General features: G+C 61.2%; 40 protein-coding genes and 1 tRNA gene (1 of these 41 only partly in view). 25 read left to right on the forward strand and 16 right to left on the reverse strand.

Annotation, left to right across the window (positions count from 1 at the left end):
• From ACSQ3I_RS23545 to ACSQ3I_RS23560, 4 genes are all read left to right on the forward strand, one after another.
• A protein-coding gene (locus ACSQ3I_RS23545) for a putative bifunctional diguanylate cyclase/phosphodiesterase (RefSeq protein WP_436002963.1) crosses the window boundary here: on the forward strand, nt 1-1,665 show its 3' portion. 636 nt of this gene lie to the left of the window's left edge; the window shows 1,665 of its 2,301 coding nt (coding positions 637-2,301); its start codon lies beyond the left edge, outside the window; the stop codon is at nt 1,663-1,665.
• A 58-nt stretch (nt 1,666-1,723) separates the two neighbouring features.
• A complete protein-coding gene (locus tag ACSQ3I_RS23550) occupies nt 1,724-2,734 on the forward strand; it encodes a ligase-associated DNA damage response exonuclease (protein ID WP_436002965.1) in 1,011 nt (336 codons plus the stop codon).
• A gap of 253 nt (nt 2,735-2,987) precedes the next feature.
• Entirely contained in the window at nt 2,988-4,613 is a 1,626-nt protein-coding gene (locus tag ACSQ3I_RS23555) for a cisplatin damage response ATP-dependent DNA ligase (RefSeq protein WP_436002967.1), read from the forward strand.
• A gap of 207 nt (nt 4,614-4,820) precedes the next feature.
• On the forward strand, nt 4,821-5,549 hold the full coding sequence (locus ACSQ3I_RS23560; RefSeq protein WP_436002969.1) for a L,D-transpeptidase family protein: 729 nt from the start codon (nt 4,821-4,823) through the stop codon (nt 5,547-5,549).
• A 65-nt stretch (nt 5,550-5,614) separates the two neighbouring features.
• On the opposite strand, the gene ACSQ3I_RS23565 is transcribed toward ACSQ3I_RS23560, so the two are convergent.
• On the reverse strand, nt 5,615-6,097 hold the full coding sequence (locus ACSQ3I_RS23565; RefSeq protein ID WP_436002971.1) for a MarR family winged helix-turn-helix transcriptional regulator: 483 nt from the start codon (nt 6,095-6,097) through the stop codon (nt 5,615-5,617).
• Between the two features lie 121 nt (nt 6,098-6,218).
• Here ACSQ3I_RS23565 and ACSQ3I_RS23570 point away from each other — a divergent pair, with 121 nt between their 5' ends.
• Together ACSQ3I_RS23570 and ACSQ3I_RS23575 are read left to right on the forward strand one after the other, a co-directional pair.
• On the forward strand, nt 6,219-6,641 hold the full coding sequence (locus tag ACSQ3I_RS23570; protein ID WP_436002973.1) for an organic hydroperoxide resistance protein: 423 nt from the start codon (nt 6,219-6,221) through the stop codon (nt 6,639-6,641).
• 298 nt (nt 6,642-6,939) lie between these two features.
• Nucleotides 6,940-8,001: a 3-deoxy-7-phosphoheptulonate synthase gene (locus ACSQ3I_RS23575; RefSeq protein WP_436002975.1), complete on the forward strand. Its 1,062-nt coding sequence runs from the start codon at nt 6,940-6,942 to the stop codon at nt 7,999-8,001.
• Nucleotides 8,002-8,185: 184 nt separating this feature from the next.
• Here ACSQ3I_RS23575 and ACSQ3I_RS23580 read toward each other — a convergent pair whose 3' ends face one another.
• The gene (locus ACSQ3I_RS23580; protein WP_436002977.1) at nt 8,186-8,779 is read right to left on the reverse strand and encodes a YdeI/OmpD-associated family protein; all 594 of its coding nucleotides are present in this window, start codon (nt 8,777-8,779) and stop codon (nt 8,186-8,188) included.
• Between the two features lie 45 nt (nt 8,780-8,824).
• Nucleotides 8,825-9,271: a MarR family winged helix-turn-helix transcriptional regulator gene (locus tag ACSQ3I_RS23585; protein ID WP_436002979.1), complete on the reverse strand. Its 447-nt coding sequence runs from the start codon at nt 9,269-9,271 to the stop codon at nt 8,825-8,827.
• Between the two features lie 74 nt (nt 9,272-9,345).
• Between ACSQ3I_RS23585 and ACSQ3I_RS23590 the strand changes: the two genes are divergently transcribed.
• A complete protein-coding gene (locus tag ACSQ3I_RS23590) occupies nt 9,346-10,074 on the forward strand; it encodes a DUF899 domain-containing protein (RefSeq protein WP_436002981.1) in 729 nt (242 codons plus the stop codon).
• Nucleotides 10,075-10,340: 266 nt separating this feature from the next.
• Nucleotides 10,341-11,123 carry a VOC family protein gene (locus ACSQ3I_RS23595; protein ID WP_436002983.1) on the forward strand — a complete coding sequence of 261 codons (783 nt, stop codon included), beginning with the start codon at nt 10,341-10,343 and terminating at the stop codon, nt 11,121-11,123.
• Between the two features lie 22 nt (nt 11,124-11,145).
• Here the strand turns inward: ACSQ3I_RS23595 and ACSQ3I_RS23600 are convergent, their stop codons facing one another.
• The 3 genes from ACSQ3I_RS23600 to ACSQ3I_RS23610 form a co-directional block, all read right to left on the reverse strand.
• Nucleotides 11,146-13,074 carry an O-linked N-acetylglucosamine transferase family protein gene (locus tag ACSQ3I_RS23600; RefSeq protein WP_436002985.1) on the reverse strand — a complete coding sequence of 643 codons (1,929 nt, stop codon included), beginning with the start codon at nt 13,072-13,074 and terminating at the stop codon, nt 11,146-11,148.
• Nucleotides 13,075-13,337: 263 nt separating this feature from the next.
• A complete protein-coding gene (locus tag ACSQ3I_RS23605) occupies nt 13,338-13,817 on the reverse strand; it encodes an SRPBCC family protein (protein ID WP_436002987.1) in 480 nt (159 codons plus the stop codon).
• 118 nt (nt 13,818-13,935) lie between these two features.
• Nucleotides 13,936-14,943 (reverse strand): asparaginase, encoded by a 1,008-nt coding sequence (locus ACSQ3I_RS23610; RefSeq protein ID WP_436002989.1) that lies wholly within the window; start codon nt 14,941-14,943, stop codon nt 13,936-13,938.
• A gap of 149 nt (nt 14,944-15,092) precedes the next feature.
• Here ACSQ3I_RS23610 and ACSQ3I_RS23615 point away from each other — a divergent pair, with 149 nt between their 5' ends.
• On the forward strand, nt 15,093-15,830 hold the full coding sequence (locus ACSQ3I_RS23615) for a DUF3750 domain-containing protein (RefSeq protein WP_436002993.1): 738 nt from the start codon (nt 15,093-15,095) through the stop codon (nt 15,828-15,830).
• On the opposite strand, the gene ACSQ3I_RS23620 is transcribed toward ACSQ3I_RS23615, so the two are convergent.
• Nucleotides 15,819-16,448, reverse strand: a complete 630-nt coding sequence (locus ACSQ3I_RS23620) for a helix-turn-helix transcriptional regulator (RefSeq protein WP_436002995.1) — start codon at nt 16,446-16,448, stop codon at nt 15,819-15,821. The two genes, ACSQ3I_RS23615 and ACSQ3I_RS23620, sit on opposite strands and share 12 nt — an antisense overlap.
• 112 nt (nt 16,449-16,560) lie before the next feature.
• Here ACSQ3I_RS23620 and ACSQ3I_RS23625 point away from each other — a divergent pair, with 112 nt between their 5' ends.
• Nucleotides 16,561-18,000 (forward strand): MFS transporter, encoded by a 1,440-nt coding sequence (locus ACSQ3I_RS23625; protein ID WP_436002997.1) that lies wholly within the window; start codon nt 16,561-16,563, stop codon nt 17,998-18,000.
• A 148-nt stretch (nt 18,001-18,148) separates the two neighbouring features.
• Nucleotides 18,149-19,123, forward strand: coding sequence for a diguanylate cyclase (locus ACSQ3I_RS23630; protein ID WP_436002999.1), 975 nt, complete (start codon nt 18,149-18,151; stop codon nt 19,121-19,123).
• Between the two features lie 72 nt (nt 19,124-19,195).
• Here the strand turns inward: ACSQ3I_RS23630 and ACSQ3I_RS23635 are convergent, their stop codons facing one another.
• The 3 genes from ACSQ3I_RS23635 to ACSQ3I_RS23645 form a co-directional block, all read right to left on the reverse strand.
• Nucleotides 19,196-20,197: an NAD(P)H-quinone oxidoreductase gene (locus ACSQ3I_RS23635; RefSeq protein WP_436003001.1), complete on the reverse strand. Its 1,002-nt coding sequence runs from the start codon at nt 20,195-20,197 to the stop codon at nt 19,196-19,198.
• A 118-nt stretch (nt 20,198-20,315) separates the two neighbouring features.
• Nucleotides 20,316-22,121 (reverse strand): bifunctional diguanylate cyclase/phosphodiesterase, encoded by a 1,806-nt coding sequence (locus ACSQ3I_RS23640; protein ID WP_436003003.1) that lies wholly within the window; start codon nt 22,119-22,121, stop codon nt 20,316-20,318.
• Nucleotides 22,122-22,318: 197 nt separating this feature from the next.
• Nucleotides 22,319-22,582: a ribbon-helix-helix domain-containing protein gene (locus ACSQ3I_RS23645; RefSeq protein WP_436003005.1), complete on the reverse strand. Its 264-nt coding sequence runs from the start codon at nt 22,580-22,582 to the stop codon at nt 22,319-22,321.
• A 357-nt stretch (nt 22,583-22,939) separates the two neighbouring features.
• Here ACSQ3I_RS23645 and ACSQ3I_RS23650 point away from each other — a divergent pair, with 357 nt between their 5' ends.
• The 5 genes from ACSQ3I_RS23650 (at nt 22,940) to betA (ending at nt 29,531) form a co-directional block, all read left to right on the forward strand.
• Nucleotides 22,940-23,779: an alkaline phosphatase family protein gene (locus tag ACSQ3I_RS23650; protein ID WP_436003007.1), complete on the forward strand. Its 840-nt coding sequence runs from the start codon at nt 22,940-22,942 to the stop codon at nt 23,777-23,779.
• 24 nt (nt 23,780-23,803) lie between these two features.
• A complete protein-coding gene (gene betI, locus ACSQ3I_RS23655; protein ID WP_436003009.1) occupies nt 23,804-24,391 on the forward strand; it encodes a transcriptional regulator BetI in 588 nt (195 codons plus the stop codon).
• Nucleotides 24,392-24,703: 312 nt separating this feature from the next.
• Nucleotides 24,704-26,233, forward strand: a complete 1,530-nt coding sequence (betC, locus tag ACSQ3I_RS23660; protein ID WP_436003011.1) for a choline-sulfatase — start codon at nt 24,704-24,706, stop codon at nt 26,231-26,233.
• A 1-nt stretch (nt 26,234) separates the two neighbouring features.
• Nucleotides 26,235-27,698 (forward strand): betaine-aldehyde dehydrogenase, encoded by a 1,464-nt coding sequence (betB, locus tag ACSQ3I_RS23665; protein ID WP_436003013.1) that lies wholly within the window; start codon nt 26,235-26,237, stop codon nt 27,696-27,698.
• 180 nt (nt 27,699-27,878) lie between these two features.
• A complete protein-coding gene (betA, locus tag ACSQ3I_RS23670) occupies nt 27,879-29,531 on the forward strand; it encodes a choline dehydrogenase (protein WP_436003015.1) in 1,653 nt (550 codons plus the stop codon).
• A gap of 148 nt (nt 29,532-29,679) precedes the next feature.
• Here betA and ACSQ3I_RS23675 read toward each other — a convergent pair whose 3' ends face one another.
• Nucleotides 29,680-32,883, reverse strand: a complete 3,204-nt coding sequence (locus ACSQ3I_RS23675; protein ID WP_436003017.1) for an Ig-like domain-containing protein — start codon at nt 32,881-32,883, stop codon at nt 29,680-29,682.
• Nucleotides 32,884-33,562: 679 nt separating this feature from the next.
• On the opposite strand from ACSQ3I_RS23675, the gene ACSQ3I_RS23680 reads away from it, so the two are divergent.
• The 3 genes from ACSQ3I_RS23680 to cysN are packed head-to-tail and all read left to right on the forward strand — an operon-like array spanning nt 33,563 to nt 36,809.
• Nucleotides 33,563-34,318 (forward strand): phosphoadenylyl-sulfate reductase, encoded by a 756-nt coding sequence (locus tag ACSQ3I_RS23680; RefSeq protein ID WP_436003019.1) that lies wholly within the window; start codon nt 33,563-33,565, stop codon nt 34,316-34,318.
• 45 nt (nt 34,319-34,363) lie between these two features.
• On the forward strand, nt 34,364-35,317 hold the full coding sequence (gene cysD / locus ACSQ3I_RS23685) for a sulfate adenylyltransferase subunit CysD (RefSeq protein ID WP_436003021.1): 954 nt from the start codon (nt 34,364-34,366) through the stop codon (nt 35,315-35,317).
• Between the two features lies 1 nt (nt 35,318).
• Entirely contained in the window at nt 35,319-36,809 is a 1,491-nt protein-coding gene (gene cysN, locus ACSQ3I_RS23690) for a sulfate adenylyltransferase subunit CysN (RefSeq protein ID WP_436003023.1), read from the forward strand.
• A 48-nt stretch (nt 36,810-36,857) separates the two neighbouring features.
• Here the strand turns inward: cysN and ACSQ3I_RS23695 are convergent, their stop codons facing one another.
• On the reverse strand, nt 36,858-37,898 hold the full coding sequence (locus ACSQ3I_RS23695) for a LacI family DNA-binding transcriptional regulator (protein ID WP_436003025.1): 1,041 nt from the start codon (nt 37,896-37,898) through the stop codon (nt 36,858-36,860).
• 282 nt (nt 37,899-38,180) lie between these two features.
• Here ACSQ3I_RS23695 and ACSQ3I_RS23700 point away from each other — a divergent pair, with 282 nt between their 5' ends.
• The gene (locus tag ACSQ3I_RS23700; RefSeq protein WP_436003027.1) at nt 38,181-38,360 is read left to right on the forward strand and encodes a hypothetical protein; all 180 of its coding nucleotides are present in this window, start codon (nt 38,181-38,183) and stop codon (nt 38,358-38,360) included.
• A 103-nt stretch (nt 38,361-38,463) separates the two neighbouring features.
• Here the strand turns inward: ACSQ3I_RS23700 and ACSQ3I_RS23705 are convergent.
• Nucleotides 38,464-38,540 (reverse strand) — tRNA-Pro (locus tag ACSQ3I_RS23705).
• Between the two features lie 301 nt (nt 38,541-38,841).
• On the opposite strand from ACSQ3I_RS23705, the gene ACSQ3I_RS23710 reads away from it, so the two are divergent.
• Together ACSQ3I_RS23710 and ACSQ3I_RS23715 are read left to right on the forward strand one after the other, a co-directional pair.
• Nucleotides 38,842-39,246 (forward strand): hypothetical protein, encoded by a 405-nt coding sequence (locus tag ACSQ3I_RS23710; RefSeq protein WP_436003029.1) that lies wholly within the window; start codon nt 38,842-38,844, stop codon nt 39,244-39,246.
• Between the two features lie 93 nt (nt 39,247-39,339).
• A complete protein-coding gene (locus ACSQ3I_RS23715; protein WP_436003031.1) occupies nt 39,340-40,332 on the forward strand; it encodes a hypothetical protein in 993 nt (330 codons plus the stop codon).
• A 114-nt stretch (nt 40,333-40,446) separates the two neighbouring features.
• Here the strand turns inward: ACSQ3I_RS23715 and ACSQ3I_RS23720 are convergent, their stop codons facing one another.
• From ACSQ3I_RS23720 to ACSQ3I_RS23730, 3 genes are all read right to left on the reverse strand, one after another.
• Entirely contained in the window at nt 40,447-40,869 is a 423-nt protein-coding gene (locus ACSQ3I_RS23720) for a hypothetical protein (RefSeq protein ID WP_436003032.1), read from the reverse strand.
• 1,071 nt (nt 40,870-41,940) lie between these two features.
• Nucleotides 41,941-43,659, reverse strand: a complete 1,719-nt coding sequence (locus tag ACSQ3I_RS23725) for a hypothetical protein (protein ID WP_436003033.1) — start codon at nt 43,657-43,659, stop codon at nt 41,941-41,943.
• A gap of 8 nt (nt 43,660-43,667) precedes the next feature.
• Nucleotides 43,668-43,955, reverse strand: a complete 288-nt coding sequence (locus ACSQ3I_RS23730) for a ribbon-helix-helix protein, CopG family (protein WP_436003034.1) — start codon at nt 43,953-43,955, stop codon at nt 43,668-43,670.
• A gap of 363 nt (nt 43,956-44,318) precedes the next feature.
• On the opposite strand from ACSQ3I_RS23730, the gene ACSQ3I_RS23735 reads away from it, so the two are divergent.
• The 3 genes from ACSQ3I_RS23735 to ACSQ3I_RS23745 all read left to right on the forward strand — a co-directional run.
• Nucleotides 44,319-45,356, forward strand: coding sequence for a hypothetical protein (locus ACSQ3I_RS23735; RefSeq protein ID WP_436003035.1), 1,038 nt, complete (start codon nt 44,319-44,321; stop codon nt 45,354-45,356).
• Nucleotides 45,356-46,261: a hypothetical protein gene (locus tag ACSQ3I_RS23740; RefSeq protein ID WP_436003036.1), complete on the forward strand. Its 906-nt coding sequence runs from the start codon at nt 45,356-45,358 to the stop codon at nt 46,259-46,261. The genes ACSQ3I_RS23735 and ACSQ3I_RS23740 overlap by 1 nt, the downstream gene beginning before the upstream one ends.
• Nucleotides 46,262-46,504: 243 nt before the next feature.
• Nucleotides 46,505-46,655, forward strand: a 151-nt coding sequence (locus ACSQ3I_RS23745) for a recombinase family protein (protein ID WP_436003041.1), incomplete at its 3' end; no start/stop codon positions are given.

A 46,655-nucleotide genomic window follows, 5' to 3' on the forward strand; every position in this document is an offset into this window, starting at 1 on the left:
CCGGAAGGCAAGTCCTTGCATCAGGGCGCAGCACCGAGCCTGCCGTCGGCCTACAACAAGCTGATCGACGGTATTGCCATCGGGCCGAATGTCGGCTCCTGCGGCACAGCAGCCTGGCTCGGGAAACCGGTCATCGTCAGCGACGTGCTGAACGACTATCGCTGGGCGAATTTCCGCGACCTTGCGGCGCAATACGGCCTGCACTCCTGCTGGTCGACGCCGATCCTGACGCATCAGGGCAATGTGCTGGGAACGCTGGCGCTCTATTCCGGCAGCGTGCGCCATCCGACCGAAAAGGAGATGCAGCTGGTGGCGATGGCGACGCACATCGCCGGCATTGCCATCGAGCGCCAGCGCGCCGAAGACCGCATCCATTTCATGGCGCATCACGACGCGCTGACGGGACTGCCCAACCGTACCTATTTCAAGGACAAGATCGCCGACGTGCTGCACCAGGCCAAGATCAGCGGCCAGCGCGTCATCGTCGCTTATGTCGATCTCGATAATTTCAAGCCGATCAACGATACCTACGGCCACAATGCCGGCGACGAACTGCTGCGCCACGTGGCGGCGCGCATGCTGGAATTCACCCGCGCCTCCGATCTGGTCGTGCGCCTCGGCGGCGACGAATTCGTGCTTGTCTTTGCCAACCAGTCCCGTGGCGAGGGCGATATCCTGCCGCGGCTCGCCGAGTTGCGTCGCTCGATCTCGCGGCCGATCGTCATCGACGGTGTGACGATTGCCACCACCTGCAGCATGGGCGTCGCCAGTTTTCCCGAGGATGGCGAAACGGCCGAGGAGCTGATCGCCAGCGCCGATGCGGCGATGTACCGCGCCAAGGAGCTTGGCCGGGATCTGCTGCAGGTACATCGCAATGACGGCGGCAGCCGGGTCGCGGAGCGCTTCAACCTGCAGGAAGAGCTGCGCACCGCCATTGCCGGCGGCCAGCTGTTTCTCGACTACCAGCCGCAGATCGATGTCGCCTCCGGCCATATTCGCGGCGTCGAGGCGCTGGTACGCTGGAACCATCCCCGCCTCGGCGTGCTGGCGCCCGGAAGCTTCATCGCGCTTGCGGAAGAATGCGGCCTGATCCTGCCGCTCGGCCTGTGGGTGCTCAAGACCGCCTGCCGGCAGAACAAGCGCTGGCGCGACCTCGGCCTGCCGCCGGTCGTCATGGCCGTCAACGTTTCCGCACGCCAGTTCTGCGACCCGATGCTGGTCGATCAGGTCAGCGTGGCGCTGAAGGACAGCGGACTGGAGCCGCAATTCCTCGAGCTGGAATTGACCGAGAATGCCATCAGCCAGGATATGCCGCGGGCGCTCGCCACCATGGGCGAACTCGAAAAACTCGGCGTTCGCCTGTCGATCGACGATTTCGGCACCGGTTATGCCAACCTGGCGGCGCTGAAGATGTTTCCGGTGCGGCGGCTGAAGATGGACCGCTCCTTCGTGGAGGCCCTGCCGCATGACCCGACCATGGCGGCCATCGCCGCGGCCGTCATCAGCCTCGCCCGGGGGCTGAAACTCAGCGTCGTGGCCGAGGGGGTCGAGAATGCCGAGCAGATGGCCTATCTGCGCCACAGCGGCTGCGACGAGGTGCAGGGTTTCCATTTTTCGCGGCCGGTGACGCCCGAAGCCATCGAAAAGCTTCTGGCGCAGCATTGATGCTGCGACCGGCATAGCCCCTCTGGCATAAGCCGGGATCGTTGCTATCTCTATCGGCATGCGACCTGAAAAACTGCTCTTCCCGACGCCGGAAGGCCTCTATTGCCCGGCCGGCGCCTTCCATGTCGATCCGGTGCGGCCGGTCGACCGTGCACTCATCACCCACGGTCACTCCGACCACGCCCGCTCCGGCCACCGGGCGGTTCTGGCCACCCGCCAGACCCTCGACATCATGAAGCTGCGTTACGGCGAGGATTTTTGCGAAAGCGAACAGGCGGTCGACCTCAGAGCCGTGCTCGATGTCGGCGGCGTTGCCGTCAGCTTTCATCCGGCCGGCCATGTGCTGGGTTCGGCGCAGATCGCCATCGAGAAGGACGGCACGCGCATCGTCGTCTCCGGCGACTACAAGCGCAGCGCCGACCCCACCTGCGCCCCCTATCAGCCAGTCGCCTGCGACGTCTTCATCACCGAGGCGACCTTCGGCCTGCCGGTGTTCCACCATCCCGATCCGCGTGCCGAAATCGGCAAGCTCATCACCTCGCTGAAACAATTTCCCGAGCGCAGCCATCTCGTCGGTGCCTATGCGCTCGGCAAGGCGCAGCGGGTGATCGCGCTTCTGCGGCAGGCGGGATACGGCGAGCCGATCTACATCCACGGGGCGCTCACCAAGCTGTGCGACTATTACCAGGCACAGGGCATCGATCTCGGCGAACTGCGGCCGGCGACGGTGGAGCGCGGCAATCAGGACGAATTCCGCGGCGCCGTCATCGTCGGACCGCCCTCGGCTTTTGCCGACCGCTGGGCGCGGCGCTTTTCCGATCCGGTATCGAGCTTCGCCTCCGGCTGGATGATGGTGCGCCAGCGCGCCAAGCAGCGCGGCGTCGAACTGCCGCTGGTGATCTCCGACCATTGCGACTGGCCGGAACTGACGCAGACCATCCGCGAGATCGCGCCGCAGCAGGTCTGGGTCACCCATGGCCGCGAGGAGGCTCTGGTGCGCTGGTGCGAACTCCAGGGCATCGCCGCCCGGCCGCTGCATCTTGTCGGCTATGAGGATGAGGGGGATTGAGGATGGGAGTTTTGCGTCTCGAACTCCGCCGCGTGTCTGCAAGTGCAGGCCCCTCACCTGCCTGCCGGCATCTTCTCCCCGCAAGCGGGGAGAAGAGCATATGCGGCGCCCTTGCCGGTCCCATGAACCCATCGTGGGCCCCTCACCCTAACCCTCTCCCCGCCTGCGGGGAGAGGGTTAGGGTGAGGGGCCGGCGCCAAGGCTTACCCCACAGCCCCCCACAGCTTCGGGCAGCATCCGGAAGGACGCGCCGATGAAAGCCTTCGCGACCCTGCTCGACCGCCTCGTGCTCACCCCCTCCCGCAACGGCAAGCTGAAACTCCTGACCGACTATTTTCGCGACATCCCCGACCCGGATCGCGGCTACGGGCTTGCTGCCATTGCCGGAACGCTGGAGGTGCGCAGCGTCAAGCCGGCCATGTTGCGCGAACTGGTGCTCGAACGCATGGACGAGGTGCTGTTCCGCTACTCCTACGACTATGTCGGCGATCTCGCCGAAACCATCTCGCTTGTCTGGGATCGCGAGAGCGATGCCGAACACCCGTTGCAGCCGCGCCTCGGCACGGTGATCCGCGAGATGAACGGGCTTGGCCGCACCGAAGTGCGCTCCTATGTGCGCAGCCTGCTCGACCGGCTGGATACGTCGAGCCGTTTCGCTTTCCTGAAGCTCGTCACCGGCGGGTTGCGCATCGGCGTCTCGGCAAGGCTTGCCAAGCAGGCGCTGGCCGATCTCGGCGACAAGGACGTGACGGAGATCGAAACACTCTGGCACGGCCTCGCCCCGCCCTATGAACCGCTGTTTGCCTGGCTGGAGGGCAAGACGGACAGGCCGGTGCTGGCGACGCCGGCGATCTTCCATTCGGTGATGCTGTCGACGCCGGTCGGCGACGGCGATCTCGATGGCCTCGATCCTGCCGATTTCGCCGCCGAATGGAAATGGGACGGGATTCGTGTGCAATTGACCGGCTTCGGCCGCGAGCGGCGGCTCTATTCCCGCAGCGGCGACGACATCTCCGGTACCTTCCCCGATATCATCGAGGCGATGGATTTCGAAGGCGTGCTCGATGGCGAACTTCTCGTCGGCGGCACGGCGCGCTCCAACAATCCGACACGCACCTTCGGCGACCTGCAGCAACGGCTGAACCGCAAGACGGTCAGCGGCCGGATGCTGGACGAATACCCGGCCTTCATCCGTGCCTACGACCTTTTGTTTGCCGGCGATGTCGACGTGCGCGGCGAAACCTATCTCCAGCGCCGCGAACGCCTGACCGCCGTCATCGACCGCGCCCAGCACGACCGCTTCGACCTGTCGCCGCGGGTGCCGTTCGGCAGCTGGGCAGAACTTGACGACCTGCGCAAGGCGCCGCCCGATCCGGTCATCGAAGGGGTGATGATCAAGCGGCTCGACAGCACCTACCAGGCCGGCCGCGCCAAGGGGCCGTGGTTCAAGTGGAAGCGCGACCCCTACAATATCGACGCCGTGCTGATGTATGCCCAGCGCGGCCACGGCAAGCGCTCCAGCTATTATTCCGACTTCACCTTTGGCGTCTGGACCGAGCTGGACGGTACGGACCAGCTGGTGCCGGTCGGCAAGGCCTATTTCGGCTTCACCGACGCCGAGCTTGAACAGCTCGACCGCTTCGTGCGCAACAATACGACGGACCGTTTCGGTCCCGTGCGCGCCATCCGCGCCACCCGCGATTTCGGCTTCGTGGTGGAGGTCGCCTTCGAGGGCATCAATCGCTCGACCCGCCACAAATCCGGCGTCGCCATGCGTTTTCCGCGCATCGCCCGGCTGCGTGAGGACAAGCCGCCCTACGAGGCCGACCGGCTGGAAACGCTGATGGCGATGATCGACGGCGATGCGACCGACGAGTGAGAGGGCGTTCCCGCTCGCCGCTATTTCGCCATAACGATCAATAAACTAACAACACTTCTGTGTGACTATCGGCCATCGCCGGTGGATCGGCCAATCCTGCTGGGGTAAGGGTGGCAACATTCTTGCTGTGGCAGGGAACCAAGCGGCCCCACCAACCGTTTCCATGTCGCATGCGCAATGTCGTCCCACGGATTTTGTCTTCCTGCCATGAACGATCCTCATCCCCTCTCCCGGCGCCGCTTTCTTTCCTTTGCCGGGTTGGCCGCCGCTTCCACACTGGCCGGCTGCGCCTCCTCCTCCAGGCCGCCGGTGATGCCGGTGCGCACCGTTGCCTTCACCCGGCCGGAAATTCCCGGCAGCGTCGAATACACGCCGCGCTCCGCCGAACTCGATCTCATCTATGGCGAGATGGAAGATAGCGGTTTCATCATCCCCGCCGTCCCCTACCAGCAGATCCCGCCGCAATTCTATCGCCAGCGGGTGAGCAACACCACGGGCCAGCCAGCCGGCACCGTCGTCGTCGATACGGCAGCGCGTTTCCTCTATCTGGTCGAATCGGGCGGCGCCACGGCGATGCGCTACGGCGTCGGCATCGGCCGCGAGGGTTTCGCCTGGCAGGGCGAAGGCGTGATCTGGTGGCGGCAAAAATGGCCGCGCTGGAAGCCGCCGAACGAAATGGTCGCCCGCAAGCCGGAACTGGCGAAATATTCCATCGAAAACGGCGGCATGGATCCGGGCCTGACCAATCCGCTCGGCGCCCGCGCGCTCTACATTTTCCAGAACCGCGAGGACACGCTTTATCGTCTGCACGGCTCACCGGAATGGAATTCGATCGGCAAGGCCGTCTCCTCCGGCTGCGTGCGGCTGATCAACCAGGATGTCATCGACCTTTACGACCGCGTGCCGGAAAAGGCGCGTATCGTCGTCTGGCAGTAAGACTCATGAAAAAGCCCCGGCAGCGTGACGCTGCCGGGGCTTTTGTATTTCCAAACAAGAAGCGGTCAGCCGTCCTGCGCCGACTGCAATTGCGCCCGCAGATCATGCAGGCGCTGGCGAAGAGCGTCGATCTCGTCGATGTCGCAGCCAATCGCCTTGCCGATGGCGCCCAGCACGTCGGCCGCCTGCTTTTTCAGCTCCAGCCCCTTCTCCGTCACCCGCACCAGCACCTGCCGTTCGTCATTGACGTCGCGCAGGCGGGTGATCAGGCCCGCCTGCTCCAACCGCTTGAGCAGCGGTGACAGCGTACCGGAATCGAGATCGAGCGACTGGCCGATCGCCTTGACCGGCACCTCGCCCTTTTCCCACAACACCAGCATGACCAGATATTGCGGATAGGTGAGCCCGAGCGGATCGAGCAGCGGCTTGTAGGTGCGGGTGAAGGCGTGTGCCGTGGCATAGACGGCAAAACAGAGCTGCCGGTCGAGCACCAGATGCTTGTCCAAAACCGCTTGTTCCATTGCTGCGCCTCGTCGTTTCACCGTCATTGTCACGTGCCACCATTGTCGCAGTTCAAAATCTTTTTTTCAATGTGCAAAATTATATTGCGCGCAATTAAATTGTCCTATATACAAAACTCATTCTCGACAAACCCAAGGAGAACACGAGATGCCGATCCTCTACACGACCAAAGCCACTGCCACCGGCGGCCGTTCGGGCCGCGCCGTCAGCGAGGACGGCGTCCTCGACGTAACGCTGACGACGCCGAAGGAACTCGGCGGCGACGGCGCCCGCGGCACCAACCCCGAGCAGCTTTTCGCGTCGGGCTATTCCGCATGCTTCCTCGGTGCCCTTAAATTTGTGGCAGGCAAGGAAAAGGTAAAGATCCCGGAAGACACGACCGTGACCGCCACCGTCGGCATCGGCCCGCGTGAAGACGGCGCCGGCTTCGGCATCGAAGTGTCGCTTTCGGTCAACATCCCGGGTGTCGACCGTGAAGTCGGCGAAAAGCTGATTGCTGCCGCCCACATCGTCTGCCCCTACAGCCATGCGATGCGCACCTCGACGGAAGTGCCGGTCTCGCTCGCCTGAGCTGAAACCGAACCAATCGACGGGAAAGCCGGAGCGCTACAGGCGCCCGGCTTTTTTCGTTGAGGGCTGCCGGCACGTTTCAGAAGACAGGTGACAAGCCGGAAAATTTGCCTTAGAGAGGGCGAATGTCGATGCTGAACACCTACGCCTATCGATTTTATTCGTACCGCTGCTTCCAGCGGATGCGGGCCTGTGCGTAGACTAGACTGACGTCACGACATTACCCGAACAGCCGCTGGTCACCCTGGCGGCTTTTTTGTCGGCACGGTATGACCCCCAGAACAGAGGAAAGCATGCCATGCCGCATACCACAGATGACCTGCGTATCGTCGATATCACCCCGCTGAGTTCGCCGGAGCGCATCCTGACGGAAATCCCGCGCACAGATGCGGTGACCGAAACCGTCACCCGTTCGCGCCAGACGGTACACGACATCCTGCATGACAAGGACGACCGGCTGATCGTCGTCATCGGCCCCTGCTCGATCCACGACCCGGTCGCCGCCCGCGAATATGCCGGTCTGCTGGAGGAGCAGCGCCGCCGCTTCGGCGACGAGCTGGAAGTGGTGATGCGCGTCTATTTCGAAAAGCCGCGAACCACCGTCGGCTGGAAGGGCCTGATCAACGATCCGCATCTCGACGGCAGCTACCGCATCGAGGACGGCCTGCGGCTTGCCCGCGGCCTGATGATCGACGTCAACAAGCTCGGCCTGCCCGCCGGCTCGGAATTCCTCGACACGATCACGCCGCAATACATCGCCGACCTCGTCGCCTGGGGCGCCATCGGCGCGCGCACCACCGAAAGCCAGGTGCATCGCGAGCTGGCCTCCGGCCTGTCCTGCCCGGTCGGCTTCAAGAACGGCACGGACGGCAATGTCCGCATCGCGCTCGACGCCTGCATGGCCTCGTCGCGGCCGCATCATTTCCCGGCGGTGACCAAGGACGGCCGCGCCGCGATCGCCTCGACGCGCGGCAACGAGGATTGCCACGTCATCCTGCGCGGCGGCAGCCAGACGAACTACGATGCCGACAGCGTCAATGCCGTCTCGGCGCTCTCGGAGAAGGTCGGACTTGCGCCGCGGCTGATCATCGACGCCAGCCATGCCAATAGCAGCAAGAACCCGGAAAACCAGCCGAAGGTGACCGGCGACGTCGGCCGCCAGCTGGCAGCGGGCGACCGCCGCATCAAGGGCGTCATGGTGGAAAGCCACCTCATCGCCGGCCGGCAGGACCTGGTGCCGGGCAAGCCGCTCGTCTACGGCCAGAGCATCACCGACGGCTGCATCGACTGGGCGACCTCGGTTTCGGTGCTGGAAGATCTGGCCCGCTCGGTTCAGGCGCGCCGCAAGGCGGCGGCGTAAGGGGACTGCGGCGAACTCGACAGGCCCCTCATCTGCCTGCCGGCATCTTCTCCCCGTTTTGACGGGGAGAAGAGGGTATGCCGCACCGTGTTCGCCAAGCAATGAGCGTCAGGTGGGGCAAGTCCCCTCTCCCCGCGTGCGGGGAGAGGGTTGGGGTGAGGGGCAAAGCCGCAAACGCAGACGCCTAATCGTCCAACCCCTTGCCCTCCAGAATTCGCGGCGCCGCCTTGTCGATGCGCGCTTCGCGGGTCTTGGCCTGCTTGGCCGAGGCGAAATGCAGGAGATAGGCTTTCTGCCGGCCCGGCGTCAGGGCGTCGAAGGCGGCGCTGAGGTCCGGGTCGTCGGCCAACCGGTCGCGGAACTCGTCCGGCATGGCGAAATCGGCGGTTTTCTTGAATTCCACCTTGAGACCGGCCTTCTCCACGGCGATTGCCTTATGGATGTAATCCTTGAGGGTCGCTTCCATGCCGGCGATCTGTTCGAGGCTGGTGAAGCGGATCTGACGGGCCGCCTGGACGTTTTCCGTCTGCTGGATGAGGATGCCGTCGGGATCGGTCATCAGCGCGCCCTTGAAGAACAGATAGGCGCAATACTCCTTGAAACCGTGGATGAGGACGACATTGGCCTTGCCCAGCGAATAGCAGGGACAGCCCCATTTCAGGTCCTCCGACAGGTCGCAGTCGAGCGCGATGTTACGCAAAACCTCGAACTCCCGCCCCCACTTCTCCTCCTTGGCCAGGATCGCATCGACCCTGGAATTCGTTTTACGCTCGGCCACGCTGAACCTCCTCGCTGACCCGTCATCCGCGTAGCAATATGCGGCTCAGCGGATATCCCGCAAGTCCCGGCGCAGGCGTTCGGCATCGCCGCCGGCAAGGCCGGTCTCGATGTCTTCATGCGTGCGTTTCCACACCGGGAAGGCGCTGATCAGCGCCGCCCGACCCGCCTCCGTCAGCTTCAGGCGCTTGCCGCGGCGATCCTTCGGATCGGCGGCGATCTCAACCAGGCCGCGGCGCGACAGCGGCTTCAGCATCGCCGTCAACGTGGTGCGGTCCATGGCGAGCAGGTCGGCGACGGGTTTCATCGGCGGCGGCTCCGGGCGGTTGAGCGACATCAGCAGCGAAAACTGCCCGTTCGTGAGCCCATGCGGCTTCAGAACCTCGTCGAACCGGCGCGCCAGGGCGCGTGCCGCCCGCTGCGCATGCAGGCAGAGGCAGGTGTCGCGCACGAAAAGCGTCGTCGAAAAAGGAATCAGATCCTGGTTTGACATAGCCGATTTATGTTGATATCAACCTAAACCGTCAAGGAGAAGAAAACGAGAACACTTTGAGGAGAGTGCCTATCATGTCCCATCCTGTCGTATCGCGTGAAGAATGGCTGGACGCTCGCCGCGAGCTTCTGGTGAAGGAAAAGGAGGCGACGCGGCAGCGCGACCGTCTCAACGAGGCAAGGCTCGCCCTGCCCTGGGTCAAGGTCGACAAGGCCTATACCTTCGACACACCAACCGGCCGCAAGACGCTGGCCGAACTTTTCGACGGCCGCAGCCAGCTGATGGTCTATCACTTCATGCTCGGCCCGAAGTGGGAGGCCGGTTGCCCCGGCTGCTCCTTCCTGGCGGACCATCTCGACGGCACGCTGCCGCATCTCAACCATCACGACGTGACGCTTGTCGCCGTGTCGCGCGCACCGCTTGCCAAGCTCGATGCCTACAAGCGCCGCATGGGCTGGCGCTTTCCCTGGGTGTCGTCGGAGGACAGCGATTTCAACTTCGACTACCACGTGTCGTTCACGCCGGAAGATCTGGCGGGCGAAAACGTCTTCTACAATTTTACCGGCATTCCGCCGGAGCAGGCCCATGACGAACTGCCCGGTCTGAGCGCCTTCTACAAGGACCAGAACGGCGACATTTTCCACACCTATTCGAGCTACGCCCGCGGTCCGGAAGAGCTGATCGGCACCTACATGATCCTCGACCGCGCACCAAAAGGCCGCAACGAGGAAGAGATCATGGACTGGATGCGCCGCCACGACGAATACGAGGACAAGCCCAAGGCGGCCGCCTGCTGCCACTAGAGCAATTCCAGCAAAAGTGCGCAGCGGTTTTGCGTCCGGAATTGCGTAGAAACAAAGAGATAGAGTGTTTTCGCGTTTCAGAGAAAGGCGGAAACCCTCTAAGGCCTTTCCCGGCGCAATCCCCACCCTACTTGCCTTTATCACACCGTCATCCGCCGGCGCGATGATCGTTTTCGCACGGTCCGGCGGATGCCACCGGAAAGACATTCGGGCCGTCACAGGCCGGCCCGTCTCATGACGAGTATTATCCAAAAAGGGAGAGTTTGATGTCCGATATGCATGGCAAATTCGTCTGGTACGAACTTTTGACCCCCGACACCGCGGCCGCCGCGAAATTCTACCACGACGTCATCGGCTGGAATGCCAAGGACTCCGGCATGGTCGATTTCAGCTACACCATCTTCGAGGTGCCGAGCCACAATCGCGGCATCGGCGGCATGATGGCGCTCACCGGCGAGATGAAGGCCCAGGGCATTCCGCCGAACTGGAGCGGATACGTCGCGGTCGACGACGTCGATGCCACCGCCGCAAAATTCGTCGAGCTCGGCGGCAAGATCTGGCGGCCGGCGGCCGATATTCCCGGTGTCGGCCGGTTTGCCGTCGTCGCCGACCCGCAAGGCGCCGTCATCGTCATCTTCAAGCCCGCGCCGATGGACGGTGCCCCGCCGGAAGACCTGCCGATGGGAACGCCCGGCGCCAACGGCTGGCACGAGCTTTATGCCGATGACGCCGAGCAGGCGCTGGCGTTTTACTCCAAGGTCTTCGGATGGACGAAGGACAGCGAGATGGACATGGGTCCGCTCGGCAAATACCTGCTGTTCGCCCACAACGGTACGATGATCGGCGGCATGATGAACCGGGAACCGAGCATTCCCGTCCCCTGCTGGGGGTACTACTTCTGCGTCGATGCCATCGATGCGGCGGTGGAACGGGTCAAATCTGCCGGCGGCCAGGTGCTGAACGGGCCGATGGAAGTGCCCGGCGATGCCTGGGTGATCCAGTGCACCGACCCGCAGGGTGCCTATTTCGCGCTGGTCGGCGGACGCTGATCGTCGCGCCCGCGCCTTTCAGTCAGCCGCCGCGCCGGCGGCTGGCGAAGGGGCGTTCCAACGCCGGCAGGGCGGGCACGTCGATATGGTCGGGCGCAAGCCCGGCTCTTGCCCGCTCCGCCATCAAACCATATGCACGCTCCAGATGCGCGGTGAAGCGCGCGCCGTTGAACAGCGGTGCGCAGAAACGGTTTTCCTCCAGCCGCTCCTTCAACTCCGCCACCTTGCCCGGCGCCCGGGCGATGGCGGTCGCCATATTGCAGAAGACCTGGTCATCGCAGGCGATCAGTTCGGACAGGCCGATGGCGTTCAGCAGGCTCTCGGAAACCCGCGACGCAAAGCTGTGGCCGCGGCTGGAAAGCACCGGCAGGCCGGCCCAGAGCATGTCCGACGTCGTCGTATGGCCGTTGCACGGGAACGTATCCAGGGCAAGGTCGGCAAGCGGCACGCGGGCCAGATGATCGGCGTAATTGACTGAACCGGTGAACAGGATGCGCTCCCCGTCGATACCGGCGGCGACGAAGGCCGAACGCAGGTTGACGCGGGCGAGCGGCCGGTCGCAGAGGATCCACAACACCGACCCGGGCACGCGGTCGAGGATGTTCGCCCACAGAGCGATGGTGCGCGGCGTGATCTTCGGTACGGCGTTGAAGGAGGCGAAGACGAAGGCATCTTCCGGCAGGCCCCATTCGGCGCGGCTGGAGGCATGCGGCAAAGGCCGGCCTGTCGTGTCGTTGGCTTGGTAGCTCTCCGGCAACCGGCAGAGCTTTTCCGAGAAGAACGCCTTGCTGGCGTCCGGCGTGACGAAGCGGTCGGTGATGGCGTAGTCGAGATCGGCGCCATGGACGCTGCCGGGATAACCGAGATAGGTGACCTTGACCGGCGCATCCGAACGATTGAGGATGCCGAGCCGGGAGTTCATCGTATGCCCCTTGAGATCGACCAGGATGTCGATATTGCGGGCAGAGATAAGATCTGCGGCGGCGCCGTCGTTCATCTCGTTCACCGGTACGATCGCCTTGCGCACCACCGGCGGGAAGTGGTGCTGCTGCCAGTCGCGATGCAGGCTCTCCGAATAGCAGAACAGGGTGACGTCGAAGGCGTCCCGGTCGTGCAGGGCAAGCACCTGGCCGAACAGCCGCATTGTCGGATGGTCGAAGAAATCGTTCGAGAGATAGCCGATGCGGATCTTTTCACCGGCAGCGGAGAAGGTCCGGCGGGCGGGTGCGACCGGAATGGCGGCGACACGCGCCGAATCGGAATTCGGCCGGCGGCTCATCGCCTCGTCATCGTTCCAGAAGACGCGCCCCAGCGCCGGTTCACTCGCCAGCAGCATCGCGGCCAACGGACTGTCGGGCTGCTGCATGACCGCCTCGAATTCGGCAAGAACCTCGCTGTCGCAGACCTCACGGCCGACGACGAATTTCGAGGTCTGCAGCAGGAGGTTGCCGGGATCCAGACGGCAGGCTTCCTTCAATTCGCGCAGCAGGAATTCGAAATTGCCGTTCAGCCGGTGGCAATTGACGATCATTGCCATGTGCTGCGGATTTTGCCGGTCGAGATTGTCGAGGAACGGTGCGGTTTGCGCAAACAGTCCTTCGGAAAACAGCGTGTTGACATAAGTGAAGGCGAGATCGGCATCGCCGGGATTGAGCTTGACGGCTCTCTCGCCGATATCGAGCATTTTGTCGCGCGCGCCGGTATTGTGGTAGAGGGTGAGAGCGAACTTGGCCAGCATGGCGCTTTTTGGGCCGGAGAATCGGGCTGCTTCCGCAAACGCGTCGGCGGCGTCGAGCATGCGGCCGAGCTTCAGGTGTGTATTGCCGAGGAGAGCATAGATATCCTGGCTGCGGACACGTTCCGCCGAAATGGCGCGCTCCGTCAGCTTGAGTGCCGACGGGAAATCGCCCTGCTGGTAGGTCTGCAAGGCTTTCTTCAAGGTCTGGCTCATAGGGATCTCGCTTCCGTACAGCGCGCAAGGACACACCTGCCGCATCTGAAACCCTATATAACCGCCCGCGGCTTGCATGAAGCTTTTGCCGCCGGGAGTCACCACGGCGTGTCTTTGCCGGGCCATCTCCGTTTTTGCCCAGCCGGCAACATGTGAGGAATCCAGAGTGCTTCCGGCGCCCTCCGGCTCACCGAAGACGTTCTATCTCTTTGTTTTACAACATTATCTGATATCGAAGCGACTTCGCCTCGGATGGACAGGCTCTAGCCGCCTTGCAGGTAGTACGCCTTCTGCGACGGATAATAATCGTCGAAAGACGGCAGCGCCCTGCCTTCGCGCGCAGCCACCAGCATGTCGAGGTAGTATTCCCAGCCCGGCCCCACGTCTCCCGCCAGCGCCCTGTCGCTCAGGTGCTGTACGAAGCGCAGCACGGTCTCATCATCCGCCTGCGTCAACGTCACCTCGATGCGCCAATCACCGAAGTCGTCCTTCATCGCGACGGCCAGCCGGTGCGGGGCCTCGCATTCCTCGATCATCACGTTGGCCCATGGCTGGCCCTTCTCGTGAAGCAGCTGCAACCGCACGATCTTGCCCGGGCCGGCTTCACCTTCCCAACGGCCGAGCCACAACGCGGTTTTTTCGGGTTCCGTCACGCTCGCCCAAACGTCATCGACGGAGGCTTGAAATGTGCGCGCGAGAATCAAGTCGTTGCCATGAACGTAGCCGGTCGGCTTGGGGCTCATGCCGTTTCCTTTTTTTCGTGTGGGCAACGCGCCAGGCAACCATCTTTACACGAGGACCCCGCCCTCCGCGAGACCGACTGCCACCTTCACGCGGAGAAGCGTCGTTTTCTTGCTGCCGCTAATTCGTCAAAAGGCCGGCGGCATGGACGGCGCCGACATGCATGCCGTTCCAGTTGCGCAGCGCCCGGTTGGCCATGGCCGTCAGGCTTGCATGCTCCGGCGTGTCTTTCTCGAAGAAACGCGACAGAACGGCGGCGACCATGGCCTCCGCCGCCCGCGTCGCCCCGTCCTCGCATTTCAGCGCGATGGCAATGCCCTTCTCCGGCACGGCGGCGCAGAACACGCCTTCGGCGCCGGTCTTGGCGAAGATGCGGCCGGGGGCGATCTGCATCAGCCGGGTGCAGGCCCGGCCGGTGCCGGCGACATAAAAAGGTTCGGCCATGCAGGCATCGATGATGCGCCGGGAGGCCGCGGCACGCGCAGGCGCCAGCCCCGTTCCGGTGACCATGCGGGCAAAACCGTGGGCCAGTCCGCGGAGCGGCACGGCATAGGTGGGGATGGAGCAGCCGTCGGTGCCGCAATTGTCGTGGCCGAGTGCAGCCCCCGTCAAGCTTTCCATGATGCCGCGGATTTCCGCCTGGATCGGGTGGTCATAGGTGCTGTAGCCCTTCGGGTCCGTGCCGGAATGGCAGGCGGCGCAGACGAAGCCGGCATGTTTTCCCGAGCAGTTGTTGTGCAGCGCCGAGGGTTTTTCGAGGCTGCGGGCCTGCTCGATCAGCACCGGCTGTTCGAAGGACCAGTGGGCGCCGCACTCCAGCACGGTTTCGTCGCGGCCGGCCCGCGCCAGCATCGCGGCGGCAAGGGCGGCATGCGCCGGTTCGCCGGAATGGGAGGCGGCCGACAGCGCCAGTTCGGCATGGCCGAAACCATAGGCATCCGCAGCGCCGCTCTCGACCAGCGGCAGGGCCTGCATCGCCTTGCAGGCCGAGCGCGGAAACACCATCGCGTCGATGTCTCCGAGCGAGAAAACCAGGCCGCCGTCGCCATCGACCACGGCCACCATGCCGCGGTGCCGGCTTTCGACCAGGTCGCCACGCGTGACGTCTACGAGGACAGGGTTCGTCATGGCTGCTTTCTCCCGGATGCCAGATGCTGCGCGCGCAGCAATATCGTGCCGCGGCGCCCCTGCCAACGGCTTTCAAATGCCATAATCGCATGATGTCCTTTGCATCGTCCTGCCATTGCACCTTCCTCCATTGCTGCCGAAGGATCCTCATGAAGCTCGCAAAACGCCTGGCGATCGCCTTCCTCGTCATCTATCTGCTGCCGGCGCTGGCGTCTGCCGGCTGGTGGGCGATCAAGGACAGGCCACGCAGCTGGCGGGAAGCGGACTGGTCCTCGGCGGGGCTACTGCCGAAACCCGAGGATGAAAATGCCGCGGCGATCTACATCTTCTCCGCCGCCACCGGCGGGATGAAGGGCGCCATTTCCAGTCATTCGTGGATCGTCACCAAGGAGAAGGGCGCAAGCAGCTACACCCGTTATGACAAGGTCGGCTGGGGCTCGCCGATCCGCCGCAACGGCTATCCCGCCGATGCCTACTGGTATTCCAACACGCCGCATCTGGTGCGTGTCCTCAAGGGCGAAGAGGCGGAGCGGCTGATCCCGGCCGTCGAGGCGGCGATCCGCTCCTATCCTTATGCCAAGCCCGGCTCCTACCGGCTCTATCCCGGTCCCAACTCCAATACATTCGTAGCGCATGTGCTGCGGTCGGTGCCGGCGATCGGCGCCGTACTGCCACCGGATGCCATCGGCCGCGACTATCTGCCGGACGGACGTTTCTTCCAGGTCGACGACGACGGGCGCGACATGCACGCCTCGCTCTTCGGCCTCATCGGCCTCTCCGCCGGACTGCGAAGCGGCATCGAACTGCACCTGCTTGGCCTCGTAGCCGGTCTCGATTTCGTCGAGCCGGGGATCAAAATCCCGGCGGTGGGCACGTTAAGGATGTAACGGCCGGATGCGATAGGCGCAGCGACGGGCGCCGTGGAGAATATGCTCGAGGCGCTCGACATCGGCGTCGAGAACGCGTCGGAAGACGGCAAGCTCCGAGACGCAGAAATTGCTGCAGGCGGTGGCGGCCGCACAGATGGGACAATGGTTTTCGATCAGAACGCATGAGCCGTCCTCGTCATTCCACCAGTCCGCCATGTAGCCCTCTTCCGTGCGCAGCGCCGCAAGCCGGGCGACACGGGCGGGAAGATCGCTAAGCCCGGCAAGGGCGCTGGTGTAGGTGGCAGCGGTCTGGTTTTCGCGGGCGACGATGACGGCGTCCAGCGCCTCCGCCCCGAGTGTTTGCCGCAGCGTTTCGATCAGTCCGGCCGCAAGCTCCGCATGGCCATCGGGAAAGGCGCGGTGGCCTTCCGCCGTCAGGTGCCACAGCTGGCGCGGACGACCCCGGCCGCCATCGGCATCGTTGCGCGCCTCGACCAGCCCCTGGGCGGCAAGCTTGGCCAATTGCTGGCGCGCCGCCTCGCCTGTCGTCCCGAGCGTTTCGCCGATGGTCGCGGCCAGCTGCGGCCCTTCCTTCTTGATCAGAATCAGGATCTTGTTGACCGGCGATTGCCGCATATAATTTTCCAAGCTCCACCTTGATTAATTGCAGGACCCATGCAATTTTCCAAATCATAACTTGGAATAACAGAAAGCTGCCGGATTTCAACCGGCGGAATGGAAACATCCGATGTCGACGCCCGCTTCCTCAGCCTCCGCTGCGCCTTCCGCTTCCGTCTGGAGCCTTTTTTCGCCCGCCCACCTTGCCGCCAGCCTGATGCTGGCCGGCGGCATATCGCTTTATGCCATCGAGACGTATGTGACGGCGACCGTCATGCCGTCGGTGGTGCGCGATATCGGCGGGCTGCCGCTGTTTGCCTGGGTGACGACGCTCTACGTCGCCTGCTCGGTGCTTGGCTCGATCTTCATCGCCATCCGGCCGCGGGGCATGAGCCTCAACCGCACCTACGTGATCGGCGCCTTTCTGTTTCTCGCCGGCAGCCTGATCTGTGCGCTGGCGCCGACGATGGAAACCGTGCTGATCGGCCGCGCCGTCCAGGGTTTTGGCGCCGGCACGTTGTCGACGCTCGGTTATGCCTTCATCCGCTACGCGTATCCGGAGCCGCTGTGGGGCAAGGCCTCGACGCTGTACGCAGCGATCTGGGGCATCTCGACCTTCATCGGCCCGACCATCGGCGGTTTTTTCGCCCATGACAGCGCCTGGCGTTATGCCTTCGCCATCATCATTCCCTTCGCGCTCGCCATGGGCACGCTGGCGCCGTGGCTGCTGCCCGAAGGCGCAGACGACCGGACGGAAACCAAGGCGCCGGTGCGCCAGATGGTGCTTCTCATCGCCTCGGTGCTGATGGTGAGTTTTGCCGGCACGACGGAAAATGTGTCGCTGCGCGTCTGGCTGGTCGTCGCCGCCGTCGCGACGATTGCGGTGATGGTCGCAATCGAATGGAATGCTCCGGTGCGGCTCTTGCCGCGCGGCGGCGTCAACCTGAAAAATCCGATCTCGCGCGTCTACATCGCCATGTTCATGCTGCTGGCGACCCTGCTTTGCGACATCTACATCCCGTATTTCCTGCAGGTGCTGCACCATGTGACGCCGCTGATTTCCGGCTATCTCGTGGCGCTGATTGCGCTCGGCTGGACGATCGGCGCCTTCTTCAGCGCCAATCTCAAGGGCAGGACGATGCGGCTGGCGATCACCTGCGGCGCGGCGCTGGAGGCGGTCACCACCGGGCTTTTGATCTTCACGATGGCGCGCGACAACCCCGATTCCGACCTGACCTTGCTGATCGCCAACACCGTGCTTTTGTTCGGCATGGGTTTTGGCGTCGGCCTCGGCTGGGCGCATCTGGTGACCTATGTGCTGAAACTTGCCGGCGAGGACGAGAAGGACAAGGCGTCCGCCGGCATCACCACCATGCAATCGCTGGGCAGCGCATTCGGCGCAGCGATGGCGGGCGTGACGGTGAACAGCACCGGCCTGATCGCGCCGGGCGGCGTTGCCGGCAATATTTCGGCGGGGACCTGGCTTTTCGCCCTGTTCACCCTGCCCGCGGTCGTTGCCCTCGTCGCCAGCATCAGCCTGAGGGGAACTGCGACCGACACGGCATCCTGAGGCGCGGCGCACGCACGTATCGGCACGCGTGCTTTACGCGATATTAAGTAGACGAATGCTTGCAGCCGGATTTTAAGGGAATTTCAAAACCGATCGTGTATTACAACGATCAGAGACACATTTGTCCACGAAAGAGTTTCCCAAAGACATGTCGAAGGCTTCCAGCATCATTGCTGCCGGCACATATCTGGCGAAACGACACGGGCCTGCAAACCCGGAAACGGCAGGCACGTGTTCGGCGCTTCCCGACGCCCTGCTTGCGGGATTTGCCGCCAGCGGCGCTGCGATTGCCCTGTTCGACCCGGCCGACCGGCTGGTCTTCACGTCGGAGGGCATGCGCCGGATCTACAACATCCAGCCGGACTGCGCGAGTTTCGACGACATCATGCGGCATTGCCATGCCAGCCGCACAGGTCCGCGTTTTTCTACCGACATCGAGGTGTGGCTGGACAATGCGCGGCAGAAACGCCGTGGCGCGCCGCACAGGACCTTCGAGATCGACATGGTCGACGGTCGCTGGTTCTGGGCCAGCGAAACCACCTACGATCGCGGCTGGGTGCTGCTTTTCGTCACCGACATCACCCAGCTGAAGACCAACGAGAGCTTGCTGCGGCTGGCGCGCGACGCGGCGCAGCAGGCGGCCGATACCGATGCGCTGACCGGCCTGCTCAACCGCCGCCACGTGATGTCGGTCTTCTCCTATGCGACGCTGGACGCCGGCGAGCGAGGCACGGCGCTATCCGTCGCCCTCATCGACCTCGACCATTTCAAGACCATCAACGACCGGTTCGGCCATGCGGCCGGCGACAAGGTTCTGTGCCACTTCGCCGACCTGGCCAGGCAGAAGATCCGCGATACCGACACGCTCGCCCGCATCGGCGGCGAGGAATTCATGCTGATGATGCCGGGAGTCCGGCTGCAATACGCAATCGATATCGTCGAGCGCATTCGCGAGTCGGTCAGCCTTGCCGCGCCGGTCGCCGGCATAGACCTGTCCTACACGCTGTCCGCCGGCATCGCCGAATGCATCGGCGAATGTCCCGACGAGTTGTTCCAGCGTGCCGACAAGGCGCTCTACCGCGCCAAGCAGAACGGGCGGAACCGCACGGAAACCGCCCGCTGAGCCTGCAGCATTCTTGTTTCTGCGCAATTGCGGAGGCAAAATCGCTACGTATTTTTGCGCGACATGCTCTCGTCAGGCAAACTTCAGCACGATCTTGCCGATGTGCTCGCTGCTCTCCATCAGGCGATGCGCCTCCACCACCTGCTCGAAAGCAAGCACGGTGTGTATCACCGGGGCGACATCGCCGGCTTCGAGCAGCGGCCAGACCTGCGCCAGAAGTTCGTCGCGAATGCCGCGCTTTTCTTCCGCGGTGCGTGGCCGCATCGTCGAACCGGTGACGGTCAGACGCTTGACCATGATCGGCGCCAGATTGACCTTTTCGGCCATGTTGCCGCCGAGGAAAGCGATGATCGACAAGCAGCCGTCCTTGGCGAGCGACGCAAGGTTGCGCTCCAGATAGGCGGCCCCGATCATGTCGAGGATCGCATCGACGCCGCGTCCCTCCGTCTCCTCGCGAATGACGGCGGCAAAATCCTCTGTACGATAGTTGATCGCCCGCTTGGCGCCCAGCTTTTCGCAGGCCTGACATTTTTCCGGCGAGCCGGCCGTGGCATAGACCGTGGCGCCGAAAGCCTTGGCGAGCTGGATCGCCGTGGTGCCGATGCCGCTGGTGCCGCCATGGATCAGCACGCTTTCGCCTTCCATCAGCCCGGCCATCTGGAAAAGATTGGCCCAGACGGTGAAGAAGGTTTCCGGGATTGCCGCCGCCCGCACGGCATCGTACCCCTTGGGAAACCGCAGCGCCTGGCCGGCCGGCAGCACGCAATACTCGGCATAGGCACCGCCGTTTGCCAGGCCGCAGACCTTGTCGCCGATGGCAAAACCGGAGACACCCTCTCCCAGCCCGACGACCTCGCCGGCGATTTCCAGGCCGAGCACCGGGCTGGCATCTTTCGGCGGCGGGTAGGAACCCTGACGCTGCGCGACATCCGGGCGGTTGACGCCGGCGGCCTCGACGCGGACGAGCAGTTCACCGGCACGTGGCGCCGGCAGCGGACCACGGGCAACGACCATGACCTCCGGCTCGCCGAAACGCGGCAAATCGATGTAACGCATATCCTTCGGCAGTATCATTCCTCACGCTCTCCTCTTCGGCATGGCAACCGCAATAGAGGAAGCGGCGCAACTTGAAAAGCCGACCGCTTGCCGCGCCCTGGCGCAATTCCCCGTTTCGGAGAAAAGCGGAAATGTCCTACGGGTTTTCGCCGAACGCCTGGAAGGCAAGGCCGGTGTCACTGTTCTTGGCGCGCGCCTTGACCGCGGCGATTTCGGCGCTGACGCGAGCGCTGTCGTCGATGACGAGGCCGGCCGGCAATTCCAGCACGCCGATCGAACACCGCAGCAGCTGAAAGATCCGCTCATTGCCGGTCCGGTCGTGACCCTTGATGTAGCCGTTGGTGCGATCCTCTTCCGTATAGAGGTCGATGGCATCGTCATGGAAATCGCCGAGCAGGCGGTCGAGGATTTCCGTGATTTCCTCCTTCGACCAGCCGGTGATGCCGATGAAGAAATCGTCGCCGCCGACATGCCCGAGGAAATCGCCCTCGGAGAAGAAGTAGCGGCGCATCAAGGCCGCAAACAGCGAGATGGCGTGGTCGCCGATATGGAAGCCGTAATGGTCGTTGAACGGCTTGAAATTGTCGAAATCGCAGTAGCAGAAGAACCGCGTCTCATCGCCGTCGCGGCCGGCCGACTGCATGAAGTCGCGGATGGCGCGGTTGCCCGGCAGGCCGGTCAGCGGGTTCTGGTCCTGCGCTGTCTTCAGCTGCTTCTCGTTGATGACCTTGATCAGCGAGGCAGCGGAAACCACGCCGGCATACCGCATGTTCTCGGTGAGGATGACGCAATCGCTGCCGTCCATATTGGCGAAGATCGCCATCAGCCGCTCGGCATCCGCATCGAGGCCGACCGTCGGGGCGCGGTCGACGAATTGCGAGATGGAGCGCTCGTAGACCTTGTTCTTCAAGAGGTCGCGGCCGAACGGCTGGTAGATGTATTCCTTGAGGTGGTACTCGTTGATGATGCCGCGCGGTTCGCCGTTGGCATTCAGCACCGGAAAGAAGGCCTGGCGCGGATTGCGCCGGAACAGCTCGAAGACGTTCTCGATGCTGTCGTTCTCGTAGACGGTCGGCAGGCGCTCGATCTGCTTGCGGATGAGGATTTCGTCGAGCGACTGGCTGGAGCGCTTCACCGTGTCGAGATCGCGCAGGTGCGGGAAGGCCGGCTTCAGCTCGGTCACGAAGGTGGTGGGGCGGGAGATGAACCAGCCCTGCACGAGATCGACGCCGTACTCGCGGCAGGCGAGGAACTCCGCCTCGGTCTCGATACCCTCGGCGATGACGCGGATGCCGAGCACATGCGCCATGTTGACCAGGTTCTTGAACAGGTGGCGCTTGCGGGCGCTCTTGTCGATATCGGCAACGAAGTGGCGATCGATCTTGAGATAATCGACCGGATAGTCGCACAACAGTTTCATCTCGCCGTGACCGACGCCGAAATCGTCGATGGCGAGCTTGAAGCCGGCCTTGCGCATCGTGGCGATCAGGGCCGAAAATTCCGGCACGCTGGTATTGTCGAAACGCTCCGACAGTTCGAAGCAGATTGAGGACGGCGGGATGTTGTTCTTGCGCAGATGCTGCAGCAGGCTTTCGACCAGCCGCTCGCCGTGGCGAATCAGCCGGACATCGAGATTGAGAAACAGGGTCGCGGAGGAAAAATCCTCGATGGTGGCGAATTTCGCCAGCGCCCGGCTGGTCAGCATCTGCTCCAGCGCGATGAGCTGGCCGGTCTTGTCGGCCTGGTCGAGCACTTCCAGGGGTGAATCGAACCCCATGCGATCGAAGCCGCGCATCAGCGATTCGTAACCGAAGACGGTGCCTGTCCCGGCCTCGACGATCGGCTGGAAAGCGCTTTCGATCACCAGCTTGGCGAGCGTTACCAGTTGGTCACTGGCGTAGCGGCGCAAAAGTTCGGGTTCGGCGTGCTGCGCCATCAACATCCTGCATTCCTCAAATCCATAAGGGCCCAAAAATCCATAAAGGCACGCCCGCAGGATTCCCGGCAAAAGGTCAACAAAACCTTTTGCCAATGTGAAACTTGCATGAATGTTTGATGATCGGCGGGAGGCCTGTCCAGCAACTCCCGCTCAGGATGTATTCATTTTCTTTTTCAAAGGCTTGCCGCCAAGGCGCGGCCTCAGCACGCCGCCGTGGGCAAGCGGTGCAGATGGGCGCTGAAAAGGTCTGCGACACACACCCTTTCGCTTTCCAGCCATTCACGGCGGGAACTCGCTTCCCGCATTTTTTCCTCGCCGAAACGCGGTGCGCCGCGGCGTGTTTCGCTCCACAACTTCAGCGCCTCGCGCACGACGTCGCTTTCGGACGCATAAGTACCGTCATCGACGGCAGCCTGGATGGCAGCAGCAAGTTGGGGCGGAACGGTAGCATTGACGATTGGCATGCGTTTTCTCCCTCGTTTCGTCGCACGGGGTGATCACCAGGATACGCTGTACCCGATCCCTCAATGGACCCGGCCGATGCCCTGTCGCTGCCTGCGGGAACCGATAACGCCGCTTCGATAGTCCTCGCACGCAGCACGCCAGCAACGCGAATCTAGTCCTTCTTCGTGCGCCTGTCAAAAAGATGGGGCTGAATGGGCGCCCGACAAGTGTGCAGCTGCCGAATTCCCACGCAGTTGACCAAAGAAAGAGCACGCGGTTTTGGCGAAAAAATGTCGCGTTTTTTATTGATTGGCGCGTCAATCAAAAATAGACTGCAGCCATTCTGCACGGACCAAAACACAGGACGGATCGCCCCGATGGCCCTTCGCAACAAACTTCTGCTGATCATTCTCGACGGCCAGCCCTGGCGCAACGCTCGCCGGCTGATGGGCAATCTCGAGGGCTGGGTGCAATCCGGCGAGGCGCGCGTGTGGAAGATGCGGTCCGTGCTGCCCTCCACCTCGGCCTCCTGCTATGCCTCGATCCACACCGGCGTTTCGCCGCAGGTGCATGGTGTGCTCTCCAACGAGACACTGTTCCGTGTTGCCCAGCCGGACATCTTTTCCGAGGTGGCCAAGGCCGGTGGCAAGACGGGCGCGGTGACGCATTCCTTCTGGTCGATGTTCTTCCAGCGCTGGCCTTTCGACATGGTGCGCGACATCGAATACGACGAGCCGGAAGGGCCGATCCATCACGGCCGCTTCCACACCATGAGCGGCTACAACCACCAGAACCAGATGACGCCGTCCGACGTCGACCTGTTCGCGACACTGACGCGGCTGACCGAGCGTTTTTCCATCGACTACGGCATCCTGCACACCTGCACGCTGGACAGCATGGGCCATCGTTTTGGCCATGACTGCGGCCAGATGGACGGCGCCTGCTTCGTCATCGATGCGCAGCTGGCCGCCTTCCTGCCGCGCTGGCGCAAGAACGGCTACGAGGTGATCGTCACCGCCGACCATGGCCAGACCAATCGCGGCCACCATGGCGGCCACGACGACGAGATGCAGGATTTCGCCTTCTACTGGTTCGGCGGCGGCGAAGGTCCGCCGGAAGACACGCTGCTCGACCAGCTGCAGCTGGCACCGACCGTGCTGTCCCGCCTCGGCGTGCCGGTGCCGGACAGCATGAAGGCCAGCGCCTTCCTGCGCTGACACCAAGAGGAGACGGACGAGACGATGCCGAAAGTCGGAATGGAGCCCATTCGCCGCAAGGCGCTGACGGACGCCGCGTTGCGCGCCATCGGCGACCACGGCTCGCTGGATGTGACCATGTCGGAGATCGCCCGGCAGGCCGGCGTTTCGGCGGCGCTGGCGCATCATTATTTCGGCTCCAAGGACCGGCTGGTGATCGAGACGATCCGCAGCCTTTTGCGGCAGCTGCGCGCCGATGCCGTCGCGGCGTTGCGCGGGGCCACCTCGCCGCGGGACAGGCTTTCGGCCGTCATCCGCATCAGTTTCCAGGCCGATCAGTTCAGCCCGGAGACCATCGCCGCCTGGCTCGCCTTCTACGTCGAGGCGCAGCGCTCGGAGGAGACACGACGGCTCCTGGTGCTCTACAGCCGGCGGCTGCATTCCAACCTCGTGGCCAGCCTGCTCGATCTCTGCCCGCGCGCCGACGCCGAACGCATCGCAGAAGGTCTCGCGGCGATGATCGACGGGCTCTACATCCGCCAGAGCCTGAAATCCGCACCGATCAGCATCGAGGCCTCGGTGGCGATGACCGAGGATTACCTGGCGATGCAGCTTCGGGGGGTGGGGGGATGAGGGAATTGCAAGACTTCCGCCTGTGGCGCGACGGCGCCTCTTTCCCCTTCTCCCCCGCGGGGAGAAGGTGGCCCGAAGGGTCGGATGAGGGGGCCGATATTCGGCAAGACCTTCACGCGTGGTACCCCCTCATCCCGCTGCCGCGACCTTCTCCCCGCGGGGGAGAAGGGGGTATGCCGCACCCTCTCCACCATCCTCAACGTCGAGCGAGGCAAGTCCCCTCTCCCCGCCTGCGGGGAGAGGGTTAGGGTGAGGGGCAACCCCACTCACAAAAATAAAACTAAACCAATACAATAACCAGGGAACACCCCGTTGAGCCACAACAAGCCGAATATACTGATCGTCATGGTCGACCAGCTCAACGGAAAGTTCTTTCCCGACGGCCCGGCCGACTTCTTGCATGCGCCGCACATGAAGGCGCTGGCCGCCCGCTCGGCGCGCTTCCGCAACAACTACACCTCGTCGCCGCTCTGCGCGCCTGCCCGCGCCTCGTTCATGGCCGGCCAGCTGCCGAGCCGCACGCAGGTCTACGACAACGCCGCCGAATATGTCTCGTCGATCCCGACCTATGCCCATCACCTGCGCCGCGCCGGCTATTACACCGCGCTGTCCGGCAAGATGCATTTCGTCGGCCCCGACCAGCTGCACGGCTTCGAGGAGCGGCTGACCACCGACATCTATCCCGCCGATTTCGGCTGGACGCCGGATTACCGCAAGCCCGGCGAGCGCATCGACTGGTGGTATCACAATCTCGGTTCCGTCACCGGCGCCGGCGTCGCCGAGATCACCAACCAGATGGAATATGACGACGAAGTCGCCTTCCTCGCCAACCAGAAGCTGTACCACCTCTCCCGCGAAAACGACGACCAGGGCCGCCGCCCCTGGTGCCTGACCGTCTCCTTCACCCATCCGCACGACCCCTATGTGGCGCGGCGGAAATACTGGGATCTCTACGAGGACTGCGAGCACCTGCTGCCCCAGGTGGGCATGCTGCCGGACGAGAAACAGGACCCGCATTCGTTACGCATCATCCATTCCTGCGACTACCAGAACGCCACGGTGACCGAGAACGACATCCGCCGTTCGCGCCAGGCCTATTTCGCCAACATCTCCTATCTCGACGACAAGATCGGCGAGCTGGTCGACACGCTGACCCGGACGCGGATGCTGGACAACACCTTCATCCTGTTTTGCTCCGACCACGGCGACATGCTGGGCGAGCGCGGATTGTGGTTCAAGATGAATTTCTTCGAGGGGTCGGCCCGCGTGCCGCTGATGATCGCCGGTCCCGGCATCGCGCCCGGCCTGCACACGGTGCCGACCTCCAACCTCGACGTGACGCCGACGCTGGCCGACCTCGCCGGCATTTCGCTGGACGAAGTCAAGCCGTGGACGGACGGCATGAGCCTGGTGCCGATGATGAACGGCGTGGTCCGCACCGAACCGGTGCTGATGGAATATGCCGCCGAGGCGTCCTACGCGCCGCTGGTCGGCATCCGCGAGGGCAAGTGGAAATACATCCACTGCGAACTCGACCCCGAGCAGCTGTTCGACCTCGACGCCGATCCGCTGGAGGTGAGCAATCTCGCTGCCGATCCCGCCCATGCCGAAACGCTCGCGCATTTCCGCGCCAGGCGCGACGCCCGCTGGGACATGGCGCGTTTCGACGCCGCCGTGCGCGAAAGCCAGGCGCGGCGCTGGGTGGTCTACGAGGCGCTGAGGAACGGCGCCTATTACCCTTGGGACCACCAGCCGCTGGCGCGTGCCTCCGAGCGCTACATGCGCAACCATATGGATCTCAATATCCTTGAAGAATCAAAACGTTATCCGCGAGGAGAATAAGATGAAAGCCCAACCCAGAGCCTCGCACTTCATCGACGGCGAATATGTCGAGGACGCCGAAGGCACCGTCTTCGAAAGCCTGTATCCGGCGACCGGCGAAGTCATCGCCCGCCTGCATGCGGCCACGCCCGCCATCATCGACAAGGCGATCGCCGCCGCCAAGCGCGCCCAGCCGGAATGGGCGGCGATGAGCCCGACGGCGCGCGGCCGCATCCTCAAGCGCGCCGCCGAGATCATGCGCGAGCGCAACCGCGAACTCTCGGAGCTTGAAACGCTGGACACCGGCAAGCCGATCCAGGAGACCATCGTCGCCGACCCGACGTCCGGCGCCGACAGTTTCGAGTTCTTCGGCGGCATCGCGGCGACGGCGCTGAACGGCGACTACATCCCGCTCGGCGGCGATTTTGCCTATACCAAGCGCGTGCCGCTCGGCATCTGCGTCGGCATCGGCGCCTGGAACTATCCGCAGCAGATCGCCTGCTGGAAGGGCGCGCCGGCCCTGATCGCCGGCAATGCGATGATCTTCAAGCCCTCGGAAAACACCCCGCTCGGCGCCCTGAAGATCGCCGAGATCCTGATCGAGGCCGGGCTGCCGAAGGGGCTCTACAACGTCATCCAGGGCGATCGCGACACCGGGCCGCTGCTCGTCAACCACCCCGACGTCGCCAAGGTATCGCTGACCGGTTCGGTGCCGACCGGCCGCAAGGTGGCCGCCGCCGCCGCCGGCCAGCTGAAGCATGTCACCATGGAACTCGGCGGCAAGTCGCCGCTGATCGTCTTTGACGATGCCGACATCGATTCCGCCATCGGCGGCGCCATGCTCGGCAATTTTTACTCGACGGGACAGGTGTGCTCCAACGGCACGCGCGTCTTCGTACAGAAGAAAATCAAGCAGACCTTCCTCGAGCGGCTGAAGGCCCGCACCGAGGCGATCCTCATCGGCGATCCGATGGACGAGGCGACGCAACTCGGACCGATGGTTTCCTGGGCGCAGCGCGAAAAGGTGCTTGCCTATATCGAGAAGGGCAAGGCCGAGGGCGCGACGCTGCTGACCGGCGGCGGCATTCCCAACAATGTCGCCGGCGAAGGGTATTACGTGCAGCCGACCGTCTTTGCCGACGTCACCGACACGATGACCATCGCCCGCGAGGAAATCTTCGGCCCCGTCATGTGCGTGCTCGATTTCGACGACGAGGCGGAGGTGATCGCCCGCGCCAACGCCACCGAATTCGGCCTGTCCGGCGGCGTCTTCACCGCCGACATTTCCCGCGCCCACCGCGTCGTCGACCGGCTGGAAGCCGGCACGCTGTGGATCAACACCTACAATCTCTGCCCGGTGGAGATCCCCTTCGGCGGCTCGAAACAATCCGGCTTCGGCCGCGAAAACTCCGCCGCCGCGCTCGATCACTACAGCGAGCTGAAGACGGTCTACGTCGCCACCGGGCCGGTTCAGGCGCCGTATTGAGGTTTCGCGGCGCTTCCTTCGCGCCCTGAAAACCTCTCCGCCGTCATGGTCGGGCTTGACCCGACCATCCACAGCCGCCGGCGCGGTGGATCCTCGGCTCAAGGCCGAGGACGACGGGGGAGCAAGACACACCGTGGCGTCAAGGATTCGATGCTTCATCTGTCAGGAAAGAACAAGAACATGCAGAACGCAGATTTCGTCATCATCGGTTCGGGTTCGGCCGGTTCGGCCATGGCTTACCGCTTGTCGGAGGACGGCAAGCACTCGGTCATCGTGCTGGAGTTCGGCGGCTCGGATTTCGGGCCGTTCATCCAGATGCCGGCAGCCCTGGCCTGGCCGATGAGCATGAAGCGCTACAATTGGGGCTATCTCTCGGAGCCTGAGCCCAACCTCAACAACCGCCGCATCACCGCGCCGCGCGGAAAGGTCATCGGCGGGTCGTCGTCGATCAACGGGCTGGTCTATGTCCGCGGCCACGCGGAAGATTTCAATCGCTGGGAAGAACTCGGCGCCAACGGCTGGGCCTATGCCGACGTGCTGCCCTACTTCAAGCGCATGGAACACAGCCATGGCGGCGAGGAAGGATGGCGCGGCACAGACGGCCCGCTGCACGTGCAGCGCGGGCCGGTGACGAACCCGCTGTTCCACGCCTTCATCCAGGCCGGCAAGCAGGCCGGTTTCGAGACGACGGAGGATTACAACGGCTCGAAGCAGGAAGGTTTCGGGCTGATGGAACAGACGATCCACAACGGCCGGCGCTGGTCGGCCGCCAACGCCTATCTCCGCCCGGCGATGAAGCGGCCGAATGTCCAGCTCATCCACTGCTTCGCCCGGAAAATCGTCATCGAGAACGGCCGTGCCGTCGGCGTCGAGATCGAGCGCGGCGGCAAGGTCGAGGTGGTGAAGGCCAACCGCGAGGTGATCGTCTCGGCCTCCTCGTTCAACTCGCCGAAACTGCTGATGCTGTCAGGCATCGGCCCGGCGCAGCACCTGAAGGACATGGGCATCGAGGTGAAGGCCAACCGGCCGGGTGTCGGCGCCAATCTCCAGGACCACATGGAATTCTATTTCCAGCAGGTCTCGACCAAGCCGGTATCGCTTTATTCCTGGCTGCCGTGGTTCTGGCAGGGGGTCGCGGGGGCGCAGTGGCTGCTGTCCAAGGGCGGGCTGGGCGCCTCAAACCAGTTCGAGGCCTGTGCCTTCCTGCGTTCGGCGCCGGGCCTGAAACAGCCCGACATCCAATACCACTTCCTGCCGGTGGCCATCAGCTATGACGGCAAGGCGGCGGCGAAGAGCCATGGTTTCCAGGTGCATGTCGGCTATAACCTGTCGAAATCGCGCGGCAGCGTCACGCTGCGCTCGGCCGACCCGAAGGCCGATCCCGTCATTCGCTTCAACTATATGAGCCATCCGGAAGACTGGGAAAAATTCCGCCATTGCGTGCGCCTGACCCGCGACATCTTCGGCCAGAAGGCGTTCGACGATTATCGCGGGCCGGAAATCCAGCCGGGCGAAGCGGTCAGGACCGACGAGCAGATCGACGCCTTCCTGCGCGAACATCTGGAAAGCGCCTACCACCCCTGCGGCACCTGCCGCATGGGCGCGAAGGACGACCCGATGGCCGTGGTCGACCCGGAATGCCGCGTCATCGGCGTCGATGGCTTGCGTGTCGCCGACTCCTCGATCTTCCCGCATGTCACCTACGGCAACCTCAACGGCCCATCGATCATGACCGGCGAAAAGGCCTCCGATCATATCCTCGGCAGGCAGCCCCTGCCCCGCTCCAACCAGGAGCCGTGGAGCAATCCGCGGGCGGAGACCAGCGACCGGTGAAGCCGGTGAACGGTTGGCTATCAAGGACCGTCGCACGATGATCACGCCAAGCTGAAATACAATGCCCAAATAAAAAACCCGCCGGGACTGCCGGCGGGTTTTCTTTTCCGTCCGGGCCTTTCGGCCCGATCCGGGATACGTAATGCGATTACGACAAGATGAAGTCGTCAGCCGCCAGTGTCACATTGCCGGTGATCTTGATCACCAGCGAGACGTCGCTGTCGCCCAATACGGTTGTGTCTGCGACGACATAGGTGTTGCCATCCGCCTGGTACCAGGTCACCTGACCGAAGCTCGGATTGCTGTTCTGGCCGCCAAAGGCTAAATCCTGCTTACCGGTGTCACGCCAAACACCCCAATCCCACCAGCTTTCCTTGGCGTCGATGGCACTGAGGTCGATCTTGTCACCCTTGTTCCAGTCCCTGATGACATCAGTTTCGGACACCGTGCTGTCGCCAGCCTTGAAGTAGAAGACGTCGTTACCCAGGCCGCCGTAAAGATCGTCCTGGCCGGATTCGCCCTGAAGGTGATCATTTCCTGAGCCGCCGTAGAGCTTATCGTTACCGGAGCCACCGAAAAGCGTATCGTTGCCGGAGCCGCCGAAGAGCTTGTCGTCATTGCCGTAGCCATACAGGACATCCTTGCCCGCACCGCCGTAAATTGTGTTTTTCCCACCATTTCCTTCGACGATATTGTCGGCCGAGGATCCCTGGCCATCGTTGTCGTTCGGATCCGGATTGTCGGACGGGTCGTCGGTGATCGCGACTGCGAACTTCACTACGTTCGACTTCGCCGAAGCGCTGTCGATGCCCGTCACTGTGACATCGAGCACCTTATCGTCTGCCGGAAGCTTTTCGAAATCGACATTGGCATTGAGTGTCAGGATGCCGTCCTTGTTGATCGTAAAATATTTCGCGTCAGTACCGCCCAGCTCATACTTGATCGTATCTCCGGCATCCTTGTCGGTCACATTGATGTCGGCGATCGGCGTGGCGACATTGTTCTCGGTCACGCTTTTCACCACGTCGCCGCTGACGCTAATCACCGGTGCGTCGTTGACGGCCGTGACGTTGAAGGTCACCGTGTGCGTGCCGGTTTCGGTGTTGCTGTTGCCGTCTGCCGACGACCCGCTGTCCTTCAGGCTGAAGGTGAAGCTGGAATAGGCCGTGCCGTTGGCGTCGGCGACGGGTGTATACTTCAGCTTGCCGATGTCTGCGAAAGCGATCTCCTCACCTTCGGTCACAACCGCGCCGTCGAGCGTCAGCGCACCCAACGCCGGCAGGGAACGGATGATGACGGCTGCCAGTTCATGGGCCGGAGCATCGACATCCGTGAGCGGGAAATCGGAGGCCACGAAGGTGTGGCTGCCGTCCTCGAGGATGGTAACGGTCTTGTTCGCACCGGTCGGCGCATCATCGAGAGCCGCTACGTTGAAGGTGAAGGTGTTGGAAGAAGCAGCCGTATCCTGGCCGCCATTGTCCGTACCGCCGTTGTCCTGCACCTTGAAGTCGAAACTCGCATAAGCGGAGCCATTGGCGTTGGCAGCCGGGGTGAAGACGAGCTTACCGGCGACGATGTCCTCTGCGGAGATGCTGGCGCCCTCTGCGATAGGATCACCGTCAAGTGTCAGCGTGCCAGCTGCAGGCAGCGAGCCGATGATCACGGCCTTGAGAGCGTTGGAAACGGCATCCGAAGGGTCCGAAAAACCAAAGTCGCCGGTCTTGAACGTATAGGCCTGGTCTTCCTTGATGTCCGCCGTGGCGTCCGTGCCCGTCGGCGCATCGTTGACCGGAGTCACGTTGAAGGTGATGGTGTTCGCCGCAGCCGCAGTGTTCGCACCGCCATTGTCCGTACCGCCGTTGTCCTGCACCTTGAAGGAGAACGAGGCGTAATCGCTACCGTTGCCATTGGCAGCCGGCGTAAAGACGAGCTTGCCGAGATTGGCAGCAGCAATCGTCGTATCGGCAGTGATGACGGTTTCGCCGAGCTTAATGGAGCCGGCGCCGGAGACCGAGGTGATGACGATGCCGGCAAGGGTGCCGCCGTCGATGTCCGAGAAGCCGAAATCTGCAGCAGAAAGCGTATAGCTGCCGTCTTCAAGAACAGCGATCGCCTTGTCGGCGCCGGTCGGGGCATCGTTGATGCCGGTGACGGTGATCTCAGCCGTGCTGGCTACGGTACCGCCGTCGCCGTCCGTGACGGTGAAGGAGACGGTAACCTTGTCGGTCGCGTCGGCCGCCAGCGTCTTGAAATCGTCGCCCGGCGTAAAATCAAGCTTGCCGTCAGCGGTGATCGTGGCAGTACCGGTACGCTTGCCGTCGGAAGTGACGGAGAAGGCGCCGGCCGTGCTTACCGTGAACACCGTCGCATCGTCGACATCGCTGACATTGGAGAGGATATTGACAGCTGTCAGCGCAACACCCTGTTTGGTTTCGACAGTGACGGCGCCGGAAACGGTCGGGTCCTCGTTGACGCCGTCGATAGCGACGGAGATCGTGTGCTTCGTGCCGTCCGTGGCGGTCACAGTGATGCTGTCGCTGCTGGTCTGTTCGTTGTTCAGCGACAGCAGCGCCTTCTTGCCGGCTTCGCTGAGAACATAGGTCCAGCTGCCGTTGGCATCGGTCGAGGAGAAGCTGAACGTTCCGTACTTGCCGGCAATGTCGCCATCCTTGGTCGAGAAGGTCGAGGCGCCGTCGGTGTCGGTGACGGTAACAGCTCCCTTGACCGGGTCCGCAGCGTTCGCCTTGATCGTTACCGCAGCGCTGTCGACGAAAGTCGCCGGGACGTTGACAGGACCGCCGCCGCCACCACCGCCGCCGCCGCCCGTACCGGGTTCCAGGCCACCGCTGGTCAGCATGCGCTGGATCAGGGCGTCGACTTCTTCGCCCGTCGCGCCCTTCGCCGCATTGATGGCAGCGATAAAGTCTTTGGCGAGCGCGATATTGCTCGCACCTGCATAGGCGCTTTGCTCGGCGGGAAGATCGAGATGGGTGGTGAAGAGATTGGCCGCAGCGATCTTGGCTTCGATCGTTGCCTTGTCGGCATTCTGCGCGCCATCGAGAATGGCGATGGCAATGTTGTTGATGCTCAGGGCGCCCGTCGCCAGCTTCTCAGCCCAAAAGCTGATGCCAGCGGGCTCACCGTCGCGGCCGAACAGCGACTGATAGATCGAGTTGATGATCTGGGTATCGCTCATGCCGGTAAAGCGATCGAGATATTCCTTTTCGCCGGCGAGGTTGTTGATGCCGGACAGGTCCGCACCATTGTTCGTCACGCCATTGAAAAAAGCGAGACCTGCAGGATCAGCCGGCCTGCCGAACAGTGCCAGATAGATACCTTGGATAGTCGCCATAAATGCACTCCCTCTACGAATCCCGCCTCAGTGCGGGTTGTGAGGGCTCTCTATCGGAAGCCAACCTGGTTAATCAATCGTAAATTTAAGAATTAGTTAATTCCAGAATAGGAATACCAAATCAATTTTTCACCAACCGGAGCAAATAACCATCATACACATAGATATTAGAATTTTCGAATTTAAAAATATGAAATTATACTTTGAATATATTTATGGCAATCTTATTGTGCCGCATGACTATGTGAAATTTATTGAACAGGCAAGCGAAGTTACAGACTTCCCCAAAAAAGGTCTAAGCTTAAAAAACTGAAACCGTTGGCATAGAAGACCGCATCGGTGATCTGCCCTGCCGGTTCGGGTGATCTCGCCCGCATGCGTGTCACCGATAACCGCCTCACCCGGATTCGCGACGAACTGATAGTCAAATAACCGCACCGAAGGCTGCCGAGGGGCGGATATCGATCCTCATCGGATTTTTCCACCCATCTCCGTTGACAGTTAATCTACAAATCTAGTAGACATACGCGCATTGACGGCAGGCCTCATGGTTTTCTGCCGCGATTGCTGTTCGGAGAGATATTTGCTCCTGCGGCCTTCGTTTCGAAATCCGTTTTTCTGTCTTGCTGCAGCGCAAACTGCGATACTCCGGGCAAGATCGAACCCGGATATCCTCCCGATGACTGCCATTCAAAACATTGCCGACGCACAGACCCTCAATGAGACGCTGGCCGGCCTGGATCTCGCCGAGCGACTGTCCCTCGTGGCCAGCCTCGGCGGCCGCGTGGTGTTCACCACCTCGCTCGGCATCGAGGACCAGGTCATTACCGCCGCCATCGGCTCGCACCGCCTGCCGGTGGATGTCGTGACGCTCGAAACCGGCCGGCTTTTCCCCGAGACCGTTGCCCTGATCGAAGAGACCGAAAACCGTTTCGACATCCAGATCCGCCGTTTCCACCCGGAGCAGGCCGATATCGACGCATATGCCGCCAAATACGGCATGAACGGCTTTTACGACAGCGTCGAAGCCCGGCATGCCTGTTGCGGCGTGCGCAAGGTGAAGCCGCTCGCCCGGGCGCTGGAAGGCGCGACGATCTGGATCACCGGCCTGCGCCGCGGCCAGTCCGGCAACCGGGCGGAGACGCCTTTTGCCGAATACGATTCGGAGCGCTGTCTGATCAAGGTCAATCCGCTGGCGGATTGGGACATCGAGGCGATCAACGCCTATGTCGCCACCGAGGCGGTGCCGATCAACCCGCTGCACGCTCGCGGTTATCCGTCGATCGGCTGCGAACCCTGCACCCGCGCCATCAAGCCGGGCGAACCCGAGCGCGCCGGCCGCTGGTGGTGGGAAAACGACGAGAAGCGCGAATGCGGCCTTCATGTCGCAGAGGCCGCTTCCGCCATACCGCAGGCATCGACGCTGGCCCGCTGAGGCGGGTGGCCATGCCGTACACGAATTCCTGGAGTGACTGATTCAATGTCCGATATCCGACCGGAACAAGACCTGAAAAACCCCAAAAGCAACAAGTCCCCGCTCGACCCGCACCTGAAGGCGCTGGAAAACGAGGCGATTCACATCTTCCGCGAAGTGGCGGCCGAATTCGAGCGTCCGGTGATGCTCTATTCGATCGGCAAGGATTCGTCCGTGCTGCTGCATCTCGCCCGCAAGGCCTTTTATCCCGGCCGCGTGCCCTTCCCGCTGTTGCACGTCAACACCGGCTGGAAATTCAAGGAAATGATCGCCTTCCGCGACGCGATCGTCAAGGAATACGATCTCGACCTGATCGAGCATATCAATCCGCGCGGTGCCGCCGAAAACGTCACGCCGTTCACCCACGGCTCGGCGCTCTACACCGACATCATGAAGACGGAAGCGCTGCGCCAGGCGCTTGATGCCGGCCAGTTCGATGCCGCTTTCGGCGGTGCGCGCCGCGACGAAGAAGCCTCGCGCGCCAAGGAGCGCATCTACTCCTTCCGCACGCCGGACCACCGCTGGGACCCGCGCAACCAGCGCCCGGAACTCTGGAACATCTACAACGGCATGATCCGCAAAGGCGAAAGCGTACGCGCCTTCCCGCTGTCCAACTGGACCGAAGTCGACATCTGGCGCTACATCCAGGCGGAAGACATCCCGCTGGTACCGCTCTATTACGCCGAGAACCGCAAGTTCGTCGAACGTGACGGAATGATGATCCTCGCCGAAGACCCGCGCCTGGAACTTTTGCCCGGCGAGGTGAAGCAGGAAGGCATGATCCGTTTCCGCACGCTCGGCTGCTTCCCGCTGACCGGCGCCATCCGCAGCCAGGCGACGACGCTGGACGAGGTGATCGCCGAACTCGAAATCGCCACCGTCTCCGAACGTCAGGGCCGTGCCATCGACCGCGACCAGTCCGGCTCGATGGAAAAGAAAAAACGTGAAGGATATTTCTGAGATGAGCGCTTCTCTTACCGCCACCGCCACCGTTTCGGCCCATCCGGCCAGCGAGCCGGCCAAGGCCGTCCGCGATACGCGGCCGTTGCGCCTCATCACCTGCGGCAGCGTCGATGACGGCAAGTCGACGCTGATCGGCCGGTTGCTCTGGGATACCAAGGCCGTCAAGGAAGACCAGGCGGCAACCTTGCACCGCGATTCCGGCAAGCAGAACGACCTCGGCCTGCCGGATTTCGCCCTGCTGCTCGACGGCCTGCAGGCCGAGCGCGAACAGGGCATCACCATCGACGTCGCCTATCGCTATTTCGCCACCGACAAGCGTTCCTTCATCGTTGCCGATACGCCCGGCCATGAGCAGTATACCCGCAACATGGCAACCGGCGCCTCGACGGCGGATCTGGCCGTGCTGCTGGTCGATGCCCGCTCCGGCATCCTGGAACAGACCCGCCGGCACGCGACCATCGCGGCGCTGATGGGCATCAAGCAGTTTGTGCTGGCGGTCAACAAAATCGACCTGACCGAATACGACCGCGCCGGCTTCGAGCGCATCGCCCACGAATTCCGCGAGATCGCCCTGTCGCTGTCCATCCGCCAGGTCACCGCCATCCCGATGTCGGCGCTGAAGGGCGAGAATGTCGTCTATGACGGCAAGGCGACCATGCCCTGGTATGACGGCCCGACGCTGGTGGAAGCGCTGGAACTGGCGACCGTGCGCTCGGCGCAGACGGTCGGTTTCCGCCTGCCGGTGCAGCGTGTTTCCCGCCCCGGCGAAAGTTTTCGCGGCTATCAGGGAACGGTGGCCGGCGGCTCGGTGAAGCCGGGCGATTCCGTCGCCATCCTGCCCTCCGGCATCGTCGCCAACGTCACGCAGATCGTCACCTTCGACCTGGTGCGCAACGCTGCCGTCGCCGGCGACGCCATCACGCTGGTGCTCGACCGCCAGGTGGACGTCGCCCGCGGCGACACCATCGCCTCCATCGACGGCCAGCCGCAGGTGGGCCTGAACTTCGACGCCAACCTGGTGGCGCTGCAGCCGGAAGGCATCCAGCCCGGCAAGCGCTACTGGCTGAAGTCCGGTGCCCGCCGCCAGCGCGTCAGCGTCGAGCCGGTGAGCCAGATCGACCTGAAGACCGGTGCGTGGAACCCGACGGATTCGCTCGCCATGAACGGCATCGGCAAGGTGCATCTGGCCTTCGATGAAGCGGCAATCTTCGATCCCTACGACCAGAACCGCTCGACCGGCGCCTTCATCCTCATCGATCCCGATACCAACAACACGGTTGCGGGCGGCATGGTCACCGGCAAGCGCGCACCTTCTGTCGGCGGCATTCACCGCGAGGGCAACCGGGTGATCCTGTCGCTGCCGGCCGATCTTGCCGACCAGATCATGGCCAGCGAACTCTTCGCCAGCCGCCGCCACGAGGCGGAGGTGAAACGCATGACGGCCGCCGAGGCCGCCCAGCTCTGGTCCAACGCGGCCAGCGACATCTGATGCAAAAAGGGGCCAAGCGGCCCCTTTTTCATTTCCCCGTCCCCGATATCAGCCGGCCGACCGCCCCAGTGTCGATTCCCGCTCGACGAGGGTGAAGCCGACATCGACTGACAGCGGCTCGAACCCCGGATTGTCGATGGCGCGGATGATCAGGTCGGCGGCGCGCACGCCGAGATCGTAACGCGGCACCTGCACGGAGGTCAGCGTCGGCGCGCTGACGGCGGCAAAATCGAGATCGTTGAAGCCGCACAAGCCGAATTGCTGCGGCACGCCGATGCCGAGGCGGCGGCATTCGAACATCATCCCCAGCGCCACGTCGTCATTGTGGCAGAAGGCGCCGTCGGCATCGGGAACATGGGCGAGGATGCGGCGCAACAGCCGGCATCCGAGATCGGCGCTGGTGGCCTCGTTTTCGACGATATCCAGCGCCGGATCGTAGAGCCCCGCCGCCTGCATCACATCGTGATAACCGGCATGCCTCAGCCGGCTGCGACTATCGAGGCCGCCGACCACGGCAAAGCGACGATAACCGCGCTCCAGCATGTGGCGGGTAGCGACCCGCGCCGCCGCGCGCGTATCGATGCCGACCCTGAGATTGGAATAGGTCTGCTCGGAAATATCCAGGACCTCCAGCACTGGGCAATGGGCGCCCTTGAGGATGGCCCCGGTCTCCGCGCTCGGCGACAGGCCGGTGACGATCATGCCGGCGGGATTTTGCGCCAGGAACAGCCTGATCTGCGAGACCGCCGTCCCCTCCAAGAAACGCGTATAGGCATATTGCACCCGATACCGCGTCTCGTGGATGCGTTCCTCGATGCCCTGCATCACCGACATCAGCGCGAAATTGGACAGCGTCGGCAGCACGACGCCAATGACGTCGCTATCGCGGCTTGCCAGGGTGCGCGCGGCAAAATCCGGCACATAACCCAGTTCCTCGACGCTTTTCAGGATTTTTTCGCGCAGGCTTGCGGAAACCTTGTCCGGATTGCGCAGGGCGCGCGATACGGTAATCGAACTCACGCCGACCAGTCTTGCGACATCGATCAGCGTTATCTTGTCTCTGCGGCTACGCCGCTGTCTAACACTCACACGGCACCCCTAACTGCATGCTGGCAGCCGCCCTGATGGCAGCCGCTTGCCGTGTCTTTGGCAATGATACCGCGTCCCTTCCGCCTGCGCGGATCTCACTGTCGGATCATCAATCCGATGAATTTAATGATAATATTCCTAATAAAGAATATGAATGTCGATACGACAAATGACGGGGGTGTTCCGGTGGGACGCTCATCCCGGCGTTGAGAATTTTCCGCGCCGGTATGGCACGGCATCCGCCGAACACTTATATTGCCGTCACCACGGCAGACGGACGCGATGAACAAGGCGAAACCCAAGATAGAGATCTTTCTCCCCGGGCATGACGAACCACTGCCGGACGAGGACATTCACGTCCGGAAATCGGAACGCACCGGCGACGGAGCGGGGCTGTGGGTTTTCGGGACGTTGACCTTCATCAGCCTGATGACGCCATTGATGATCTATCTCTACCGCTGACGTCGCGGCTTTCGCTGCCCGCCGCAACGGCCGGCAATCCTGAACACCGATTTTCGAGAAACCCGGGACAAATGAAAAACCCCGCCGTAGCGGGGTTTCAAGCTGGTCGGAGTGAGAGGATTCGAACCTCCGACCCCCACGTCCCGAACGTGGTGCGCTACCAGACTGCGCTACACTCCGTGACCAGCGGCGCCTCTATAGACCAGCTATTTTTGATAGACAAGCGGCATCGGGAAAAAAGTCCGCGTGTTTGAAGAAAAAATGACAGGGGTCTCTTTTGGACGCCCTGGCGGGCTTCGGCAGCCGCCGGACATATGGCAACAAAGACCCACTCGAACTATTTCTGCTGATAAGGGCGCAAAGCAGATTTTCTTTGTTGACGTTTAGGGTTAGAGCGACGGCCGGACAAACCGCCGGATCCCTTAAGGTTTTGTTGGGTTCCCACGGTATTCGCCGAGACGACGTTCAAGGGACAAAAACGATGAATTTCCGCATGATCACCGCGGCCGGGCTGGCGCTCGCTCTCGCCGGCTGCACCACGACCGGCATTGCCAGCAACCCTGTCGAAGCCCGCTGGAACGGCAAGCCGGCCGGCATCTTCTTTGCCGCCTACGGCCCGCCGATCTCCGACGTCGAAACCGGCTCCAGCACCACCTATGTCTGGCGCGGCGGCTACAAGACGGTGCGCGTGCCGGCCCAGTTTGCCGAAGGCGAAAACGGCAAGAAGGGCAAGCGTATCGCGCCGGCCAAGACCGTCTACATGCGCTGCGAAGTGAAGCTGACCGTCGGTTCCGACTATGTGATCCGCAACATCGAGACGGTCGTCGACCGCCCCGGCGTCAAGGGTCCGTCCTATTGCGCCGAATTCCTCGGCGACGATAAGTAAGGTTTAACCTTTCATTATCCATGATGCGATCGGCGGTACCCACCGCCGATGTTGCGCTCCAAGTCGCCCTGCCCTCCAGCCCGAAGCATCGCCATGACAGCCGAGATAAAGCCGTTTTTTCCGAATGCCCGCAGGCGGGGCGAGCAGCCGATCGCGCAGCTCTACCGCGTCGAGGCGGCCCTCATCCAGGCCGGCTTCCATCTCGACATCACCCACGGCTCGACGGACGAAGGCGATCCCTGGGTGGTGTTCTGCCGGCCGGAAAACGGCGCGGTGGTCGCCCATGTCGCCGTGATCGACGGTGACGTGGTGGCCGACAGCCCGGCCTTCACCCAGCCGGTCAAGATGCGCAACGTTTCCGAACTGATCGCCCGGCTGGTCAACCGGCTGCGCGCCGGCAGTTTCCATCGCGGCGATTTTCTTTCCGACCAGTTCGTGCTTCTGGCCGGCATCATCGCGCTTGCCACCCTGCACCTCACCGATGCCGGCGCCGACTGGCGCCCCCTCGCCCCCGAAACATTTGCAGACCTCGGCGACCACATTGCCGCCGTGCCGGCGGAGATGATTGCCAAGGCGGCGCTCTCCGTCGAACAGGCGATCCACACCGCCTTCGTTGCGCCCGACGATACGATCCAGGTTGCGGAACTGGTGCAGGACCATGGCGGCGCCTCCGTGCCGATGGAAACGCAGCACCAGCCGCATGCGGCAGACCACGTGTTGCCGGCGGACATGCCGCAATCCATCGCCTCGCTGGAACTGCAGGCCGTGGTGAAGATCCATGATGCCCAGGCTGCCGACGAGCTTGCGATGGCATTCCCGAAACCGGCGGCATCGAACGACCTGGTTTTCGAGGCCGCACCCGCCTGGAAACCGAAAAGCGTCGATCTCAATACGGTCGATCCGCGCGCAGTGCTGAATTACATCGTCAGCAACCACGAGACCAGCGTCAGCATGGTTGGTGGCAACATCACCATCTATGCCGAAGGGTTGTACGAGAAGGACTATCGGCTGGAATTTGCCGATGGTTCAAGTATCTCGATTGTTGGGGTCGCGGTGCTTGATGCGGTGCATGGGGCGCCGATGTGATTGGTGGCCTGGGAGAGCAGCCGCCTAGACCTGTTCCATCCCAACGCTAAGCCGCGGCAGCGAAACGGCGACCTCGCCAGTGATTTTCAGGCCGACCGGGAAAACTTGGCGGGTTTACGTTGCTGGCTCCTCTTTACCGAACCACGCCGACTGTTTGCGCTTGCCCATCCGTTCTTCGTAATAATGGACAGGCCATGCGGTGAGTGGGAATATCTCATGGAAGTCGTCCTGAAGGTTCTGAGCCAAGATTGGGAGCGTACTCAGCAATTTGTGAGCATTCTGATCCGTTTCCCGGATCAAGTCGCCGCTTCGCCATAAGTTGTCGCCACTTCTCTCGACATAACGATCATCCGCAACGCCACCATTATGCTCATAGACGTGGCGTCGTTCCAGCATCATGTTCAAGAAATCTGTTGTTTGACCGTCGATACCTTTCAGCAAATCCACCTCAAACGCTGCCTTGACCTCGTTGAAGGCTGGACTTTTTATGTCGTGAAAAACGAGGCGCCGTAATCTTTTCACTCTGGCGGGCTTCATAGGTACACGCCTCGTAAGTTGGTTGACTATGTCCCTACACGAAGCGTCGAACGTTGATACGGCCCGGCTCACGACCACGTCGGGTGCAATGGACTTCTCCGTAAGCCCACTTCTCAGCTTGCGAAAGATCTCGTTGATAGTCGTAATGTTGTTCCGGTAGCCACATGAGGCACAATAGCCGTATAGCCCTCGTATATCATTGAATTCGTCACATTTTATACAATTAAAACGTGTTTGCTGTGTCTCGGAGGTGTAATAGAAGTCTGGTCGATTGGTGCTATCTTCAGACCGAGCAATCGCGTCCATGTCTATTACAAACTCAGTCTCAGTGCCGGGTTCGAGGTCAGCATCAATAGCTTCGTAGTAGGTCGAAATGTAGTGCTTGACATACCGGATATGCGCTTCAGTAAGAAAACGGAAGGCTTGGGTGCGCAGGCCGCAATAAGGGCATGTAAGGGGGTACATCGCCGGATGTATCCCGTTGCGATAATAACCGCTACATCGTGGGCATCTGTGTCCCCATTTTCCGTGAGAGTCGGATCCTAGAAAGACCGCAATGCATCCATCTGGACATGGAGGCTCAAAGGCTTGACCTAAACCGCCCATCTTAACATCTGACACTGGAAACCCTTGAGGGACGGCAGCATAAATAGCGATCATAACCATCGGACCGGGACTTGATCCACGAAATCCGGCGGCGATGCTTAGAAACCCTTCTTTGTCGCATCTGACAACAAAAGTCGCCTGTCCGCCACAGTGAGCTATCTCGGTGAAGTCTTTGCTATATACCGTCATTCAGACACCTCAACCGTTGCAACTATGTTTCATAGCGGAACGAGTCGCAATGCTAGGGTTTTAGTGCTAACAGCCTGAAAGATAGAGCACTCTAATACATTGATTTTGTTTAAATAATAGTATGGCTGGGGCGCCAGGAGCCCCAGCTAGGCTTTTCCGCTCTCAAAAACCCTTGAGAACCTTGTGAAACCTGCTTACCTAATATGACAATCGTACAGACAGTTGTGGCAACAACGCAAGACATTTATCGTCGCCGATTGCTTTCTGTGAACGGGTTTATCGTCCATAGCCGAAGCGACCATTATTGAGGTCGCTCTCCACCTTTTCCTCGATCCGCTGCTGATCACGAACATTGGTGCAAGCGCGGGCGAGAATGAAATCGAGGCCACAGAATGCCATCGCTGGATGCTGACGGATGATCTCGTTCGCAACAGCCACTTGCCTAAGGACCGGACCAGCAGCCTCCTTACTTTTGGCAATACTCCGAACGAGAGCCGCATGCTGCTCTTTGTCGTGAACCTCCTGGTGAACGAGCTTTGATTTCACCGCATCCAAATTTGAACAGGAATGCTCCAATTCATCAGACGCTTGCTGAACTGCTGATGCTATGTGCCGTTGCTGGCGTTCCAGAATAAACCCTATCCCTAGTAAGTAGTGCCACCACCTAGGCCGCCTGACTTTGTCTAACCGCCGCTCGGCATCGAAGAGCTTGTGCCATTTTTGAGCGACTGTTGCCTCTAGGTCCGCGACTTCGGCCAGAAGGCGAGCCGTCTTTTCGGATTGTTCGAAAACAGGCACTTTCCGGTTGAAGTCAAATCTAGCATGCTCCTCCATCTCCCAAAGGGCCGCGATGATGCGTTCCTCTGCGGACATGGCGAGCATGTTGGCCTTACCGAGAAGCAAGGAAAGCTGATCCGAGTACCTGGCGATGCCAGTGAACAAGCCTATGGAGTTGCCGCCGATGGCGTGGCGCAATCCAATTTCTGATTCAGACGCTCTATTTGGCCCGATACGTTTTCTAGCGCTTCCAGTATTTTGACCTGTATCCGAATGAGGGTCTCGGGGCCGGTTACGAGTTGGTCGCTTTGCGGCTGCAGCAGGCGGCGAATAGCTCGCGCTTCGGCTAGAATCGCTTGTTCGATTGTCTCTTTTGTCGTTGGCTGGCTCATCGCTAGCTCCCCTCATTATTTTGTCGATTTCTATTTTTCTGGTCCCCGACAGGCGCACCAAGGAACCGATGCACTCCCCATGCTCGTCAGTCACAATCCAAGTGTCGCACTTGTCCCCAGCCGCTACCAGCAGGGACGAAGCGGCCAAGGAGGCTTCCAGCTCCGCTCTTGTGGTCGCGGTCGCCATGGCCTGTTTCACGGCCTGTCTGACAGCGGGGACATCGGCTCCCGCTCGCTTCTTGGCCTGATGTTGGGCATGGGTGAAAGCTTCTCTTGATGGGGGCTCTGCTCTTCCAAGTTCACGTTCGATAACCTTGGCGACTTCGGAAGCGCCACGCTTACGCAATCCAGCGATCACGGATTTAGTATGCGCCCCCTGCACGAAACGTTGCCCAAATTTGAACTCCGACCAACGCGCAACAAGCTCGTGGATGATGCGATCAAATGAACACCGCAGCACCTTACCGGAACAGGGGTCAATCTCGCCTACAAGTACATGCCAGTGAGTGAAATGGGCGTCTGGGGTGGCACGCGGTTTCTGGTGTTCGATGATCACCGCTCGCTCAGGGTCGAAGTCAAATTCTCCGGCAATCATCCTCAGGACCTCGTGCATCTGCGCCCGTGAGGTCGCCTCATGCGGGGCGATTATCCAATGACGGATGGAGTAGGTGCTGCGCTTCGTCAGAGCGTCGTGATGCATGTCGGCTACGTCCGTCGCCGTGCCGCGCACATATTCAACAACATGGTTGTCATCCCCGTTCTGGAGATGACTGAGCAGCCTGTTAACGCTCGATTTTGTCCGAAAGCGGATAGCTTTGATGATCATAGCGCAGATCATGCCAAAACCCTGTTTGCGTCCTTACGCACTTGCGTCGCGATATCTTTCAGCGCCGCGACGTCGATTGGTTTGGCCGCGAAGGCTTGCAGCATCCGATTTGTGGACCGACGAAGTTTGGCGATTGCCTCGCGGCGCTGATGCCCAGCGACGCGGCCTCGTGTCGTTTCATCTATCGCGGCACGGACAATCTCGGAGACGGATTTCCCGGCTGCGTCCGCAAACAGCTCCAGCCGCACCTTGTCGGCATCGGACATCCGAATTTTCACGGTTGCGCTCTTGGTCATATCGACCTCTCTGGGGGTCCACGGGGGCAAAGCCCCCTGGCCTGGTGCGTCCACAGACGCATGGCTGGCAGCCGAAGGCCCCTCGAAGTTTTGTGCCTACGATAAGGTTTGACCGGAAAGATGTCGGCGGCAAGCACCAACGAGAAAAATTTTTAGCGACGGACTTGGGCCCATCCATACGCAGTCGGTGGCAGCACTACCCAATTGCAACCGTACTGATAAACGACCATATTGCCGGGAACGGCTGTCCCAGGGCGAGAAGTGGATGGCGCGGAAAAATTGTATCGATCTCGCTGGGCCCATTTAGAGGCAATTAACACCTAATAGGGCAAACAAAGCACTACCCTAAATTGTGAGAACCCCATGGAACTTTTTGATGTTAAGCGTGACGATGTAATCAAAAGCGCTGTTGTAAGTGGACGCACAACTTACGCGGACGCCCTTCAGCGCTTTTTCCCTTTGATTGATCGTTTCGAAGAACAGCGAAAAATACAGCGCCCAAAATTTTACGACAGACTTAAGAAGGACATAGTAGGCGGCTGCATTATGCCGCCAATTACACTTGCGTTTGTCAACGTTGAAATGTCTGCGGAGACCAATATACATACAATATCCGACTTCATTCAGAACGAGATTGGCCAAGGTTATGTTCTGGATGGTATGCAGCGCCTTAATACATTGGACGCAGCAAGCAAAGAGGAGGGCTTTGATCCAACCCGACCAATCTTCCTGAACGTCATTATTGCGGAGAAGTACGACCTTCTTCTCTACCGTATGATTACCCTCAACAACGGGCAAAAGCCGATGACGGTCAGGCATCAGGTAGAAATGTTGACCGGGAATCTAATCACGAAAATGATCGGTGACGGGGCACTTAGCAACATCGTCATCCTCAAAGAAAAAGAAACCGAACAGAACTCACCGAAGGGAAGCTTTCGGATGGGGGATGTCGCCTCGGCTTACCTAGCATTCCTCACGGGAGGCCCAAACAACCAGAACTCTAGATTCATTGAAGAGAAACTGGATGAAATTCTTGTTGGCAAGGTGATGGAGTCTGGCCTCACATCGGAGCAGACGAGTTTCACGGACGTCCTTGTCCAAGTCGACAGAGTATCTGTCGAACCTGATGCAAAAGATTGGCTAAGAAATGAAAATAACCTGATCGGCTTCACATTAGGCGCAAAGAAATCAATTGCTGAACTATCAGAGCTAACACCACAGCACTTTAAGAACTGTATTTTAGCATTCGAGGCTGCATTCCAGGCGATTAACCCCTCAAAGGTCAATGTAGGTAAGTATCGTCGTGAACTTTCCCTGCACTTCATCGCAAACCTGGGCGAACTGAAGGATGCACCTGAAGACCACCTCACCGAAGTTTTCTTCGAACTGACGGCAAACTGATGATTCTCTCAAAGATCAAAATTACTGAAAAGTTTGACCCTCAGGATATCTCCTGTAGTCCTTCAATTCTAATTGAAAATGACCCCCCGGAAATCATAAAGATCATAAGAATATTGTCCGGTACCGCTCACCTCAGGAATGATGCGACAGATGAAATAATTTACGGCGGTGATCGAAATTTCATCAACCCAGGAGATGACATATCTTCTGCCGATATGGACAGAGTTTTAGAATATATATTTGAAGTGAAGCCTGAAGAGGCAGAGATTAGCTCCATATTTAGAAAGGCGAGCATATTAAACAGAGGATTCTATAGAGATATACTTTCAGAATTATTGTACCTCATGAAGTCCCTGAACAAGGAAAACTATACGGAAACATTTCTCTACACATATCGGATACTTGAGAGAATATCTGCGGCCTGCCCTCTAATTTATGTGTCCGGGGAACGAGATTTTCGGAGTGCCTATAGCTTTTTATCGAGCATCTACGATGACAAAAAGTCCCCCAGTGAGTTGGTTATGCTGAAGAAATTCTTACAGCACTATGCCAGTCAGAACGACAATTTCTCTCAAGCCACTCTGGATTTCGAACTTAGTGGACTGGAAAACGAATTTGCTACGGACCTAGTGTCTGAATTCAGGACGATAATACTTCCTGAAGTCTCCACGATGGTTATTGATGAGGCTAATGGAAAGATCACTATTCCCTTCAAAGATGTTGGGCATTTTGTGGCAACCGTTAGAAACAGAACCTTTCATAACCAGGGCCTACAAGCGAATATAAACCTACCTCGGATTGGCGGGTCTGAGCCGTTGTTCGCCCTGCTGGTGCCAGTTCTTCTATACTGGTTCTCATATGTTTTCGTCGATTTCGCGAAATGGCAGCTCTCCAAAGCGTCTTGAGGTTGCAGCCCCTTCGAGCCTTTGCGCGAGATGACTGTGCGACATCGGATGTCAATATACCTAACCGGAACTGTTGCTAGCCGTCGGACCCGGGGCTTGCATACCAGGTATAGAGAAATAAGCGACTGCGATACGTTTATGGATCATTGAATTAGTTACGGCATAAGTGACTGCTTGCCGCCCACAAACTCCTCGCCCACACTTTGTCATATAAACGACCGTTTAAGTGACAAGGACTTCAGCATGGGCGAACTATTGGGATATATGAGGGTTTCGAAAGCGGACGGCAGCCAGACGCTGGACCTTCAAAGAGATGCATTGATTGAAGCCGGAGTGAGCCCAGCTATGATTTATCAGGACTTGGCATCCGGGAAAAAAGATGATCGTGTCGGTC

Source organism: Rhizobium sp. LjRoot30, from assembly GCF_964253915.1.
Classification (GTDB): Bacteria; Pseudomonadota; Alphaproteobacteria; order Rhizobiales; family Rhizobiaceae; genus Metarhizobium.

Excerpts from the sequence above, each read along its gene's own strand:
- ACSQ3I_RS23550 (WP_436002965.1), top strand. The coding sequence starts at position 1,724 with ATGCGACCTGAAAAACTGCTCTTCCCGACGCCGGAAGGCCTCTATTGC.
- ACSQ3I_RS23555 (WP_436002967.1), top strand. The coding sequence starts at position 2,988 with ATGAAAGCCTTCGCGACCCTGCTCGACCGCCTCGTGCTCACCCCCTCC.
- ACSQ3I_RS23560 (WP_436002969.1), top strand. The coding sequence starts at position 4,821 with ATGAACGATCCTCATCCCCTCTCCCGGCGCCGCTTTCTTTCCTTTGCC.
- ACSQ3I_RS23565 (WP_436002971.1), bottom strand. The coding sequence starts at position 6,097 with ATGACGGTGAAACGACGAGGCGCAGCAATGGAACAAGCGGTTTTGGAC.
- ACSQ3I_RS23570 (WP_436002973.1), top strand. The coding sequence starts at position 6,219 with ATGCCGATCCTCTACACGACCAAAGCCACTGCCACCGGCGGCCGTTCG.
- ACSQ3I_RS23575 (WP_436002975.1), top strand. The coding sequence starts at position 6,940 with ATGCCGCATACCACAGATGACCTGCGTATCGTCGATATCACCCCGCTG.
- ACSQ3I_RS23585 (WP_436002979.1), bottom strand. The coding sequence starts at position 9,271 with ATGTCAAACCAGGATCTGATTCCTTTTTCGACGACGCTTTTCGTGCGC.
- ACSQ3I_RS23590 (WP_436002981.1), top strand. The coding sequence starts at position 9,346 with ATGTCCCATCCTGTCGTATCGCGTGAAGAATGGCTGGACGCTCGCCGC.
- ACSQ3I_RS23595 (WP_436002983.1), top strand. The coding sequence starts at position 10,341 with ATGTCCGATATGCATGGCAAATTCGTCTGGTACGAACTTTTGACCCCC.
- ACSQ3I_RS23600 (WP_436002985.1), bottom strand. The coding sequence starts at position 13,074 with ATGAGCCAGACCTTGAAGAAAGCCTTGCAGACCTACCAGCAGGGCGAT.
- ACSQ3I_RS23605 (WP_436002987.1), bottom strand. The coding sequence starts at position 13,817 with ATGAGCCCCAAGCCGACCGGCTACGTTCATGGCAACGACTTGATTCTC.
- ACSQ3I_RS23610 (WP_436002989.1), bottom strand. The coding sequence starts at position 14,943 with ATGACGAACCCTGTCCTCGTAGACGTCACGCGTGGCGACCTGGTCGAA.
- ACSQ3I_RS23615 (WP_436002993.1), top strand. The coding sequence starts at position 15,093 with ATGAAGCTCGCAAAACGCCTGGCGATCGCCTTCCTCGTCATCTATCTG.
- ACSQ3I_RS23620 (WP_436002995.1), bottom strand. The coding sequence starts at position 16,448 with ATGCGGCAATCGCCGGTCAACAAGATCCTGATTCTGATCAAGAAGGAA.
- ACSQ3I_RS23625 (WP_436002997.1), top strand. The coding sequence starts at position 16,561 with ATGTCGACGCCCGCTTCCTCAGCCTCCGCTGCGCCTTCCGCTTCCGTC.
- ACSQ3I_RS23630 (WP_436002999.1), top strand. The coding sequence starts at position 18,149 with ATGTCGAAGGCTTCCAGCATCATTGCTGCCGGCACATATCTGGCGAAA.
- ACSQ3I_RS23635 (WP_436003001.1), bottom strand. The coding sequence starts at position 20,197 with ATGATACTGCCGAAGGATATGCGTTACATCGATTTGCCGCGTTTCGGC.
- ACSQ3I_RS23640 (WP_436003003.1), bottom strand. The coding sequence starts at position 22,121 with ATGTTGATGGCGCAGCACGCCGAACCCGAACTTTTGCGCCGCTACGCC.
- ACSQ3I_RS23645 (WP_436003005.1), bottom strand. The coding sequence starts at position 22,582 with ATGCCAATCGTCAATGCTACCGTTCCGCCCCAACTTGCTGCTGCCATC.
- ACSQ3I_RS23650 (WP_436003007.1), top strand. The coding sequence starts at position 22,940 with ATGGCCCTTCGCAACAAACTTCTGCTGATCATTCTCGACGGCCAGCCC.
- betI (WP_436003009.1), top strand. The coding sequence starts at position 23,804 with ATGCCGAAAGTCGGAATGGAGCCCATTCGCCGCAAGGCGCTGACGGAC.
- betB (WP_436003013.1), top strand. The coding sequence starts at position 26,235 with ATGAAAGCCCAACCCAGAGCCTCGCACTTCATCGACGGCGAATATGTC.
- betA (WP_436003015.1), top strand. The coding sequence starts at position 27,879 with ATGCAGAACGCAGATTTCGTCATCATCGGTTCGGGTTCGGCCGGTTCG.
- ACSQ3I_RS23675 (WP_436003017.1), bottom strand. The coding sequence starts at position 32,883 with ATGGCGACTATCCAAGGTATCTATCTGGCACTGTTCGGCAGGCCGGCT.
- ACSQ3I_RS23680 (WP_436003019.1), top strand. The coding sequence starts at position 33,563 with ATGACTGCCATTCAAAACATTGCCGACGCACAGACCCTCAATGAGACG.
- cysD (WP_436003021.1), top strand. The coding sequence starts at position 34,364 with ATGTCCGATATCCGACCGGAACAAGACCTGAAAAACCCCAAAAGCAAC.
- cysN (WP_436003023.1), top strand. The coding sequence starts at position 35,319 with ATGAGCGCTTCTCTTACCGCCACCGCCACCGTTTCGGCCCATCCGGCC.
- ACSQ3I_RS23700 (WP_436003027.1), top strand. The coding sequence starts at position 38,181 with ATGAACAAGGCGAAACCCAAGATAGAGATCTTTCTCCCCGGGCATGAC.
- ACSQ3I_RS23710 (WP_436003029.1), top strand. The coding sequence starts at position 38,842 with ATGAATTTCCGCATGATCACCGCGGCCGGGCTGGCGCTCGCTCTCGCC.
- ACSQ3I_RS23715 (WP_436003031.1), top strand. The coding sequence starts at position 39,340 with ATGACAGCCGAGATAAAGCCGTTTTTTCCGAATGCCCGCAGGCGGGGC.
- ACSQ3I_RS23720 (WP_436003032.1), bottom strand. The coding sequence starts at position 40,869 with ATGAAGCCCGCCAGAGTGAAAAGATTACGGCGCCTCGTTTTTCACGAC.
- ACSQ3I_RS23725 (WP_436003033.1), bottom strand. The coding sequence starts at position 43,659 with ATGATCATCAAAGCTATCCGCTTTCGGACAAAATCGAGCGTTAACAGG.
- ACSQ3I_RS23730 (WP_436003034.1), bottom strand. The coding sequence starts at position 43,955 with ATGACCAAGAGCGCAACCGTGAAAATTCGGATGTCCGATGCCGACAAG.
- ACSQ3I_RS23735 (WP_436003035.1), top strand. The coding sequence starts at position 44,319 with ATGGAACTTTTTGATGTTAAGCGTGACGATGTAATCAAAAGCGCTGTT.
- ACSQ3I_RS23740 (WP_436003036.1), top strand. The coding sequence starts at position 45,356 with ATGATTCTCTCAAAGATCAAAATTACTGAAAAGTTTGACCCTCAGGAT.